The sequence below is a fragment of the Thermoanaerobacterium thermosulfurigenes genome (assembly GCF_051201035.1).
Taxonomy (GTDB): Bacteria; Bacillota; Thermoanaerobacteria; order Thermoanaerobacterales; family Thermoanaerobacteraceae; genus Thermoanaerobacterium; species Thermoanaerobacterium thermosulfurigenes.
In genome coordinates this window covers 1,322-43,406 of the sequence record NZ_JBPODR010000019.1, presented here as the reverse complement: position 1 = coordinate 43,406, position 42,085 = coordinate 1,322, and the positions used below count along the sequence as shown (strand labels likewise).

General features: G+C 35.9%; 36 protein-coding genes and 1 CRISPR repeat array. Of the genes, 33 read left to right on the top strand and 3 right to left on the bottom strand.

Going from position 1 to position 42,085, the window contains the following annotated elements; translation table 11 throughout:
- Positions 1–334 precede the first annotated feature (334 nt).
- From HNR52_RS08495 to HNR52_RS08475, 5 genes are all read left to right on the top strand, one after another.
- Entirely contained in the window at positions 335–1,012 is a 678-nt protein-coding gene (locus HNR52_RS08495) for a hypothetical protein (RefSeq protein ID WP_435620306.1), read from the top strand.
- 94 nt (positions 1,013–1,106) lie between these two features.
- Positions 1,107–1,769, top strand: coding sequence for a hypothetical protein (locus tag HNR52_RS08490; RefSeq protein ID WP_435620309.1), 663 nt, complete (start codon positions 1,107–1,109; stop codon positions 1,767–1,769).
- A gap of 122 nt (positions 1,770–1,891) precedes the next feature.
- The gene (locus HNR52_RS08485) at positions 1,892–6,154 is read left to right on the top strand and encodes an acyl-CoA dehydratase activase-related protein (protein WP_435620305.1); all 4,263 of its coding nucleotides are present in this window, start codon (positions 1,892–1,894) and stop codon (positions 6,152–6,154) included.
- A gap of 46 nt (positions 6,155–6,200) precedes the next feature.
- The gene (locus HNR52_RS08480) at positions 6,201–6,407 is read left to right on the top strand and encodes a hypothetical protein (protein ID WP_013789047.1); all 207 of its coding nucleotides are present in this window, start codon (positions 6,201–6,203) and stop codon (positions 6,405–6,407) included.
- Positions 6,408–6,565: 158 nt separating this feature from the next.
- Positions 6,566–6,736, top strand: a complete 171-nt coding sequence (locus HNR52_RS08475; RefSeq protein ID WP_014757372.1) for a zinc-ribbon domain-containing protein — start codon at positions 6,566–6,568, stop codon at positions 6,734–6,736.
- A gap of 42 nt (positions 6,737–6,778) precedes the next feature.
- Here the strand turns inward: HNR52_RS08475 and HNR52_RS08470 are convergent, their stop codons facing one another.
- The gene (locus HNR52_RS08470) at positions 6,779–7,216 is read right to left on the bottom strand and encodes a DMT family transporter (protein WP_435620304.1); all 438 of its coding nucleotides are present in this window, start codon (positions 7,214–7,216) and stop codon (positions 6,779–6,781) included.
- Positions 7,217–7,358: 142 nt separating this feature from the next.
- Between HNR52_RS08470 and mgrA the strand changes: the two genes are divergently transcribed.
- Complete coding sequence (gene mgrA / locus HNR52_RS08465; RefSeq protein WP_435620303.1) at positions 7,359–8,348, top strand: L-glyceraldehyde 3-phosphate reductase; 990 nt, start codon at positions 7,359–7,361, stop codon at positions 8,346–8,348.
- A 141-nt stretch (positions 8,349–8,489) separates the two neighbouring features.
- Entirely contained in the window at positions 8,490–10,130 is a 1,641-nt protein-coding gene (gene hcp / locus HNR52_RS08460; protein WP_435620302.1) for a hydroxylamine reductase, read from the top strand.
- A gap of 62 nt (positions 10,131–10,192) precedes the next feature.
- Here the strand turns inward: hcp and adhE are convergent, their stop codons facing one another.
- Positions 10,193–12,772: a bifunctional acetaldehyde-CoA/alcohol dehydrogenase gene (adhE, locus tag HNR52_RS08455; RefSeq protein ID WP_435620301.1), complete on the bottom strand. Its 2,580-nt coding sequence runs from the start codon at positions 12,770–12,772 to the stop codon at positions 10,193–10,195.
- Positions 12,773–13,081: 309 nt separating this feature from the next.
- Between adhE and HNR52_RS08450 the strand changes: the two genes are divergently transcribed.
- The 4 genes from HNR52_RS08450 to HNR52_RS08435 all read left to right on the top strand — a co-directional run bounded on the left by HNR52_RS08450 (position 13,082) and on the right by HNR52_RS08435 (position 15,432).
- Positions 13,082–13,708: a tropomyosin gene (locus HNR52_RS08450; protein ID WP_435620300.1), complete on the top strand. Its 627-nt coding sequence runs from the start codon at positions 13,082–13,084 to the stop codon at positions 13,706–13,708.
- A gap of 58 nt (positions 13,709–13,766) precedes the next feature.
- Positions 13,767–14,744: an SPL family radical SAM protein gene (locus HNR52_RS08445; protein WP_435620299.1), complete on the top strand. Its 978-nt coding sequence runs from the start codon at positions 13,767–13,769 to the stop codon at positions 14,742–14,744.
- A 70-nt stretch (positions 14,745–14,814) separates the two neighbouring features.
- Positions 14,815–15,072: a DUF438 domain-containing protein gene (locus tag HNR52_RS08440; RefSeq protein WP_435620308.1), complete on the top strand. Its 258-nt coding sequence runs from the start codon at positions 14,815–14,817 to the stop codon at positions 15,070–15,072.
- An 18-nt stretch (positions 15,073–15,090) separates the two neighbouring features.
- Positions 15,091–15,432 carry a hemerythrin domain-containing protein gene (locus tag HNR52_RS08435; RefSeq protein ID WP_435620298.1) on the top strand — a complete coding sequence of 114 codons (342 nt, stop codon included), beginning with the start codon at positions 15,091–15,093 and terminating at the stop codon, positions 15,430–15,432.
- A 46-nt stretch (positions 15,433–15,478) separates the two neighbouring features.
- Here the strand turns inward: HNR52_RS08435 and HNR52_RS08430 are convergent, their stop codons facing one another.
- The gene (locus HNR52_RS08430; protein ID WP_435620297.1) at positions 15,479–15,667 is read right to left on the bottom strand and encodes an H-type small acid-soluble spore protein; all 189 of its coding nucleotides are present in this window, start codon (positions 15,665–15,667) and stop codon (positions 15,479–15,481) included.
- Between the two features lie 180 nt (positions 15,668–15,847).
- Between HNR52_RS08430 and HNR52_RS08425 the strand changes: the two genes are divergently transcribed.
- From HNR52_RS08425 to cas3, 22 genes are all read left to right on the top strand, one after another.
- Positions 15,848–16,423: a glutaredoxin domain-containing protein gene (locus HNR52_RS08425; protein WP_435620296.1), complete on the top strand. Its 576-nt coding sequence runs from the start codon at positions 15,848–15,850 to the stop codon at positions 16,421–16,423.
- 38 nt (positions 16,424–16,461) lie between these two features.
- Positions 16,462–16,746 carry a co-chaperone GroES gene (locus tag HNR52_RS08420; RefSeq protein WP_435620295.1) on the top strand — a complete coding sequence of 95 codons (285 nt, stop codon included), beginning with the start codon at positions 16,462–16,464 and terminating at the stop codon, positions 16,744–16,746.
- Between the two features lie 179 nt (positions 16,747–16,925).
- A complete protein-coding gene (gene sufC / locus HNR52_RS08415) occupies positions 16,926–17,678 on the top strand; it encodes a Fe-S cluster assembly ATPase SufC (protein ID WP_435620294.1) in 753 nt (250 codons plus the stop codon).
- Between the two features lie 13 nt (positions 17,679–17,691).
- On the top strand, positions 17,692–19,095 hold the full coding sequence (gene sufB, locus HNR52_RS08410; RefSeq protein ID WP_085113405.1) for a Fe-S cluster assembly protein SufB: 1,404 nt from the start codon (positions 17,692–17,694) through the stop codon (positions 19,093–19,095).
- 13 nt (positions 19,096–19,108) lie between these two features.
- Complete coding sequence (gene sufD, locus HNR52_RS08405) at positions 19,109–20,275, top strand: Fe-S cluster assembly protein SufD (RefSeq protein WP_013789022.1); 1,167 nt, start codon at positions 19,109–19,111, stop codon at positions 20,273–20,275.
- Positions 20,275–21,501: a cysteine desulfurase gene (locus tag HNR52_RS08400; protein ID WP_435620307.1), complete on the top strand. Its 1,227-nt coding sequence runs from the start codon at positions 20,275–20,277 to the stop codon at positions 21,499–21,501. The genes sufD and HNR52_RS08400 overlap by 1 nt, the downstream gene beginning before the upstream one ends.
- Positions 21,498–21,911 (top strand): Fe-S cluster assembly sulfur transfer protein SufU, encoded by a 414-nt coding sequence (sufU, locus tag HNR52_RS08395; protein WP_435620293.1) that lies wholly within the window; start codon positions 21,498–21,500, stop codon positions 21,909–21,911. The genes HNR52_RS08400 and sufU overlap by 4 nt, the downstream gene beginning before the upstream one ends.
- Before the next feature lie 167 nt (positions 21,912–22,078).
- Positions 22,079–22,474 carry a CRISPR-associated protein Csx20 gene (gene csx20, locus HNR52_RS08390; RefSeq protein ID WP_435620292.1) on the top strand — a complete coding sequence of 132 codons (396 nt, stop codon included), beginning with the start codon at positions 22,079–22,081 and terminating at the stop codon, positions 22,472–22,474.
- Complete coding sequence (gene csx2, locus HNR52_RS08385; protein WP_435620291.1) at positions 22,474–23,769, top strand: TIGR02221 family CRISPR-associated protein; 1,296 nt, start codon at positions 22,474–22,476, stop codon at positions 23,767–23,769. Before csx20 ends, csx2 begins: the two co-directional genes overlap by 1 nt.
- Positions 23,770–23,778: 9 nt before the next feature.
- A complete protein-coding gene (locus HNR52_RS08380; protein ID WP_435620290.1) occupies positions 23,779–25,755 on the top strand; it encodes a Cas10/Cmr2 second palm domain-containing protein in 1,977 nt (658 codons plus the stop codon).
- 15 nt (positions 25,756–25,770) lie between these two features.
- On the top strand, positions 25,771–26,322 hold the full coding sequence (locus HNR52_RS08375) for an RAMP superfamily CRISPR-associated protein (protein ID WP_435620289.1): 552 nt from the start codon (positions 25,771–25,773) through the stop codon (positions 26,320–26,322).
- Positions 26,319–27,440, top strand: a complete 1,122-nt coding sequence (locus HNR52_RS08370; protein WP_435620288.1) for an RAMP superfamily CRISPR-associated protein — start codon at positions 26,319–26,321, stop codon at positions 27,438–27,440. The genes HNR52_RS08375 and HNR52_RS08370 overlap by 4 nt, the downstream gene beginning before the upstream one ends.
- A gap of 3 nt (positions 27,441–27,443) precedes the next feature.
- Positions 27,444–27,914 (top strand): hypothetical protein, encoded by a 471-nt coding sequence (locus HNR52_RS08365; protein ID WP_013789014.1) that lies wholly within the window; start codon positions 27,444–27,446, stop codon positions 27,912–27,914.
- 5 nt (positions 27,915–27,919) lie between these two features.
- Complete coding sequence (csx7, locus tag HNR52_RS08360) at positions 27,920–28,669, top strand: type III CRISPR-associated RAMP protein Csx7 (protein WP_013299035.1); 750 nt, start codon at positions 27,920–27,922, stop codon at positions 28,667–28,669.
- Positions 28,662–29,441 carry an RAMP superfamily CRISPR-associated protein gene (locus HNR52_RS08355; protein WP_435620287.1) on the top strand — a complete coding sequence of 260 codons (780 nt, stop codon included), beginning with the start codon at positions 28,662–28,664 and terminating at the stop codon, positions 29,439–29,441. The genes csx7 and HNR52_RS08355 overlap by 8 nt, the downstream gene beginning before the upstream one ends.
- Positions 29,428–30,282, top strand: a complete 855-nt coding sequence (locus HNR52_RS08350) for an RAMP superfamily CRISPR-associated protein (RefSeq protein ID WP_435620286.1) — start codon at positions 29,428–29,430, stop codon at positions 30,280–30,282. The genes HNR52_RS08355 and HNR52_RS08350 overlap by 14 nt, the downstream gene beginning before the upstream one ends.
- Before the next feature lie 13 nt (positions 30,283–30,295).
- Entirely contained in the window at positions 30,296–30,667 is a 372-nt protein-coding gene (locus HNR52_RS08345) for a hypothetical protein (protein ID WP_435620285.1), read from the top strand.
- Positions 30,668–30,819: 152 nt separating this feature from the next.
- Positions 30,820–31,560 carry a CRISPR-associated endoribonuclease Cas6 gene (gene cas6, locus HNR52_RS08340; protein WP_013789009.1) on the top strand — a complete coding sequence of 247 codons (741 nt, stop codon included), beginning with the start codon at positions 30,820–30,822 and terminating at the stop codon, positions 31,558–31,560.
- Between the two features lie 14 nt (positions 31,561–31,574).
- Positions 31,575–33,332, top strand: a complete 1,758-nt coding sequence (locus tag HNR52_RS08335; protein ID WP_435620284.1) for a TIGR02556 family CRISPR-associated protein — start codon at positions 31,575–31,577, stop codon at positions 33,330–33,332.
- Positions 33,332–34,243, top strand: coding sequence for a type I-B CRISPR-associated protein Cas7/Csh2 (gene cas7b / locus HNR52_RS08330; protein WP_435620283.1), 912 nt, complete (start codon positions 33,332–33,334; stop codon positions 34,241–34,243). Before HNR52_RS08335 ends, cas7b begins: the two co-directional genes overlap by 1 nt.
- Before the next feature lie 64 nt (positions 34,244–34,307).
- Positions 34,308–35,021 carry a type I-B CRISPR-associated protein Cas5b gene (gene cas5b, locus HNR52_RS08325; protein WP_435620282.1) on the top strand — a complete coding sequence of 238 codons (714 nt, stop codon included), beginning with the start codon at positions 34,308–34,310 and terminating at the stop codon, positions 35,019–35,021.
- Positions 34,999–37,362, top strand: a complete 2,364-nt coding sequence (gene cas3 / locus HNR52_RS08320; protein ID WP_435620281.1) for a CRISPR-associated helicase Cas3' — start codon at positions 34,999–35,001, stop codon at positions 37,360–37,362. The genes cas5b and cas3 overlap by 23 nt, the downstream gene beginning before the upstream one ends.
- A 163-nt stretch (positions 37,363–37,525) precedes the next feature.
- Positions 37,526–42,019: direct repeats of the CRISPR family, unit length 30 nt; unit sequence GTTTTTAGCCTACCTATAAGGAATTGAAAC.
- Positions 42,020–42,085: the final 66 nt, after the last annotated feature.

Genomic DNA, 42,085 nt, shown 5'->3' with positions numbered 1-42,085 from the left:
AATTATACCAAAAATGGAGGTCTCATGCTATTTTATAGCCAAATAATATTGAATTATCAAGGTACAGAGCTACTTTTATAAGTGCGAAGTTTGAGATAATAAGCTATTAGGTGCAATACATTTAAAAAGCGATGATACATGGGATGTAATTAGTCCTGATAAGAAAGTTGTATCTTCGATGGATGTGAAAGATAAAAATCTGTATAAAGAGTTTGGTGCAGATTTGATGTACTTTCCAGGCCGGGAAGATATAAATTATTAGCATATAATAAAACCAAAGATTTACTGATAATGTTCGCGAAATATTTTACTAACGGAAGGAGGTGAAATTAAAATGAACAAAAAATCAATACGAGTATCAATATGTTTAATCTTGATACTCATCTTAAGTTTAAGCTTAAGTGGAACTTCATTTGCTTTACGAGGAGGAAATGTGGATACAGGCAGTAAACAAATTTCCGCCCCAATTGTAGAAAATCTTAAACCATCGTCTGAGACTACAAAAATGACATATTTGAGGCAAGCTCCTTCAAATGTGGATATAATCAATAACCAAATAACTGTTTCAAATGAAGAAACTGCTAAACCAGCTTCTGAAACCACCAAGATGACATTACAAAAGGCAGCTTCTTTAAATGAAGCTAATCCTATGTCCCTTAGTCGGCCGACTAAAGGAACAAATCTTCCTTATAATGGTTCTTTCAGTGGAGTTAACACGGAGATTTTTTTAAACTACTATTTTTTCACAAATGGTTCCACACAGTTATATGTAGACTGGAATGTAAGAGCTGATTATCCTGCTAATGTGTTATGGCACATTAATGTTTATCAAGCCGGTACGAATAAATTTGTAATGAGCTCAGATCAATTTTCAACAAATTCTAATACTGGCTGGTGGACAACAAGATTTTATAATTTGGATCCTGCATATAATTACTATATTTCTTTTGTAAATGATGGACCACAGATTGGCTCTCCCATATTTGGCGATTTTACGGTTAGACTAAAGTAAAAACAATTCAAAGATAAACATATAAAGGCCTTTCATTTTAGCGAGGGGCCTGTATTATGGTGATATATATTTGGTGGTGGTATGATTGAGAAAAATGATATATATATTGGCATTTATCGCTGTGGCTTTGTTTATCGTCATAGCTTTTGACTTATCAAATGTCCATTCTCAGAAAGAAACTAAAGATACAAACGTTGACAATGTTTTAGTAAAGACAATACAATTAAAATATGGACATATAGATGTGTCGCATGACCATGTCAATATTTCTAAGCCAAAGTTGGATTCCGATGGATTTTCAAGGATTGAGGTTTATGACAAAAATAGTGGAAAATTCATTGAAGCTTATGGCGTAAAAGAAGAGCCTTTAGATGTATCGAGTTATACTAATAAAGTATCAAAAGTGACAATTTACAAAGAGCGCAAAGATTATTCTGCAGTAACAAGGCTTTACGTGGTTTTGACAGTTTATTCTGACAGCTTAAGACAGATAAAAAGCATCGATAAGACGTATTGGCAGAAAGTCGATGATGGCGATTGGCAGTTGAAAAATCCACATGCAGTTGCGATTTCTACAACTGGCATCTTTCCTTCAAAGGAAATTGAGGCAAGCGGTACTGCAACGATAGAAATGAAAGCTAATATATTTACGGTAGGTATCTTAAATAAGTCTGGGTTTAATGTTTTTCAATCAGATGAAAATATATATTATTTAAGAAAGATAGTAGATCTGGGGTTTAGATACAGCTTGGTTTAATATCTTAATAGAAATTTTGTTTTTAAACTAAATAGTGCTAACATAATTTTTAAGAAGTATTCAAAAGTAAATCTATCTGTTATATAATAATTACAATACATATATTTGAAGGAGAAATTGAAGTGAATAGAAATTTGCACTATTTAGGAGTAGATGTAGGTTCTACTACGGCCAAAATAGTTATCTTAAATGAAAATGATGAGATAATCTATAGTAGATATGAGCGGCACTTATCCAATATAAAAGATACTATTGTAAACTTGATAGATGATGCGTATTCTAAAATCGGAGACCTTGTTGTATCTGCTGCTGTAACAGGTTCTGGCGGTATGGCAGTAGCTGAATGGCTTAATATGCCGTTTGTGCAGGAAGTGATTGCAGGTACTAAGACAGTTGAGAGGTTTTTTCCGGAAGTAGATGTTGTCATAGAATTAGGCGGCGAGGATGCTAAGATTACATACTTTGACGGCACTATTGAGCAGAGGATGAATAGCAGTTGCGCTGGTGGCACAGGTGCTTTTATAGACCAGATGGCATCACTATTAAAGACTGATGCTTTGGGTCTAAATGAGCTTGCCAAGAATTACAAAGTCATATATCCAATAGCTGCAAGGTGTGGCGTTTTTGCAAAGACAGATATTCAGCCTCTTTTAAATGAGGGAACCGCAAGAGAAGATATAGCAGCATCAATTTTTCAAGCAGTTGTAAACCAGACAATAAGTGGTCTGGCCTGTGGCAGGCCTATAAAAGGCAACGTGGCATTTTTGGGTGGGCCTTTATATTTCCTTCCAGAGTTGAGAAAGAGATTTATTGAAACATTGAACTTGAAAGATGAAGAAGTTATTGTTCCTGAAAATTCTCAATTGGCAGTTGCAATAGGTGCGGCACTTTCTGCAAATAATGGTGAAATAACTACATTAAAAGATCTAAGAGATAAAGTACATACGATTCCATACAAAGTGAAAAATGACGTGGAGAGATTAAGACCGCTATTTGTAGACGAAAATGAGTACAACGAATTTAAAGATAGGCACAAAGGCATTGATGTTTTAAAGAAAGACATAAAAGATGCTAAAGGGGGTCTTTTCTTAGGAATAGATGCCGGTTCTACTACTACAAAGTTAGTTGTGATAGATGAGGATGGTGCAATTGTCTATTCTTATTACGGCAGTAATGAAGGAAACCCTCTAAATTCTGTTATAAAAGTTCTTTTAGATATATACGAAAAGATGCCTGAAGGTGCATTTATAGCTAATTCTACTGTAACAGGATATGGCGAAAACCTTATTAAAGCAGCTTTGATGGTAGACATAGGGGAGATAGAGACAATCGCTCATTACAAGGCGTCAGAGCATTTTTTGCCTGGTGTCGACTTCATACTTGACATAGGTGGGCAAGATATGAAGTGCATAAGGATAAGGGACGGAATAATCGACAGCATAATGCTAAATGAAGCATGTTCATCAGGGTGTGGCTCATTTTTAGAGACATTTGCATCATCTCTAAATATGTCAATTGATGAGTTTACGAAAGCCGCACTGGCAGCTCAAAACCCAGTTGATTTAGGTTCTCGCTGCACTGTCTTTATGAATTCAAGGGTGAAACAGGCACAGAAGGAAGGAGCATCATTAGGAGATATATCTGCAGGGCTTTCATACTCTGTTATAAAAAACGCTTTGTATAAAGTCATAAAGATAAGAGATCCGAAAGAGTTGGGAGAAAAGATAATCGTTCAAGGCGGGACATTTCTCAATGATGCCATACTAAGAAGCTTCGAGCTTATAACGGGCAGAAACGCCGTTAGGCCTCAGATTGCAGGGCTAATGGGTGCATACGGTGCAGCTCTTATCGCAAAGGAAAGGTACAGTGGTGGAGTCAGCACAATATTTACGAAAGACAAGCTTGAAAGTTTTAGTGTGGAAGTGTCAAGCGGCAGGTGCAATAAATGCACAAACAGGTGCCTTTTAACTATAAATAAATTCAATGACGGCAGAGTATTTGTATCTGGAAACCGTTGTGAAAGAGGAGCAGGAAAAGAGATAACTAACAACGATATACCAAACCTCTACGACTATAAATACAAGAAAATATTCGGATACAAGCCATTAAGCGAAGACGAGGCGTATAGAGGTACCATTGGCATACCGAGAGTTTTAAACATGTATGAAAACTATCCTTTGTGGTTTACATTTTTCACAAGGCTGGGATTCAGGGTCGTACTGTCTGACAGGTCGTCAAAGAAGCTTTATGAGTCAGGTATGGACACAATACCGTCTGACTCTGCATGCTATCCGGCAAAAATCGTCCATGGACACATAGTCAATTTGATAAATAAAGGCATAAAGACGATATTTTATCCATGTATACCTGTCGAGCAAAATGTTTATGAAGATGCAGACAATCATTACAACTGCCCCATTGTGTCGTCATACGCTGAAGTAATTAGAAACAACATGGATGTGCTGAAAGAAAAAGAGATCTTATTCTTAAGTCCATTTTTGGCTTTGGATGACAAAGAGAAGCTTGCTAAAAGGCTCTACGAAGAATTGAGAGTTTTCGGCGTATCAAAAAGTGAAGTGGAAGATGCCTTAAAAGAAGCTTTTGATGAAGATAAAAGAGTAAAAGACGATATAAGGAGAAAAGGCGAAGAAGTCTTAAAATATCTGCGAGATACGGGAAAAAGAGGAATAGTTCTTGCAGGCAGGCCCTACCATATAGACCCAGAGATAAACCATGGCATACCCGAGATAATAACGTCATTAGGTGTGGCAGTATTGACAGAGGATTCTGTAGCGCATTTAGGCAAACTTGAGAGAAAACTTAGAGTAGTTGACCAATGGATGTACCACACGAGGCTTTATGCGGCGGCAAGCTTTGTGGCTGACAGCGACAACTTAGAGCTTGTACAGCTTACTTCCTTTGGATGTGGCATCGATGCTGTCACATCCGATCAGGTTCAGGAGATCTTAAGCTCACGTGAAAAGATATTTACGCTTATAAAGATAGATGAAGGTACAAATGTAGGCTCTATAAAGATACGCATAAGGTCATTGATAGCTGCTATCAATGAGAGAAAAGATGAGAAAAGAAGCAAGACTTCATATACGATGAAGAGAGTATTGTTTACGGACGAAATGAGGAAGAAACATACTATACTGGCACCGCAGATGTCGCCGATACATTTCCAATTTTTGCAGGAAGCCTTCAATGTATCGGGATACAATTTAGAAGTTCTTCCATCTATAGATAAGCCGGCTGTCGAAGAAGGGCTTAAATATGTCAATAACGATGCGTGTTTTCCTTCTATAATAGTCGTTGGGCAGCTTATTGAAGCATTGAAATCTGGCAAGTATGATTTAAACAATACGTCTGTCATAATCACACAGACAGGCGGTGGTTGCAGAGCTACAAACTACATAGGTTTTTTAAGAAAGGCTTTGAAAGATGCAGGGTTTGAAAATATACCTGTCATATCATTGAACTTTGTTGGGATGGAGAAGAATCCGGGATTTAAGATAACACCGGGCCTTCTCAATAAGGCATTTATTGGCCTCGTATATGGTGACCTTCTGCAAAATGTGCTGCTTAGGGTGAGGCCATATGAGAAGATACCTGGTTCTGCCAATAAACTTTACGAAAAATGGGTGGCTAAGTGTATAGAGTCTGTAAAAAGTGGGGATTTGAAGTTATTTAAGAGAAATGTCCATCAGATCGTCCAGGATTTTGAGAATCTTGAGATCAATAATGTTGTTAAGCCTAAAGTCGGTATTGTAGGGGAGATACTTGTGAAGTACCATCCTACCGCAAACAATAGTATTGTTGATGTGCTTGAAAAAGAAGGGGCAGAAGTGATACTGCCGAATCTTATCGATTTCTTGATGTTTATACTGGATCATGCAAATGAAAAGTATAAGTATTTGTCAGGCAGCAAGATAAGGCAAGTTTTACAAAATATTGGCATTGCAGGACTTGAGTTTTATCGAAAAGAGATGAGAAAGGCTTTAGAGAAAAGCAAAAGATTTATCTCTCCAAAGACTCTCAATGAGCTAAAGGAGTTGGCGTCACCTATAGTATCTCTCGGTAACATAACTGGCGAAGGTTGGTATCTTACTGCAGAGATGGTGGAGCTATTAAAAGAAGGCATATCAAATATTGTCTGCATACAGCCTTTCGCATGCCTTCCAAACCACATAACAGGGAAAGGTGTTATCAAAGCCTTAAGGGAGCTTTATAAAGAAGCAAACATTGTGGCGGTTGATTATGATCCCGGTGCAAGTGAAGTAAATCAGCTAAATAGGATAAAGCTTATGCTGTCTGTGGCTTTCAAAAAATTAGAGAAAAGCAACGAAACATTGGAGCAAATTGCTGCCACCGAAAAAATATAGTTTTTTAGAATGTGGGCATCATAAATAGTACGGGAGGTTTTTATGAATGGATAAGATTTCTTATGGAGTGAAACTTATTAAAGATGGCTATAAACCGTACTATTTTAAGCCCAGCAAAAACATACCGGCGACATTTGATTCTAAGCTTACTCTCATATCAGAAGATGGTGACAAAAAGACTATTGTTTTTAACGGAATGGAAGTAAGCGCTGCTGACAAGGTGTTTATGGACTATTTTACCAGCGAGGAATAAGAAATATTTGGTTTTCATAAACAAAAGTATTGCATATTGTGATGAAACGTGGTATACTTTAATTCGTAGTTAAAAAAGAGATTTAACAACATTTCCCCTTTTTAGGATGGAATTTGGTTTGTTTAAATCTTGTAAATCTTAAAAAGGAGGAAAGTGTTGTGGCTGATAAGACATTAGTATGCAAAGACTGCGGTAAGGAATTCCTCTTTACAGAAGGCGAGCAAGCTTTCTATAAAGAAAAAGGCTTTGAAAATGAGCCTCAGAGATGCCCTGAATGCAGAAAAGCAAGAAAACAGCAGTACAATAACAACAGAGGTTACAGAAGATAACCAGTGTAAAAAACCTTATAGAAAAATATCTATAAGGTTTTTTTATGCTTTTATTAACCTTACACCTATTATAAGAAGCACAACACCTATTACTTTGAACCAATTGATAGGAGTTTTTTCTAAACCAAATAGCCCAAAATTGTCGATAAGTATAGCAGCAATCATTTGTGCTGAGACTATAATAGATGCAAAAGTAGCTGCGCCAAGCTTTGGAATCAGTATGATTGACCCTAAAACGATAATAGATCCTAATACGCCACCAAATAAAAGATATGTTGGCGCTTTAAATAAACTTGCAAATTGTTTTATACTGCCGTCTGATATGCTGATGAGGACTAATATTATAAGTCCAACTAAATTATTTAAGACTGCAGAGTTTTTTGGTAAAGCTATTTTGCCAAGAGCTGAATTCATCGGCGACTGCAGTCCTAAAGCAAGTCCAACAATAATGGCTCCTATATAAAGCATTATCGAATTCATTTGATGCTCCCCTTTCAAATAGTTTACTTATCTAATATACCATATTTTTAAATTGACAAAAATTAAATTAACTTTTAAAGATTTTGTTTTTAATAATAATTATTATATAATTAAAATAGAAACCGATTTAGGAGGGAGAAAAATGACCTACATACCAAACGAAAATAGATACGAAAAAATGATATATAGAAGGTGCGGAAGAAGTGGCATAATGCTTCATGCAATTTCACTTGGGTTATGGCACAACTTTGGCGGTTATGATGTGTTTGAAAATATGAGAGAAATGGTTAAAAAGGCATTTGACCTTGGAATAACACATTTTGATCTTGCAAACAATTACGGGCCGCCTCCAGGATCTGCTGAGGAAAACTTCGGCAAGATTTTAAGGACGGACTTAAAAGGCTACAGAGATGAATTGTTGATTTCCACAAAAGCTGGTTACACCATGTGGCCTGGCCCTTATGGTGATTGGGGCTCAAGGAAATATTTGCTATCAAGCTTGGACCAAAGTTTAAAGAGGATGGGTATAGATTACGTTGATATATTTTATTCACACAGAAGAGACCTAAATACGCCATTAGAAGAAACCATGTCAGCGCTGGCACAGGCTGTGAGGCAAGGAAAGGCTTTATACGCTGGCATTTCAAATTACAATGCTGAAGATACCAAAAAAGCCGCTGAAATCCTAAGACAGCTTGGGACGCCGCTTCTAATACACCAGCCCAGCTACTCCATGTTTAACAGATGGATAGAAGATGGGCTTACAGATGTCCTTGAGGAAGAAGGCGTTGGAAGTATAGCATTTAGTCCATTGGCACAGGGATTACTTACTGATAAATACTTAAATGGAGTTCCGGACGATTCGAGAGCTGCTAAAAAGAATACTTCATTGCGAGGGAATCTCACAGAGGAGAATATAAATAAGGTAAGAGAACTGAAAAAAATTGCTGATAGAAGAGGGCAGAGCATTGCACAGATGGCTTTGGCGTGGGACTTAAGAAAAGTCACATCTGTTATAATTGGCGCAAGCCGAGTAAGCCAGATAGAGGAGAATGTAAAGGCGCTTGACAACCTGGAATTCAACCATGAAGAATTGAAAGAAATAGATGAGATATTGTCTAATAAAATATGAGGGGAAAAACCCCTCATATTTTTGCTATTGTGATATTTATCACAGAAAAAGTCGATTTGCAATTGTATAATAATAAGCGTACGAAATACTGTATACAATTCGCACATCGGCGAATTGAAATAAATGAAGGAGGAAAATGATATGGGAATGTTTTGTTACCAATGTCAAGAAGCTTCAAAAGGCGTTGGCTGCACATTAAGAGGTGTGTGCGGCAAAACTGATGACACAGCAAGACTTCAGGATTTGCTCATATACACATTAAAGGGGATAGCAATAGTAAATCAAGAAGCCAGAAAACTTGGCTTAAACAGTGAAAGCACAGATTCATTCATTATCGACGGATTATTTTCAACAATAACAAATGTCAATTTTGATAAAAATTATTTTGCAGGAAAGATTAAAGAAGGCTTAAATTTAAGAGAGTCCATAAAAAGCCAATTAAGCGCAAATGGAGTACAGTTAAGCGGATTGCATGATGCGGTTACATGGACAAAAGATGAAAGCGAATTTGATGAGAAGGCTTTATCAGTTGGTGTTCTTGCTACTGAAAATGAAGACATAAGATCATTAAGGGAGCTTATAACTTACGGCATAAAGGGTATGGCTGCTTACGCATTCCATGCTGCAAACCTCGGATTTAAAGATCCTAATATATCTGAGTTCATCGAAAAAGCATTAGTTGCTACATTAGATGACAGCTTAGGTGCGAATGACTATGTGTCACTGGCATTAGAGGCTGGTAAATACGGCGTTGATGTGATGGCACTTTTGGACAAAGCAAATACATCCACATATGGCAATCCTGAGATCACAAAGGTAAATATAGGCGTAAGAAACAATCCTGGTATCTTAATTAGCGGACATGACTTAAAAGATTTGGAAGAGCTACTGGAGCAGACAGAAGGAACAGGCGTTGATGTATATACACACGGTGAAATGCTTCCTGCCCACTACTATCCAGCATTTAAGAAGTATTCACACTTTGCAGGCAACTACGGCAATGCATGGTGGCAGCAGGATAAAGAATTTGAAAGCTTTAACGGTCCAATACTCATGACAACAAACTGCTTGACGCCTCCAAAGGATTCTTATAAAGATAGACTTTACACGACAGGCGTCGTTGGATTTGAAGGTGTAAAGCATATTGATGCTGGCCCAGATGGAAAAAAAGACTTTACAGAGATAATAGAGCATGCAAAGAGATGCAAACCGCCAGTTGAAATTGAGAGTGGAGAGATAGTAGGAGGATTTGCTCACAACCAAGTATTGGCTTTGGCTAATCAAGTAGTTGATGCAGTAAAGACTGGAGCTATAAAGAGGTTCTTTGTAATGGCAGGCTGCGACGGCAGGATGAAGTCAAGAGAATACTACACAGAATTTGCAAAAGAACTTCCAAAAGATACGGTCATATTGACGGCAGGATGTGCAAAGTACAGATACAATAAATTAAATCTTGGCGATATAAACGGCATACCGAGAGTGCTTGATGCAGGACAGTGCAATGACTCGTATTCATTGGCAGTGATTGCGCTTAAGCTTAAAGAAGTATTTGGGCTTGAAGATATAAATGAGCTTCCAATATCATTTAATATAGCATGGTATGAGCAAAAAGCTGTAATAGTATTACTTGCGCTTCTGTACCTGGGGGTAAAGAATATTCACTTAGGACCGACACTTCCAGCATTCTTATCGCCAAACGTTGCAAAAGTTTTAGTTGAAAACTTCGGCATTGGCGGCATAACAAACGTGGAAGACGACATAAAGATGTTTATGGGGAATTAAATATAGAAAAAAAGACGGCTTATAAGTTTTAATTAACTTGTAAGCCGTTCTTTTTTTATTACTTATGCACCGTATGCCTTCATGTAGATCTCTGCAATTTCTTTTGTAAGAGGCATTCTTGGATTTGTCCCTGTGCACTGATCGTTGAAGGCGATGTCCGACATTTCTTCGATTTCTTTTTCGAATTGTTCTTTGTTTATGCCAGCGTCTTTTAGAGTCAGCGGAATGTTAAGCTCTTTCATAAGGTTCTTTATAGCTTCGATCAAGCTTTCTACGCCTTCTTCAACGGTTGATGCAGGCAGTCCTAAGAATTTGGCGATTTCTGCATATCTTTCTGCTGCCTTTGGATATTCGTACTGTGGGAATGCCACAAATTTTGTAGGCTTTTCTGCATTGTACCTTATTACATACGGCAGAAGTATTGCATTTGCTCTTCCGTGTGGTATGTGGAACTTGCCGCCCAGTATGTGTGCCATGCTGTGGTTTATTCCAAGGAATGCATTTGTAAATGCCATGCCAGCCATGCATGAAGCATTGTGCATCTTTTCGCGGGCTTCTTCATCATTGCCGTTTTTATAAGCTCTTGGCAGGTATTCAAATACGATCTTTATGGCCTTTTCTGCCAGTGCATCTGTGTAGTCGGATGCCATCACTGACACGTATGCCTCTATGGCGTGTGTCAACACATCCATACCTGTATCTGCTGTTACAGATGGTGGCACTGTCTTTGTAAGGTCAGGATCTATTATGGCTATATCAGGTGTAAGTTCATAGTCTGCAAGTGGGTACTTGATATTTCTCTTTTTGTCGGTTATTACGGCAAATGCTGTCACTTCTGAGCCTGTACCGCTTGTTGTCGGTATTGCGATGAACAGCGCTTTTTTGCCAAGCTCTGGGAACTTAAATGCTCTCTTTCTTATATCAGCGAATTTAAGCCTCAATGTTTCAAACTCTGTGTCAGGATATTCGTAGAAAAGCCACATTCCCTTTGCTGCATCTATTGCAGAACCACCGCCTACAGCGATTATTAAGTCTGGATTGTATGAATTCATTATTTTTACGCCGTTCATGACTGTGTCAACAGATGGATCTGGCTCAACTTCTGAGAATATTTCGTAGTCGATGTTTGCCTTGTCTAATTGATAAGTCACTTTGTCTACGAAGCCAAGTTTAACCATGAATGGATCTGTGACGATAAAGGCCTTTTTCCTTTTGACCTTGCATAAATACTGCAGTGACCCGCTTTCAAAGTAAATCTTTGGTGGAATCTTGAACCATTTCATTCTATCCTTCCTTATCACGACACGCTTAATATTCAAAAGATTGTTGACACTTACATTGTCTGTTGTTGAGTTTCTTCCCATAGAACCGCAGCCTAATGTAAGTGATGGCGTGTTTGTATTGTATATATCTCCTATTGCTCCTTGTGATGATGGTGAATTTACGATAAGTCTTCCTGTGCGGACTCGTCTTGCAAATTCATTTATGACGTCTTGGTTTTCAGAGTGTATTACAGCGGAGTGGCCTAAACCTCCAAATTCAGTCATTTCCTCGCACTTTTTGATTCCTTCGTTGTAATCTTTGACAGTGTAGCAAGCAAGAATTGGACTTAGTTTCTCTCTTGATAGAGGATATTTTGGACCTACTCCTTCGTATTCTGCCACTAATATCTTTGTGCCTTCAGGAACTTTGAAGCCTGCCATCTCGGCAATCTTCGTGGCTGGCTGACCTACCACTGCAGGGCTCATAGCACAGCTTTGCTCGTCGATTGCGAATTTTTCAAGCTTCTTGATTTCATCTTTATTTAGGAAGTAGCAGCCGTACTCTTTCATAAGTTTTTTGACTTCATCTGCTATTTCTTCATCTATTATTACAGCCTGCTCTGATGCGCATATTACTCCATTGTCAAATGTCTTGCTTAATATGAGGTCTGATACAGCTCTTTTTATGTTTGCTGATTTCTCAATGTAGCATGGCACGTTGCCAGGACCTACGCCTAATGCTGGCTTTCCTGAGCTGTATGCTGCTTTTACCATTCCTGCACCGCCTGTTGCAAGGATTAAAGATACGCCTGGATGTGTCATGAGAAGCTGTGTGGCTTCTATCGATGGCGTTTCTATCCAGCCTATGCATCCTTCAGGTGCACCTGCCTTTAATGCAGCTTCGTACATGACTTTTGCTGCTGCGATGCTGCACTTTATTGCCTTTGGATGGAAGCTGAATATTATGGGGTTTCGCGTCTTTATGGATATTAAGCATTTAAACATCGTAGTAGATGTCGGGTTTGTGACAGGTGTGACACCGGCAATTACGCCTATCGGCTCTGCTACTTCCATGTAGTTTTCTTCTATGTTTTCGTTTATGATTCCTACAGTCTTTTCATTTTTTATGTCGTGGTATACGTACTCTGTGGCAAAGAGATTTTTTGTAATCTTATCTTCGTACACACCCATTTTTGTCTCTTCGTATGCCATCTTTGCCAGCTCTACGTGTTTGTCTACACCTGCTAAAGCCATTGCCTTTACGATTGCGTCGATTTGCTCTTGTGTGTAAGACATGAATTTTTTTTGAGCCTCTTGTGCTCTTGATACAAGTAAATCTATCTGCTTCTGAACGTCTAATTCCGTTTTTGTCGTTGCCATGATAAACACCTCCGTGTTAATTTATTAACAATAAATCTTTGTGTTTGGGGTGATTGCACTTGTTATTCAAGCATTTTAATAGGAAATTTGCCTGAATGGATTGAATCTTGGACCGTATGATGTAAATAATTTTTGTTATTCATTTAACAATCACCTTACACTTATATGATATATTATCACTATTAGTTTGTCAATATAGAAAATTTTTTATAAACGATTAACTAAAAAATTTTACTCAAATTATTTCATTGCTTGTGATTTTTGGGTGTGTTATAATGGACACAAAGGTAAAAGGGGAGGGAAAAAACCTTGACAAATGAAGAGTTCATGACTTTGGTGCTTCAAAGATTTGACTCGATTGACGTAAAACTGGAAAACATGGACGGAAGACTTGTCAGCGTTGAAAAGAGATTGGACGACGTAGACAAAAGACTGGACAATATGGATAAAAGATTAGACAACGTAGAAAAAAGGCTTGATGGTGTTGAAAGTAGGCTTGACAGCGTTGAAAATAGACTTGATGGGATGGATAAGAGGCTTGACAGCGTTGAAAATAGACTTGATGGGATGGATAAGAGGCTTGACAGCGTTGAAAATAGACTTGACGGCATGGATAAGAGGCTTGACAGCGTTGAAAGTAGACTTGATGGCATGGATAAGAGGCTTGACAGTGTTGAAAGTAGACTTGACGGGATGGATAAGAGGCTTGATGGCGTTCAAAATAGACTATACAACCTTGAGAGGCAGCAAAGTGATGTTGAGTACATCTTAAAGCATACATTTGAAGAAGTCACAAAGCACACAAGCCAACTTGGCAAGTTTGAATTGAATTTTAAGAGAATAGATAAAAAGTTTGATGTTTTGAATGATCACATACTTGAAAGAGAAGCAGATGTGAAGCTGCTTTTAGATATACACAAGCTTAATGATGTTTAAATGGCGCTATGGGCGCTTTTTTGTTTATCTTTATAAACTTTGAGAGGATGAGCGGCATATGAAGTTTTCTCATGTTTACGTTGAAAAAGATGTTTTAAATTACCCTACTACAGAGAAAATATTAAATGCATTGAAAAAAAGTACTGTTGTTGAAATCCAAAGGTATAGCGACTTGTTTTTAAGGCAAAGGCAGAATTATGTCATGCAAAAGAAATATCCAAATATAATACTGGCAAAGAAAAGGTACGATTTTATATACAGAGGTTCTGAGATGTGCGAAAACTTTGGGATTGATGAGTTTTACCATACTTCGAATGTCTTAAACTGCATTTACTCTTGTGATTACTGTTATCTTCAAGGCATGTATCCATCGGCTAATATCGTGTTTTTTGTCAATTTAGAAGACTTTTTTGATGAGGTTGACAAACTTTCTTGTGACAAAAGGATATATTTAAGCATATCATATGAGACAGACTTATTGGCGTTTGAGCCGTTGACAAGCTTTGCGTCTATGTGGATTTCATACGCGATGACTAATGAAAACTTGTTGATGGAGATAAGGACAAAATGTGCTAATGCGGCGTTTTTTGAATCTACAGCGATTCCTAATAATGTAATATTTTCGTGGTCCCTTTTACCTCAGGAAGTGATTTCGATTTATGAGACTTCTACTCCGTCCCTTGACAAAAGGATAATGGCCATAAGAAAGGCTATTGAAAAAGGAGTAAAAGTGAGAATATCGTTAGAACCTATCATGTATGTTGATGATTTTGAAAAGATATATTCGGATTTTATAGATAAATTGTACGAAGAATTGCCACTTCAAGATATATACGACTTTAATATAGGTGCATTTAGGATGGTAAAGGAGCAGGCTAAAAAAGTGGAAAAGCTTAAAGAAACATCATTTGTATTTTGCTACGATACGGAGGTAAAGGATGGAGTATTTATATATAAAAATGAAAAGTACATGAAAGAATTTGTGTACGATAGATTGGCAAAGCATGTAAGCAAGGATAAATTATTTTTAAAGTAGTTATCTATATCACAGCAATAACTGTATTTTGAGGTAAAATTAAGCTGAGACATCTGTTTTAAATAAGAAGATAGACGGCATTACGCATACAGAATTGTCTCAGATAGAACAGGAGCTTATGAACGAAGGACTTTCGGTGAAGGAAATTCAAAGGCTTTGCGATGTTCATGCGGCTGTTTTCAGAGAGTCATTGGAACAAGTAAAGAAACCTGAGACTATACCCGGACATCCGGTTCATACATTTAAGGAAGAAAATAGAGCAATCGAAAAGAACATAAATGAAAATTTAAGACCGGCATTAGAGGATTTTAAACGCAATGGCACATAAGAGAGCATATCAAAGCTTTTGGGAAGTATAAATCTTCTCATGGATATTGATAAACATTATTCAAGAAAAGAAAATCTTTTGTTCCCATATTTGGAGAAGTACGGAATAACAGGCCCGCCAAGTGTCATGTGGGGTGTGGACGATGAGATTAGAGAACTTTTAAAATCCACCATCAGAGATTTAAAAGAATACAATGAGTCTAAAAAAGGTGCAGTTGAAGATAAGCTAAATAAGCTTATCAATAAGATAATAGAGATGATATTCAAAGAGGAGAACATACTTCTTCCAATGGCATTAGATACACTTACAGAAGATGAGTGGGTAAATATTTTAGAAGGGGAAAAGCGACTTATGTCGTAAGACAAGGGCAGCTATTTTCTGCGATCGAAAAAAGCTGCTCTTATTTTTAGCTTAATTTTTTGCCTTCCACCAAAAAGCCGACAGGTACGTCCATGATGGCATTATCGTGCAAAAATTTGATATTAGCGTATTTTTTATTGGGATTTAGAGAATTTATCCATACTGCCTGACCATCGTAGATAACTTCATAATTTGATGGAGAATTGTATATTTCTTCAGCTCTTTTATATTTCATAAAAACAACTCCTTTCCTTATAGATAGTATACATTAGCTTATATAAACATATACTTTTCTCATGATATTTGATATGTTGACATTTTACTGCAGTGTGAATATAATATATTGTAGATTAAACCAGTTACCATTGGGGGGTATAAACCCGCAACTTATATATAATTGTAAGAGGTGTTGCGTATGTTAAGCTTTATAAAGGATAGGAGTGAATTTGAAGACATAAAAAAATCAGCAGATTTCTTCATGCTGTTGTTTTACTCCAATAAATCTCAAAAAAGTTTAGAGGCGTTAGATAATTTAAAGAAATTCAGCGATAAAAACAAAGATGTAAAAGTCTATGCAGTAAACGCGTCAGAGGTGGGATTGCATACAGAATTTGGCATTACTGTTGTACCTGCTTTAATTGCTTATGGCGATGGGAAAGTACAGCAGATAGTCTACGGTGTACAATCAGAAGATTATTACGAAAAGTTGCTTACTACATCGCCTGTAAAGTCAAGCGATGGATCAAAAAAATATCATAGGGTTATTGTCTACACATCGCCTTCGTGCCCGTGGTGCAGTGCCACAAAGTCATACTTGAGGCAAAACAATATACCATTTAGAGAAGTAGATGTGACCAAAAATCCTGGTGCTGCTGAGGAGCTTGTAAGGAGAAGCGGGCAAAGAGGCGTGCCACAGACGGACATAGATGGTACAATAGTAGTGGGATTTGATAAGGCCAGATTAAACACACTATTAGGTATCCAAGGATAAAAAAATATTTATAATATAATGGAGAAAGGATGATGTACATGGAAAAGATACAACCAGTAAATGGGAACGCACTTATAAGGCTTGAAGAAGCTGAAGGTGACAAAAAAGTTGGCGGCATAATAATACCAAGAAACGCACAAGAAAAGCTTCATGAAGGAATTGTGGAAGGCCTTGCAGCCGGTGCCACAGACGAGATATCAATAGGCGATAGAATCATATACAAAGAATTTTCTGGCACGAAGATAAAGCACGGTGATACCGAGTATTTGATAATTCCTGTTGACGATATAATAGCTAAATACGTGGATGTAGATGAAATATAACCGAGAGTAAATCTCGGTTTTTTTGTTATCTAATGAGGTTTTGATAATTTGCATAATATGGAAGTATATTAAAGCCAAAATTTGAAAATATATTTATTGATTTTTTTTAATATTAGGGTATAATTAAAGCATGGAAGTAATCCCATTAAAATAGTAGGAATTAAAAAGGGAGTGTAAATATGAAGGATAATTTGTTAGAAATAAAAAATGTCAAGGCAGAAGTGGACGGCAAAGAGATATTAAAAGGACTTAATTTTACTATAAAAAGAGGAGAAATACACGCTATTATGGGCCCTAATGGCAGTGGAAAGAGTACCCTCTGTAATGTAATAATGGGAAATCCACATTACACAGTTACAGACGGTGAAATACTTTTTGAAGGGGAAAATATCGTAAACCTCAAAGTAAACGAAAGGGCGAAGAAAGGCATATTTTTATCGTTCCAATCTCCTGAGGAAATCCCGGGGATTACGGTAGATAATTTCATAAGGACTTCTTTAAATGCAGTTACAAACAAAAACATGCCTATGCTACAATTTGCAAAAAGCATGAAGGAAAAGATGGATATGCTGGACATGAAGCAGGAGTATAGGACGAGATACTTAAACGTAGGTTTTTCTGGCGGAGAAAAGAAGAAAAGCGAGATCTTGCAGATGGCTATGTTAAATCCGAAGCTTGTCATGTTGGATGAAATAGATTCAGGTCTTGACATAGATGCTTTAAGGATTGTTGCTGAGACAGTCAGGAAATTGAAGACAGAAGATATGTCAATACTAATTATAACCCATTACAATAGGATATTGGATTACTTGGAGCCAGACGTAATATCTGTGCTGGCACATGGAAGGATTGTCAAAGAAGGAGACAAAAATCTGGCAAAGGAGCTGGAGAAGACAGGATACGAGTCTATACTTGACGAAGTTCTGTCATAAAGGGGTGAATCAGATGAAAAAGACCATTGTAAATGATATAGATTTTTCCAGATACAACATAAAAAATGAAGTCAGGTATTCGTACAAGACGGAAAAGGGGCTTTCTAAAAAGATCGTTGAGGAGATATCCGAAAGAAAAAATGAGCCTAAATGGATGAGAGATTTTCGCTTAAAATCTCTTGAAATATACGAAAGCAAGCCAATGCCTACATGGGGTGTAGATTTAAGCCAGCTTGACATAAACTCCATTGTAGCATACTTAAGCCCTGACGCTAAATTGAAAAATTCATGGGATGAAGTGCCTGAAGACATACGAAACACATTTGAGAAGCTTGGCATTCCTGAGGCAGAGAAAAAGGCTTTATCTGGCGTAGGTGCTCAGTACGATTCGGAAGTAGTTTACCACAGCATAAAAGACAATCTTGCAAAACAAGGCGTAATATTTGAAGACATGGACACGGCTTTGAAAAAATACCCTGACGTAATTAAAGAGTACTTTATGACGAAAAATGTTACGCCAAATGACCACAAATTTGCAGCGCTACACGGAGCCATATGGAGTGGTGGCACATTTGTATATGTGCCTGAAAATGTGAAAGTAGAAGTTCCGCTTCAGGCATATTTCAGGATGAATGCACCGGGAACAGGGCAGTTTGAGCACACGCTTATAATAGCCGATAGAGGCAGCGAAGTTAGATTCATAGAAGGTTGTTCGGCACCACAGTATGCAGTATCCAATTTACACGCAGGTTGTGTGGAACTTTTTGTAAAAGAAGGAGCAAGGCTTATCTACTCTACTATAGAAAATTGGAGCAAAAATACCTACAACTTGAATACAAAGAGAGCTTTAGTCGATAAAGATGGTGTCATAGAGTGGATATCTGGCTCATTTGGAAGCCACAAGACGATGCTTTATCCGGCATCTGTATTAAGAGGCAAAGGAGCTAAATCTGAATACACTGGTGTCACATTTGCTGCAAAAGGGCAGCATCTTGATACGGGCTCAAAAATGATACATTTAGCACCATATACATCATCGAAAGTATTGGCAAAAAGCATATCCAAAGACGGGGGAATCACAAATTACAGAGGACTCTTGAGGATAGGTCCTAATGCAGAAGGTGCAAAAGCATCTGTACAATGCGAAGGTCTTATGATAGACGAAATATCAAGATCAGATACAATGCCTATAATAGAGGTTTTAAACGATAATGTTGACATAGGGCATGAAGCAAAGGTAGGAAGAATCAGCGACGAGCAGATATTTTACTTAATGACAAGAGGATTAAGTGAAGATGAAGCAAGGTCCATGATCGTAAGAGGATTCGTAGAGCCTGTAGCAAAATCACTTCCGCTTGAGTACGCCGTTGAGCTTAATCGCCTTATAAAACTTGAGCTTGAAGGAACTATAGGGTAAAGGAGATGTTTCTATGATTAAGTTATTAGATTACAATACAATACAAGATATCATTAGGGAAGGCGGAAGTGGAGAGAAAGAGCTTAGAGTAAAAGGTTACGAGGTATTTTCAAAAGTGCCAATGCCTATGTGGAAAAGAGTGAAGATAGATGATGTCCATCTTCCATACTATAAAGAGTATAAAAGTGCAGTCATTGATAATGATGCCCAAGAAGGACTTGTGGTAAATCCTTTGACAAAAGCTTTTGCAGATGATGATTTAAACGCAATAAAATCTGTATTGGCGCGTAATTTTGGCGTGGATGAAAAGTTTAAGAATATGGTTTTGGCATTTTACAATACAGGCTTTAGCGTAAGAGCTCTGCCAAATTCAAATGTTAAGCTACCCGTTACAATAAACTATAGAGCAGTTGGCGATGATGACACTATAATAGATTTAAACCTCATTATTGCAGAGAGACTATCAAACTTGACAGTTGTTTTTGATTTAGCTTCTGACAAGAGAAGCTTTCACAATGGATTTACAGCCGTCATAGCGAAAGATGGAGCAAGCGTAAATATAGTGAAGATTCAAAGGTTCAGTGATGATTCATCGAATTTTGACAATAATATAATAATAACAGGGAATGATGCAACAGTAAAATGGACGCAAATCGATTTAGGCTCAAAAGTAAATGCCTATGATGTGACTGCAGAATTAGAAGGAACTGGTAGCAGCGCTTACTTTAGCTCTATATTCTTAGGAGCTTACGATCAGAGTCATGATATGTCTTACAGGGTTAATCATATAGGGATGAGGACAGAAAGCAGTGTTGATGTAAAAGGCGCATTGAAAGATAAATCAAAGGCGGTTTTTAGAGGCAACTTAGACATGAAGAGGGGTGCAAGAAAGGCAAAGGGCAATGAAAGCGAAGTTGTCCTTTTGCTGGATAAGACAGTAAGATCTGACGCTATACCTGCTTTATGGTGTTCTGAAGATGATGTGCAGGCAAACCATTCTGCCAGTGCGGGGCAAATTGATGAAAACAAGCTTTTCTACATGATGTCAAGAGGTTTAAGCATGGAAGAAGCAAAGCTTTTGATGGTGGAAGCAAGCTTTAACCCAGTAATTGATACATTGCCAAGTGATGCTCTTAAAGAGACAGTTAAAAGTCACATTGGAAGGAGGATTTCTGGTTGATGCTGGATGTTTTAAAGATAAAAGAAGATTTTCCTGTATTAAAGACAGCTCCACACGGGAAAAAGCTCATATATTTTGACAATGCAGCTACGACTCAAAAGCCAACGTATGTGATTGATGCGCTATCTAAGTATTACAAAGAGTACAATGCAAATGTGTATAGAAGTCCTCATTATCTAAGCGCATTGTCAACAGAGGCCTACGAGGAGGCAAGGGATGCTGTAAGAAGGTTTATAAATGCCAAATCATCTGAGTCAATAGTGTTTACGCGAAATGCCACAGAGTCTATAAACCTTGTGGCATATACATGGGGCCTTAAGCATATTGGTGAAGGTGATGTGATAGTATTGACGATAGCCGAGCATCACAGCAACATCCTTCCATGGCAGATGGTGGCGGAGAAAAAAGGTGCAAAGCTTAAATACGTCCACCTTGATGAAAATTCCAGGCTTGACTTAGACGAGTTTAAAAGCATTTTGAAAGATGAAAAAGTTAAACTTGTCGCTTTACAACATTCGTCAAATGTCTTAGGCATCATAAACCCTGTCTATGAAATTGTTAATTTATCGCATGAAAATGGTGCTAAAGTATTGATAGATGGTGCACAAAGCATACCAAATATGAAGATAGATGTAGAAAAGCTTGGATGTGACTTCTATGCATTTTCAGGCCATAAGATGATGGGCCCTATGGGTATAGGTGTCCTGTATATAAAGGAAGATCTTCTGGATGACATTCCTCCGTTTTTAAGCGGTGGAGAGATGATAGACGAGGTTTTTGAGGATCATTATACATTTGCACCATCACCACTTAAATTTGAAGCAGGTACGCCAAATGTTGAAGGTGCTTACGGCCTTATGAAGGCTATAGAGTACGTAGAGAAAATAGGCCTTGACAATATTTTAAAGCATGAGCAAGAGATTACGGAATATGCTTTAGAGAAATTGTCTAAGATAGACTACGTAAAACTGTACGGACCTAAAGATGCAAAAGATAGGACAGGTATAATATCATTCAATGTGGAAAACGTCCATCCACATGATGTAGCCACGATACTTGATCAGGATGGCATAGCAGTAAGAAGTGGTCATCACTGCTGTCAGCCTCTCATGAGGTACTTAGGTGTTCCTGCAACTGTGAGGGCAAGTTTCTACGTTTACAACGACAAAAGCGAAGTAGATGCTTTTGTAGATGGATTAAAAGATGTCAGGAAGTGGTTTAGATGAGCGATTTAAATCAGCTTTACTCAGAGATAATAATGGAGCACTACGAAAACTCCCCTAATAAAAGGGAGATAGAAAACCCTACCATAAAAGAAAGAGGCCACAATCCTCTCTGCGGTGATGACATAACATTGGAGCTTAAGATGAACGGCGATGTGATCGAAGATGCCTCATTTGTAGGTCATGGCTGTGCCATAAGCCAAGCTTCTACATCCATGATGTGTGATCTTATAAAAGGGAAAGACAAAAAAGAAGCTTTAAAGCTGGTGGAGAAATTTATAGACATGATACACAAAAAAGATGTGGATATAGACGACCTTGGCGATGCACAAGTCTTGCAAGGAGTGTCAGACTTCCCAGCGAGGGTAAAATGTGCTTTGCTGGCATGGAAGACACTTGAAAAGATAATATAACTATAAGCGCTTTAACTTACGTTAAGGCGTTTTTTTTTATTTTTTAAGCAGGAAAATTTTGATTTGTGTAGAAATATCTATATAAATGTCATATTTAGCCTACCTATCAGGATTGTCATTTCTTTTAGTCTATATCCTTTGATAATTATAAAAGAGGTCATGATAAAATGAGAAAAATGCTTTTAGTGTTTTCACACCAATTGACAAAAGACCAAATGGAAGATGCTTTTCACACTTATGGTGTCGGTGAATTTACATATCTTCCAGATGACCTTAAAAAAGTATGGGCATCTATACCGCCTGAAGCAGAGTCTATACGCTTTTGTGTAGAAAAGATTGCTGAGTGGATAAAGCAAAATTCCAGAAAAGGTGATTATGTCCTTTTACAAGGGGATTTTGGAGCTACATTTTTATTGGTAGATTTTTGCTTTGAAAGCGGATTGATACCTGTATATTCTACGACTGCAAGAGATGCGGACGAAAGGACATTTACTGACGGTACTGTAAAAGTGCATAGGACATTTAAACATGTAAGATTTAGAAAATATGAGAGGTGGAAGTGATGGCGACAAAGTTTTTTTCATTTTTAGGTACAGGCAAATATGCTGAATGCAATTATTCGCTGGATGACGTAAAAATCGACGCGATTTGCTATGTTCAAGAAGCGCTTATAGATATCTTTTTAAAAAAAGGCATCAAAATAGATGGCATTTACATCTTCAAGACAAAAGAAGCGACTACAGCTAATTGGATTTCAAATGCAAAGCATCCTGAGAAAAGTGGGCTTTCTGGTGTGCTTAAAAAGTATGAAGGCATAGTAGATACTATAGAAGCCGTAGATATTCCATCTGGGGAAATAGAAGAAGAACTTTGGGATATATTTGACAAAGTATTAGGAAAGATAAACTACAAAGATGAGATAATCTTTGACATAACGCATTCATTTAGATCACTGCCTGTCTTAGCACTTATAATATTGAATTATGCAAAATTTGTAAAGAAATGCGAAATAAAAGGAATGTACTACGGAGCTGTAGAAGCTCTCGGAGTCCCATCAAACGAAATTGAAGACAGACTAAAATTAGAAGATAGGAATGCGCCTATATTCAATCTCACTCCTTTTATCAACCTTCTTGATTGGACAGTTGGAATTGACCGCTTCATAGAGGACGGCGACTCAAGGTACATAAGTAAGCTTATAGAGCGTGGGAAAGGCGAGCTTTTAAAAAAGGGTATGAAAGATGACAAGAATATATTAGAGAAGGTTGGTAAATCGATACAGAATTACACAAACAATGTGGCAGTTTGTAGAGGTAAATTGGTATCAAGCGATGGAATAGAGCTTAAGGAAAAGATAGACTTCGCTTATAACATATCAGAAAAAAGCTACATAAAACCTATGACACCGCTTATAGAGAACATAAAAAATCACTTTGATAATTTTACTGATGATGAAGACAAAAACATGATACAGGGGGTGAAATGGTGCAGAGACCACAATATGATACAGCAAGGGCTTACGATACTGGAGGAAGGCATAATAACATATTTCTGCAACAAGTTTAGAGTCGACAAATGTAATAAAGAAATCAGAACTGCTATAGGACAAGCATTTTACATAAAGATGAAAAATGCTCCCAAGGATGAATGGAAAGATGAAGCAAGACTTCATGAAGATATTGTAAATAAAATATTAGAGCGAGAAGATAGTGAGAAATTGGCTAAATTGATTTACGATATAAAAAATGTCAGAAATGACATAAATCATGCTGGATGGAGAGTCGGCAGCATACCTTATGAAACTTTTGTAAAAAAACTTAATACCTTTATAGATGATGTAGAAAAAATTATAGAGTGAGGTGATAACGTGTACATAGATTTTGCAGATGAGAAAGTTAGACATGAGAAACTTCCCAGTGGATATATAAGCTGGGTAGACATTGTTACTGGCACAAATTACTGTATGAAGATGGATGAGTACGAAAAGAAAGTTAAAAAGATAGCTCACGATATATCCATGATGGATAGTGACGAAATATACGAGTACTTAAAAAACGATGTAGACGAAATACCGTACATTAGGCCATACATTGAAAAAAAAGATGTTAAGGCGCCTTCTTTAAAAGATGCTGCAACATTGGCTGTTTGCTTTGCATATGCCATGGACAATTCAAATGATGTAAGGCTCGAGATGTATCATCACTTTTTTGAGATAGAAAAATCTCAAAGAGAAAGCATAAATACCGCATTAAAAATGGTAGACATGCTTGCCCTTGGGGAAAAATTTGAAGATTCCATCAGAAATGCAGATATAAAGATAGTAAAAGGCGGTGTATACAAGACAAAAAAGTATATCGTTGAGAACAATGATATAAAGTGCTTGAGAGGTTCTAGCTATCTTTTAGATAACATAAACAGAGTAAGGATACCTGGCTACTTTAAAGAGAAGTTTATACCAGAGGCCGTTATATACTGCGGTGGGGGAAATGTCTTTGCAGTAGTTCCTGACAATGATGCTGATATAGAGCATGATTTAGAAAGACTTTATGAAGATGTGACGATAACAGCTCAAAGCGCCTTTATATCGCACAAAACAACATTAAAAGATTTGATTAACGATTATAAGGAAGTCATAAGAGATTGCGAAGAAATGCTGGAAGATAGGAAAAAGTTAAAGCTGTACTTAAATGTTGATCCTAATTATGGCGATGTAAACAAAGGAATAGAAGACAAAGACATGGTGATAGATGAGATAACCCACAAACCGATAGAAAGCAAATCTAAATCAATATGTAAATTCTGTAATTTGAGAGATGCACACTATACAATTCAGACAAGTGAAGGGGAGAAAGGAGTATGCTTAAGCTGCCTTCACAAAATTGAAGCTGGGACTTACGCCAAAGGTGGATTTCATGAGGAGTTTCAGAGAATACATTTAAAAAATTTTGGCGAGAAACAATACGGTGGAAAAAAGGTACAAGGATTAGACGAGATTGGGGCCTTTAAAAACAATGGATACATGGCATTAATATACGGTGATGGCAATAATTTTGGAAACATAATAAAGAACATAAAAAATGTGTATGAGATGATGTATTTCAGCAGAAAAGCGGAAAGTTCTGCCTTTAAAGCGACATTGGAGGCTATACGTAAAGGGTATGAGGTAGAAGGAGAGGAGATTCCATTTGAAGTTATTGAGCTTGGAGGCGATGATATATTCATAATAACCCCTGCAAAATCCAGTTTGATAATGGCGTCAAAGCTTATTGAAACATTTGACAAAGAATTTCAAAACAAGTCTGACATTGATAAAAGTGCAAATGTGACAATGTCGATTGGCGTCGCAATAAGCAAATATTCCACACCTATACGGAATATGTTTGAATTGGCCAATAAGCTTTTGAAAAAAGCTAAATCATATTCGAAAAAGATGGACAACAAAATTGGGACTGTTTCATTTGCAGTTTTAGAAAGCAATATGTATTTGGAATTGAATAGGGATAAAGGCAGCAATTATGACTTTATACATCAAGGCATTTTAAATTACACGTGGAGTGACATGACTAAGCTTATAAACTTGATACTGAAAATGAAAGAAAGCAAAAAGATTATGAAAAACCACATATACAAACTTAGGGATGCTGCAAGCATGATGTTGCCATTGGAGTTTAAGCTTTTCTACATGTACGACAGGTCAAGGTCAAATATGGAAGATATTGAAAAAGGACTTGTGGAGATTGCCAATGGCTGTTTTGAAGAGGGTCTTTTTAGGCTTTCAGGTGAAAATGGCATGGAATATCACTCACCGTGGTATGACATTACCGAGATTTGGGATTATATATAGGATTGAGGTGATATTTTGAAAAAGAGATTTGATATAGTCGTAAAATTAAAATCTCCAATGTGCATTGCTACAGGCAATAGCATTGGTAGTCTTGTAGATAAATACTTTGTAAAAGATAGAAGTGGAAAACCTTATATACCTGCATCCACAATAAAGGGAATCATGAGGCAAAACTTCATGTCTTTAATCGATGAAGAGCATCATGACGATATGAAGTGCATATGTCCTGTATGCAAGGTTTTTGGTTCACCTGGTTATAACCCATCTAAATTATATATAGATGACTTATTATTAGATGATGATGTGACTAACATTGGCATTAGAACTGTAAGGCATTCAACGTCTGTTGATAGGTATAGAAAAGTGGCAAAAGACAATTCTCTAAATTCAATGGAAGTATACGAAGGCGGTACATTCAAAGGGACAATGGACTTATACTTGGATGAAAGTACAGAGAAATATGAAGAACTCATTTTGATATCTTTAAAAATGATAGAAAGCATTGGGGCAGGTAAAAGCAGAGGATATGGATGGGTCCATGTTGATGTTAAGGAGGGGGATGAATGATAAAGGTAAAGCTAAACCTGATTTCACCTCTTATAGTAGGTGGTAGAAATTTGGTAGGAAATTTTTTAACTACTAAAGATTACATACCAGGCGACGTTATAAGGGCAGCTATTGCAAGAGAGATTTTGAGAAATTGTCTACTGTACGATGTAGATAAACCAGATAAAGATGGCAGGTACAACTGGATATACATAAGAGATGACGAAAAATGCAGCAGATGTAAGTATAAAGATTGGTGTAGGAATTTTAGCAATATAAGATTTTACAACTTCTATTATGATGGTGCAAGGCCGTTTCCGCTTTCTGCAATGAAATGCAAGTATCACAATGACCATGGTCTTGTAGATGTGCTCTTTAATAAAGAGAGTGAATGTCCAATATGCAAAGGGAGAATAGAGTTTGCTACAGGGTATTATAAAGATGGGAAAATGGTAGATGTTCCTAAAAGACTTTTTACAAGAACAGCCATAGATCCGTATACAAAGACAGCAAGAGATGGAGGACTGTACAGTATATTAGCAATAGAGGAAGGTCTAACATTTGAAGGGTATGTAGATGGAATAGATGAACTTGAAGAATTTAAAATGCTTAGGATTGGCGCAGATACTTCAAGTGGATTCGGCAAATGCGAGATCGAAATATGCAGTGAAGGTGCAAGGAATGAAGTTGATTTGATAGAAAGAATCGAAAAGTTAAATAAAATTGTTGGCAAAAGGCAGTACGGTGGTAAGACATATAAGTCGCTTATAACACTTGATTTTTATTCAGACATGATACCTGATATAGACTATAATATTCCTTTAAAGACGACAGATGATTACAAAGAATTGTGGAAGAAAATATTAAATCTTGGATTTCAATATGACGTGATAAAAGTTTACTCAGAAAGCAATATATACAGAGGTTATGATACATCAAAACAAATGGACGATATGAGGGAAAAACCATCAGTTTATATAGAGAAAGGTTCTGTTGTTTTGATTGGCACAGATGAAGATATTGATGATATCAAAGACAAGCTGTATTTTATGGAGAAGTCAGGTATCGGCCAAAATACCATAAATGGATATGGGTATGTGAAGATTTGCGATGAAATACATTTGAATGGGGGTAATTAGACAATGAATATAAGTAAAGAGTTAAAACAAAAGCTAATTGAGTATTCAGACGAAATAGCGTCAAAAAAAGACTTTCTATCAATTCACACAAATGATGAAAAAGGTAGAGAAAAAGACAAGATTGGCATATCCCAATACAGGACATTAGCTGAGATTGCCTCAAATATTGATTCTTATGATGAATTTGAACTTTACATAAAGTACAAGGAATCAAAGCGCAATGGCTGGGATAACATCTTTGATGGCATGAAGTATGGAGACAAGATAATAGAATACATGAGGAAAATAAAAAATGATGCAACTGAAGATATTTTGCCAAAGGCTTTAAGCCTATTTTTTGGGTATTTGTACTGGCAATCATCCTACAGAGTAAAGCCAATAAGAACTGATGCAAGTCAAAATAACACTGGATTTGGAAAACAAAACAACAATTCGAAAAATGGAAATAAATACTATAACAGCAATAAGAGGTGATGTAGATGTTTGATAAATTTGAAAATAGGTATATTGTGAAAGGTACAATTGTAGCTTTAAAGCCTATTCACATAGGTAAAGGGCAAGAAAGCATGGATCCGACTGAAGTTGATTCACCAGTAATAAAAGATGAAAATGGGCGACCTTTAATACCTGGCTCAAGTTTAAAAGGTGTCCTTAGAAGCTTTGTTGAAAGAGTCCTTTCAAGTGGCGCTTTTGAAGGTTATAGGTCATGTCTAATAGTTAATGATGAACCTTGTGTAAATGGTGATTATGTTAAAAAGTTAAAAGATAAGTACGACAAAGATTATAAAAAAATTGCTGAAGAAATATATGAAAGGTCGTGCAATGTTTGCAGACTGTTTGGCTCAAACAATTTAGCAGCAAAACTTACTATAAAAGATTTAAACTCGATAGATGAAAAGACTTTTTTTGACATGAGGGATGGCGTTGGGATAGACAGAGATACAGGCACTGCAAAAGATGGAAAGAAGTACAATTACGAGATCACTCCATCAGGTACGAAGTTCGAGCTTTATATGACAGGGGATAATTTGGATGACGACGATTTAGAGCTTTTAAAACTTTGCCTAAATGTGCTTAAAAATGGGCAGATATCAGTAGGAGGAATGACAAGCAGAGGTTTAGGAACTATTAAGCTTATTGACGAGAAAATATACAAAGTCGATAAATCCAATCTAAAAGAGTACGTATCTAATGGTTTAAGTGAAGAAATGAGGTGGAATGATGTTTAAAGAACTGCACAATGAAGGATATCTTAAATTTTATTTAAAGACCATGAGCCCTCTTTCAATAAAAGCGGCTGACAACAATGATTTTGATCCGACGGTGCCTGACAACAAATTTTTAAGGTCTTATAAAGATGGTAAGTTAACGGTAGTAATGCCTGGCAGCAGTATAAAAGGTGTATTTAGAAGTAGGGCAGAGAAAAAGTTAAAAGGCTGTGATATATTTGGATCTGAATATTGCGGAAAGAAGCTTAGTAGCAGTATGGATGGAAAAGAGCGGTACAAAGAAAGCTGTCCTGCATGTAAAATGTTTGGCAATACTGCTTTAAAGAGCCGAATTCTATTTAAAGATGCTTATCCAATAGGGGAAATTAAGATGGGCAAGAGAAAGAATGTAGCCATTGATAGGATAACAGGGGCATCGAAAAGAAATGCGTTATTTGAGCCTGAAGTTGTAGAAGATGGCACATTTGAATGCGAAATAAAAATGGAGAATGTGTTTAATTGGCAGATTAAAGTGCTTACGGAAATATTAGATGAAATCGACGATGGGTATGTGGTCTTTGGAGGTATAACATCAAGGGGGTTTGGTCGTATGGCTGTACAAAATGTTCAGTTTACAATGAGATACTACGATAGAAAAAATATATCGGGTTATGATGATTATGGATTTTACATAGAAAGAAAGTTTGACAGGGAAATGTTAAGAGAAAAGTTGTCCAAGTTGGCATTGGATGATGAGTGTTTTGGGAAGGTGGAGTTTGATGAAACCTTATAACTTCGTGCCTATATTAGGTGCTAAAAAATACGTAAAATCGCATGAATTAAAAAGTGGAAAGGTTAGAGTAAGTATCGAAGTTGTGACGCCAGTCCACATATTTTCAGGATATTACAATGAAAACGGCAGTACTGTGTATAGAGAATTTGCGAAATACAATGGCAAATACATAATACCTGGTTCATCTTTGAAAGGATGTGCAAGGGCCATAGCTGAGAGCGTATCAAGAAGCTGTATAAGCACAAAACAAGACATACGCAAGATTGGAAAAGATATAAAGGACCAAAATGACTGCATAATATGCGATATGTTTGGCTCATTAGGCAAGAAAAGTAGATTGCGGTTTACTGATTTGGTACTTGTGAAAAATAGTGGCGTAGATATAATAAATATCCCAGCATTTTACGAACCAAAGCCAGAGAACAAGAACTATTATGATGCCGATGGAAAATTTAAGGGTGTAAAATTTTACAACCATGGAGATGTGAATATAATGGAAAAAGGCACAATACCTTGTGAATTTGTGATGCCGGGCAGTATATTTGAGGGGGACGTGTTTTTTGATGATTTAGACGATAATGAATTAGATCTCTTGTGCTTTTCATTAGGATTGAGTGGTGATATATACCTTAAATTAGGTTATGGCAAACCTGCTTATTACGGCTCTGTAAAGGTGAAATCAATAGATGATGATATTGATGCATTGAAAAGAGCTAATAGGTATGGGGAAAATGATGGCGATGTGGCTAAGAATGTGAAAAGATTGAAAGAGCTGCTTTCATGGGACAAAAGACACACAAAGAGTGTATGGCATACTGTAAACAATCAAAGAGGATATTGAAGGCGGTGATAATGTGAAAGATGGTCTCTATGATATGGCAGTAAATATGGGGCAATATTTCGTAAAAAATAAATTGACAAATATATTAGACGTTGTCATAAACCTCTTTGAAAGTGCAAGAAAAACAAGTGCTAATGAAAATGAAGCAAAAACAAAATTTTTTAGCATGCTTAATCTTATAAATAAAGAGCCTTTTATGTTAGGCGGCGGGAAGCCATATAAAGAAGCTTTTAAAAAGTTTGTAGAAGGGTATTTATCCATTTTCAAAAACGCAGAGTGTCGCAATAGAGATTTTGCAAGGCTTACTACAGATGAAATGCTTTATGTTTTGTGCTGGGCTAATAGATATGTAAAGTCATTTGAGCATAGCAAAAGATCTTCTTAAAAAGCGGTATTATCCGCTTATTATTTTTTTTTAAAAATTTTCCATAACTTTAGCAGGAAAATAGAGGATTTTGGAGAATATATTACATTGGAAAAATTTTTAATGCGTATGTGGCGTGGAAATTCTTTCTGAAAATGAGGGGGTAACAAGTGATGAGGGTGGTACTGGAGTTCAGCGGTGACAAAGAGTTACGCCTGCCTATACAGTACAATCACATAGTGCAGGGATTTATATACAACAGTATGACAGATGGAGATTTCAGCGCATTTATGCACGATGAAGGTTTCAAATACGGGAAAAGGCAGTTTAAATTATTTACGTATTCAAGGCTTGAAGGAGAATTTAGACTTCTAAAAAGAGAGGACAAGATATTGCTAAAGCCGCCATTTAAGCTTACTGTATCTTCTCCCATTGACGAGTTTATATACGACATTTCACAAAACATATTTAAAAAAGACTATTGCGTATTCAACAACCAAACATTTAAGCTTAATTCAATAAACATCGAAAATCCACCTGTATTTAGAGAAAAGGCAAGAATAAAGTTTTTGTCGCCTGTTGTCACATACTCTACAATCGAAGACAAGGGAGTAAGGTATACTTATTACTACTCACCTTGGCATGAAAACTTTTCTGATATTTTGCTAAAGAACTTATTGAAAAAATATGAAGTGATTTACGGCGAGGAGGTAGAAGATCCATATTTTAAACTATACCCTATTGGCGACGAAAATATGAAATATCAAAAAGTCATGAAGTACAAAAATACAGTCATAAAAGGCTGGATGGGAATATATGATGTGGAGTGTAGTCCGGATCTTTTGAAGGTTGCTTACTACTCAGGACTTGGGGCCAAAAACTCTCAAGGCTTTGGTTGCTTTGAGATATTGTAAAAGGGGTGCGCAAAATGCTGGATGCTGTGAAGGACATAGGTGAGATGTCTATAAGTGCTGGAAGGAAGAGCCTTTTAGATGTTCTTATAGAGGATCCAAATCAAAATGGTTCGTATAAAAACGTCATAGCCATTAATTTTACAGTAGATGGCGATGACGTAAAGTACAAAGATGTGACGATAGAGGAGACAGACAGCCAAAAAATATCAAGGTACTTGTACTCAAGCGCTGGTGGCAATGGTCCTGGTTATATGCCTGTCGCAAAGATTACAGAGCCTGACAAGACATTTAACGGTAAGATTCTAAGTTGGTTTAAAATCCTTAGCAAAAAAGGATTAAACATCGATGAAGATGAAAGGCGATTTCTTGAAAATTTGAACAGCGCTATTCAAGAAAATAGAGATGAGATATTAGAAGAAATCGTGAAGTTTATCAAACAATCTTCTAAAAAGGATAAGTTTGTGCTCATGCTGAAATTCGTAGAAGGCAGTACATACAAGTACATTGGCGATATGCCGCTATTTAGAAAACTCCTCGTAGATACAGACAATGAAAAATACAATAAACTTTCAGCAAATGATAAAGTGTGTTCAATATGTGGTGAAAAGAAAAATTTGGTGTTTGGCAAGGTTGACACGTACGCATTCTACACGATTGATAAAACAGGATACATAGTCGGAGGGTTTGACGAGAAAAAATCGTGGAGAAACTTCCCTGTGTGTCCAGACTGCAGATTAAAGCTTGAAGAAGGCAAGAAGTACATAGAAAACAATTTGACATTTAAGTTTTATGGGCTCAAATATCAACTAATACCCAAATTTTTAATAGGTGAAAGATTTGTAAAAGAGGAAATATTGGACATATTCAAAGAGACAACAAGGCTTGTGTCATTAAAAGAATCAACGAAGAAAAGAGTCATAACAGATGAAGACGATATAATGTATTTTTTGAAAGACGCTGATGACTCAATTTCATTAAATTATCTATTTATAGAAAAGCAAAATTCTGCTGAAAGAATACTGCTTCTTATAGAAGACGTATTTCCATCACATATTAGGGAGATTTTCAAGGCGAAAGACACAGTAGATGGCATTTTTAATGAGAATTTTACTTTCAGAAATATACGCAATTTTTTGTCTAAGTCTGACATGAAGAAGCGAGACAGCGATCTTGACGGTTACTTTTTAGATTTAACAGACAGGATTTTTAGAGGCAGGAAAATTGACATAAACTTGATACTAAAATTTATAATGAAACGGGTAAGAGATGAATTCATTCAGGACAAATACTATCAAAGTGCTATAAAAGACGGAATGATGACAATTAAGTTTTTACAAAATTTAGGATTAGTAGAAATGGAGGTTAAAGCCATGGAGGAAAGACCGTTATCAGATTTCTTTAAAAAGTACGAAGAAAACTTCGAAACGCCTATCAAAAGAGGACTTGTGCTATTAGGTGCTCTTACAGAGTTGCTTCTCAGAAAGCAGTACAAAGATAGAGGTGCAAAGCCTTTCATGAAAAACCTAAAAAGTCTCAAGATGGATGAAAAAGACATAAGAGGGCTTTTGCCAAAAGTTCAGAATAAGCTTGAGGAGTACGATTCATTTGATAAAGGCAAGAGGCTGCTGGCAAAGGAGGTATCAAATTATCTTCTTTTAGCAGGAGATGATTGGCATATGCCAGTAGATGAAATAAACTTCTACTTCGCCTGTGGATTAAATCTTGCAGACGAAATAGCATCAATAATTTATAGCAAAGAGGAGGAACAATGATGAGTAACATTATAAACAACCGCTCAGAGATACTTTTTCTTTATGATGTAAGCTTTGCAAATCCAAACGGAGACCCTGTGGATGAAAATAAGCCAAGGATCGATGAAGAGACAGGTATAAATATAGTGACAGACGTAAGACTTAAAAGAACCATAAGAGATTATTTGGCAGAGTATAAAGGGATGGATGTATTTATCTTGGAGACGAGAGACGAAAGCGGAAAACTGCGGACAAAAGATGATAGAATAAGCGACTTCGGTTCGAATGATGATATCATCAATAAATGCATAGATGTGCGGCTTTTTGGAGCTACAACAGCAGTGAAGGACAAAACTATGACTTTAACAGGTCCCGTTCAGTTTGGATTTGGAAGGTCCCTTCACAAGGTCAATATGACTTACATAAAAGGCACAACCGTAATGCCGTCACAAAGTGGCAACAGTCAAGGAACATTTACAGAGAAGTATATACTTCCATATTCACTTATCTCATTTTATGGCATTGTAAATGAAAATGCAGCTAAAAATCAGAACATACCTCTTACAGATGACGATGTAAATCTGATGTTGGAAGCAATGTGGAATGGCACCAAAAATCTTATGTCCAATTCAAAGATGGGACACATGCCGAGATTTTTGCTTCAGGTAGTCATGAAAGAAAAAAATTATCAGATAGGTGAGTTAAATAAAAGGATAAAATTTGTCCACAATGTAGAAGACGAAGAATTGAGGGACATTAAAGACGGAAAGATCGAGATAAAAGAATTAATCGAAAGCCTTAATGCAAACAAAGGCAAAATAGAAAAGCTAAGATATGCAGTAGATGAAAGGGCAGTTTTTGCAGTAGATGGTGTCGCATGTGATTTTGGTGATGTGGTAAAGGACTTTCCTGTAGAAAAATTAGGCTTTTAAGATAAATTTAGAAAATGTCTCAGGAAAAGATAGTAGCGAAGTTCTTGAGAAAGGAATGTATAGAATGAAATTATTGATATTTGACGTATACGGTGATTTTGGGCATTTTAAGAAGTACTATACCACATCATCGCCTCTTACCTTTTCATTTCCCCCGCCGCCGACTATAAAAGGATTAATAGGTGCGATAGAGGGAATAGGGAAAAAAGATTATTTAAAAGTTCTAAGCTCTGAAAAATGCAAATTGGCGGTGAGAATTCTAAATCCGGTGAAAAAAATCAGGATGGGCCTCAACTTAATAAATACAAAGGATAATTTTTGGATCCCATTTAAAAAGAAAAATCACGAAGCCCGAACGCAGGTAAAGATGGAGCTTTTAAAAGACCCTATGTACAGGATATATTTTCATCACACAGATGAAGATCTTTTTAATGACATAATTGAAAAACTAAAAAATCATCAAAATGTGTACACAGTTTCTTTAGGATTAAGTGAAATGATTGCAGATTATAGATTTGTGGGCGTAAAAGATGCTTTTGAGGAGAAAAATTCAGAGGTTTTTGTATCTTCCGTTTTACCATATAAGTATATTTTGGAAGATAAGATAGTTTTTGAAGATGGTAAAAAATACTTTAAAGAAAAGATTCCTGCCGATATGGATGAAGAAAGAATTGTATTGGATTATGCTGATGTAGTATATGAAGCGAATGGCAAAAGCATAAGATCTTATGTATCAAGTAGTTGGGTGATAGATGATGAACACATCGTGTTTTTCTGAGCTTTATTCACATCCTGATAAATATTTAGAGGAGCATTTGGTAGGATGTGCAGAGCTGGCAGAAAAGTTTTTAGGTGAAGCCAAGGTTAATTTGATGGATGAGGAGTTGTTATCAAGCCTTATCAAGATTGTGGCTTTATGCCATGATCTTGGTAAGTCTACAAGTTTTTTTCAAGAATATTTAACTTCACAAGATGACAATAAGAAAAAAGAGCTAAAATCAAAGAAAGAAACACATCATTCGTTGATTTCGGCGATTATAGCTTATTTTGCTGTAAAGCAGGAGATAAGCGGATTAGACATCGACAATGATACTAAAATATTGCTTCCATTTATATCTTATATAGCTGTGAAAAAGCATCATGGAAATCTAAATGATGTAGTGACAGAAGCTTCTTTAGAAGACAGCGACATAGAAATAATGAAATCTCAACTTCAAAGCATAGACGACATAAAATTTAAGATATTAAGCGATAATTTAAGGAAAGTTGGATTAAACATTGATCTTAATAAGACAACTGTAGCTAATAATATAGAGGATATAAAAAATGAGATGAGAAGCATAAGGTTATATTTAAGGAAGATAAGACAAAAAGAGGATTTGACTTATTATATTCTCATAAACTATGTATTTTCGTTGCTTATAGATGCAGATAAAAGCGAAGTCGTCATTGGAAAGATTTCGTCATCTTATACGGAATTGATGGATGATGCAGTTGATAAATACAAATCAAAGATTAGATACAAAGATAGTAAAATAAATGTATTAAGGGAAAATGCGTATAGAGAAGTAAATGAAAATGAAATAAATGTAGATGAAAGAATTTTATCCATAAACCTTCCTACAGGGCTTGGGAAAACCTTGGCATCTATATCTTTTGCGTTAAAACTGAAAAAGAAGCTTCACGATGTGTATAACAAAAAATTCAGAATTATTTACTCTTTGCCGTATTTAAGTATAATAGAGCAAAATTATCAGGAATTTGAAAAGATATTAAAAACAAACAACATAAATGTTAACACAAGTGTATTACTTAAGCATCATCATCTTTCAGAAGTTAAATACAGTGATGATGAAACAGAATTTGATACAGAAAAGTCAAAAATAATGATTGAAGGTTGGAATTCGGAAATCATAGTTACGACATTTATACAGCTTTTTCATACGTTTTTGTCTAACAGAAACAGTGCATTAAGAAAATTTCACAGAATAGCAAATTCCATAATAATACTTGATGAGGTTCAGTCAATACCATTTTATTACTGGAAGCTTGTGAAAGAAGTCTTAAAAGCAGTTGCATATAAATTGAATTCATACATAATATTTGTTACGGCAACACAGCCTATGATATTTGACGATAATGAAGTTAGGCAGCTTACAGACAAAACAAGGTATTTCAATCAAATGAACAGAGTAGTGATAAAGCCGGTCTTTCAAAAAGACATGCACCTTGATGAGCTAATAGACGTGTTTGACTTAAAAGATGGAAGAAGCTATCTTTTTATACTAAACACCATATCATCAGCGAGACAATTTTATCAATTATTAAAAGAAAAGTTGCCAGATGAAGAAATAATATACATGTCTACCCATGTAATACCGCATGAAAGGCTTGAAAGGATAAATCTTTTAAAGACAAAAAGCATAAAATATGCTGTTACGACGCAACTTGTGGAAGCTGGTGTAGACATAGACTTTGACGTTGTTGTAAGAGATTTGGCACCGATGGATTCTATAAATCAATCAGCAGGTAGATGCAACAGAAATTGGGAGAAAAAAGGAGAAGTATATGTAGTGTCGCTGATTGATGAAAAAAATAGAAAATACGCTTTAAGGATTTACAATAAAGTTATGCTCAATATTACTGAAAGGATATTGTCAGAGTACGAGATAATATCAGAAAAAGATTTTTTAGATATAATAGATCGTTATTATAGAGAGATATCACAAAACCTTTCATCAAAAGAAACAATTGACATTTTAGATGCTGTATTCAAATTAAGGTACGACAGTGATGATGGTATGCCAAGTATAAGCAAATTTAAACTTATTGATGATGAATATTATAAAGTAGATGTGTTTATAGAGTATAACGAAGAAGCAATAGACTTATGGCAAAGGTATATTGACCTTAAAAAAATAAAAAATTTGTTTAAAAGGCGGAGTATATTTGACGAATTTAAAGCTGATTTTTATAAATACGTGATATCAATACCAGAGAAAACAGAAAACATGCCTGCAGAAGTAGAAGGCTTCAAATATGTCAATGCTGCTTCTTTAAAAGATTATTACGATAGTGAAACAGGGTTTAAAACGAGCGATGTATTAAGCATTTGGTGAATGTCGTCGATGTACAATAGTGCAAAAAATGCTGGATATCGACGACACATTGTCATAACGATAAGTTGAGTTTTCGGAAGTTTGTGGTATAATAAAGTCATAAGCTTTACACGAGATAAATTTTATGCAAGATAAGTGTATTGAATTTTCTATGTTCTAACGTGTTTTTAGCCTACCTATAAGGAATTGAAACCAATTATATTGTAATACATTTTATATACATTGTCAAGTTTTTAGCCTACCTATAAGGAATTGAAACTCGGTTAGAAGTTTATTGTCACCTTTAACTTGGCAAGTTTTTAGCCTACCTATAAGGAATTGAAACCTAACAAGAGTAGGATAAATTTTTTTAAATTCTTCCGTTTTTAGCCTACCTATAAGGAATTGAAACTCTTCCCTAAAGCAACAAGATTAGCACCTTGCACTTGTTTTTAGCCTACCTATAAGGAATTGAAACAGCAAAGCAACAAAGAAAAAATAGTAAAAGGTGGTGAGTTTTTAGCCTACCTATAAGGAATTGAAACTTAGGTTGTGTGGTTAAAGTAGGAACTGCTATAGAAGGTTTTTAGCCTACCTATAAGGAATTGAAACAGGCCTTGGACTTAATGTTATAGCAGTTGACAGTGGTTTTTAGCCTACCTATAAGGAATTGAAACAAGATATAATGTTTTTCTTGTACCAATTTGGAGAAGTTTTTAGCCTACCTATAAGGAATTGAAACCTTAAATTGGATAAAAATTTTGGGAGAGTGATCTATGGTTTTTAGCCTACCTATAAGGAATTGAAACCTATGATGTAATAAACCAAACTTACTTTCACCCACTTTGGTTTTTAGCCTACCTATAAGGAATTGAAACTTACATCGAAACAGGAAATGCAGCTGAAGCAGCAAGTTTTTAGCCTACCTATAAGGAATTGAAACAATCCAGTGATCTGAAATTTTCCCCAGGGCTTTGTTTGTTTTTAGCCTACCTATAAGGAATTGAAACAAGTTAAAGGTGACAGTATGATGAACGCAAGAATAATGGTTTTTAGCCTACCTATAAGGAATTGAAACTAATTGACTTCTAAAAAAGGCATAAGCGAATATGTTTGTTTTTAGCCTACCTATAAGGAATTGAAACGAGAAACCATTGAAGAACAAATCCTTTTTTTAAAAAGTTTTTAGCCTACCTATAAGGAATTGAAACCATATTCTGTGCTCCACACTGCTTTCTGCATATCTGGGTTTTTAGCCTACCTATAAGGAATTGAAACAGGTCTGTGTCTGGTCCCGAACAAAGCCCATACACTGTGTTTTTAGCCTACCTATAAGGAATTGAAACATATTAAAAAATCCAGATGATAAAACCAAGCTCCCACGTTTTTAGCCTACCTATAAGGAATTGAAACTACTGTGCGACAAGAATACAATTATAACCCAACTTAGTTTTTAGCCTACCTATAAGGAATTGAAACGCTATATTAGCAGCCGTAGCCGATACGGCAATATTTGTTTTTAGCCTACCTATAAGGAATTGAAACTTTTCAAGTCGTTTCTTTATATCTTTAAGCTCTTTAGTTTTTAGCCTACCTATAAGGAATTGAAACTCAAACAGCACCGTTTATTGCATTACAATTTATGCGTTTTTAGCCTACCTATAAGGAATTGAAACTTGCAAAACTTCAAGGAAGATATTGCAGAAATAAACGTTTTTAGCCTACCTATAAGGAATTGAAACGATATTGAAGTTGGCGATATAGATAAACAGCAACTAACGTTTTTAGCCTACCTATAAGGAATTGAAACGGTAAACTTTCTATATAATCAATTTTTTCATCATCAGTTTTTAGCCTACCTATAAGGAATTGAAACTAGGATATTGCATCCTTTTGTCTATGTGAATGTGTACGTTTTTAGCCTACCTATAAGGAATTGAAACGAGGAATTTAGGAGAAATAAAGAAAGGTTAAAAGAGGAGTTTTTAGCCTACCTATAAGGAATTGAAACTTGGCCAATCGAGCAAGTTGTAGAACATGCAAAAAGGTTTTTAGCCTACCTATAAGGAATTGAAACGGACATAGTAAATGCAGAGATACAAAGGCTTAACGAAGTTTTTAGCCTACCTATAAGGAATTGAAACATTTAAAGAAACTGAAGGATATATAATTTTTAAACATGTTTTTAGCCTACCTATAAGGAATTGAAACATGTTTTGATGTTTGTTCCAATTTGTTATATGCAATGTTTTTAGCCTACCTATAAGGAATTGAAACATATTTGCAGCAAAACAAATACCGTTTTAAAGATTTAGTTTTTAGCCTACCTATAAGGAATTGAAACAATTATCAAAGCCTGATAATGGCTCGCCATTTATGGTTTTTAGCCTACCTATAAGGAATTGAAACCAATTATAGAAGGAGAGCCAATGGAGGAATTTTTTGGTTTTTAGCCTACCTATAAGGAATTGAAACTTTTTATTCTCTCCTTTTTATTATTATTTTTTATTATCGTTTTTAGCCTACCTATAAGGAATTGAAACTTCTCTAAATTAACAATTATCCCGTCAGCATGCATAGTTTTTAGCCTACCTATAAGGAATTGAAACTTATTTATGCAATGATTAAAGATTGTATATCCTTCGTTTTTAGCCTACCTATAAGGAATTGAAACTACAATAAGAATCACCTTCCCAAAACATCATCAATGTTTTTAGCCTACCTATAAGGAATTGAAACCAGTGAAACTATCTACAAGAGTACCATCAATGTATAATGTTTTTAGCCTACCTATAAGGAATTGAAACTAAAATTTGATTTTAAAGTTTATAAGTTCGGATATGTTTTTAGCCTACCTATAAGGAATTGAAACTTCTCTAAATTAACAATTATCCCGTCAGCATGCATAGTTTTTAGCCTACCTATAAGGAATTGAAACGAAGCAAGAGAATTAGACAAAGAACCAGTATCAGTGTTTTTAGCCTACCTATAAGGAATTGAAACTCTAATAGTTCTTCTCTTAGTCCTTCTTCTGATACGTTTTTAGCCTACCTATAAGGAATTGAAACATGTTATATTAGGATCGTTTATGTTTGCTGGTGTAAGTTTTTAGCCTACCTATAAGGAATTGAAACTACCCTCAGTAACCGCTGCAAACACTGCATCAGCAGGTTTTTAGCCTACCTATAAGGAATTGAAACCTACTGCTTTTAGTGGTATGACAGATCAAATTGTTTCGTTTTTAGCCTACCTATAAGGAATTGAAACCCAACAAAGACAGTTTTAACGTCACTTTTGCAAGGCAGTTTTTAGCCTACCTATAAGGAATTGAAACTAGGTTTCCCTGATTTTCTCCAGTTCTCTATCATGGTTTTTAGCCTACCTATAAGGAATTGAAACTATATCTTAAAATAGAAATAAAAAAATAAAGCCCTGTTGTTTTTAGCCTACCTATAAGGAATTGAAACAGAGATGCCATAATTGGAAATGGGTTTGATTCTATAGTTTTTAGCCTACCTATAAGGAATTGAAACCCATAGGCTGCTGGCGTACTTGCACTTGTTGGCATAGTTTTTAGCCTACCTATAAGGAATTGAAACTTTAAAAATAGGCAAAAAAATAAAAGAGGAATTTTATTCGTTTTTAGCCTACCTATAAGGAATTGAAACAAATATACGGATAGCAATGGCGTGTTAACATTCACCCGTTTTTAGCCTACCTATAAGGAATTGAAACTATGTCATAGCATCTTGTATTTCTGAAATAGATGTAAGTTTTTAGCCTACCTATAAGGAATTGAAACATGCAAGGTAATTTTCTTTTTCCGTTCCTCCTAATAACAGTTTTTAGCCTACCTATAAGGAATTGAAACATTGAATCTGATGTACAAAAGAGGAATTCTGCTTTAACGTTTTTAGCCTACCTATAAGGAATTGAAACCAGTATGGGTATATACAAAAATGCCTTAAAAACCTGTTTTTAGCCTACCTATAAGGAATTGAAACCTATGATACCATAGTAAGCTTTCTGAATCGGAGAAGCAGTTTTTAGCCTACCTATAAGGAATTGAAACACACAACACAAGGTAACAGAAAAACAATTGGAAGCTTGTTTTTAGCCTACCTATAAGGAATTGAAACAATATATGCGTATTATCTTTAAATGGTTCAGCGGTATTTGGTTTTTAGCCTACCTATAAGGAATTGAAACTAAAAAGGCATCGAATGGCACATGTAATAGAAGTAGAAGTTTTTAGCCTACCTATAAGGAATTGAAACATTAAAATGCAATATTCGATATATCGACTTGCAAATGTTTTTAGCCTACCTATAAGGAATTGAAACTAAAATTTTTAAAGGCAAGGATAGGTGAAGTCCTTGCCGTTTTTAGCCTACCTATAAGGAATTGAAACTATTGTTTCCGCATTCCACAGAAGAAAGTCATTCATCAGTTTTTAGCCTACCTATAAGGAATTGAAACTAAAGTTTTGGATCAAAAACTTTATATGCTTTTGGGTTTTTAGCCTACCTATAAGGAATTGAAACCACTCCTAAACGTTCTTTAATAACTTTTTCAAAAACAGTTTTTAGCCTACCTATAAGGAATTGAAACCAGTTACTTTTTTCATTTTTTATCAATCCTTTCTTTTGTTTTTAGCCTACCTATAAGGAATTGAAACCAGTTACTTTTTTCATTTTTTATCAATCCTTTCTTTTGTTTTTAGCCTACCTATAAGGAATTGAAA

What these genes read in the sequence shown, in the direction of transcription:
- HNR52_RS08495 (WP_435620306.1), top strand. Translation starts at nt 335, where the DNA reads ATGAACAAAAAATCAATACGAGTATCAATATGTTTAATCTTGATACTC.
- HNR52_RS08490 (WP_435620309.1), top strand. Translation starts at nt 1,107, where the DNA reads ATGATATATATATTGGCATTTATCGCTGTGGCTTTGTTTATCGTCATA.
- HNR52_RS08480 (WP_013789047.1), top strand. Translation starts at nt 6,201, where the DNA reads ATGGATAAGATTTCTTATGGAGTGAAACTTATTAAAGATGGCTATAAA.
- HNR52_RS08470 (WP_435620304.1), bottom strand. Translation starts at nt 7,216, where the DNA reads ATGAATTCGATAATGCTTTATATAGGAGCCATTATTGTTGGACTTGCT.
- mgrA (WP_435620303.1), top strand. Translation starts at nt 7,359, where the DNA reads ATGACCTACATACCAAACGAAAATAGATACGAAAAAATGATATATAGA.
- hcp (WP_435620302.1), top strand. Translation starts at nt 8,490, where the DNA reads ATGGGAATGTTTTGTTACCAATGTCAAGAAGCTTCAAAAGGCGTTGGC.
- adhE (WP_435620301.1), bottom strand. Translation starts at nt 12,772, where the DNA reads ATGGCAACGACAAAAACGGAATTAGACGTTCAGAAGCAGATAGATTTA.
- HNR52_RS08445 (WP_435620299.1), top strand. Translation starts at nt 13,767, where the DNA reads ATGAAGTTTTCTCATGTTTACGTTGAAAAAGATGTTTTAAATTACCCT.
- HNR52_RS08430 (WP_435620297.1), bottom strand. Translation starts at nt 15,667, where the DNA reads ATGAAATATAAAAGAGCTGAAGAAATATACAATTCTCCATCAAATTAT.
- HNR52_RS08425 (WP_435620296.1), top strand. Translation starts at nt 15,848, where the DNA reads ATGTTAAGCTTTATAAAGGATAGGAGTGAATTTGAAGACATAAAAAAA.
- HNR52_RS08420 (WP_435620295.1), top strand. Translation starts at nt 16,462, where the DNA reads ATGGAAAAGATACAACCAGTAAATGGGAACGCACTTATAAGGCTTGAA.
- sufC (WP_435620294.1), top strand. Translation starts at nt 16,926, where the DNA reads ATGAAGGATAATTTGTTAGAAATAAAAAATGTCAAGGCAGAAGTGGAC.
- sufB (WP_085113405.1), top strand. Translation starts at nt 17,692, where the DNA reads ATGAAAAAGACCATTGTAAATGATATAGATTTTTCCAGATACAACATA.
- sufD (WP_013789022.1), top strand. Translation starts at nt 19,109, where the DNA reads ATGATTAAGTTATTAGATTACAATACAATACAAGATATCATTAGGGAA.
- HNR52_RS08400 (WP_435620307.1), top strand. Translation starts at nt 20,275, where the DNA reads ATGCTGGATGTTTTAAAGATAAAAGAAGATTTTCCTGTATTAAAGACA.
- sufU (WP_435620293.1), top strand. Translation starts at nt 21,498, where the DNA reads ATGAGCGATTTAAATCAGCTTTACTCAGAGATAATAATGGAGCACTAC.
- csx20 (WP_435620292.1), top strand. Translation starts at nt 22,079, where the DNA reads ATGAGAAAAATGCTTTTAGTGTTTTCACACCAATTGACAAAAGACCAA.
- csx2 (WP_435620291.1), top strand. Translation starts at nt 22,474, where the DNA reads ATGGCGACAAAGTTTTTTTCATTTTTAGGTACAGGCAAATATGCTGAA.
- HNR52_RS08370 (WP_435620288.1), top strand. Translation starts at nt 26,319, where the DNA reads ATGATAAAGGTAAAGCTAAACCTGATTTCACCTCTTATAGTAGGTGGT.
- HNR52_RS08365 (WP_013789014.1), top strand. Translation starts at nt 27,444, where the DNA reads ATGAATATAAGTAAAGAGTTAAAACAAAAGCTAATTGAGTATTCAGAC.
- csx7 (WP_013299035.1), top strand. Translation starts at nt 27,920, where the DNA reads ATGTTTGATAAATTTGAAAATAGGTATATTGTGAAAGGTACAATTGTA.
- HNR52_RS08355 (WP_435620287.1), top strand. Translation starts at nt 28,662, where the DNA reads ATGTTTAAAGAACTGCACAATGAAGGATATCTTAAATTTTATTTAAAG.
- HNR52_RS08350 (WP_435620286.1), top strand. Translation starts at nt 29,428, where the DNA reads ATGAAACCTTATAACTTCGTGCCTATATTAGGTGCTAAAAAATACGTA.
- cas6 (WP_013789009.1), top strand. Translation starts at nt 30,820, where the DNA reads ATGAGGGTGGTACTGGAGTTCAGCGGTGACAAAGAGTTACGCCTGCCT.
- HNR52_RS08335 (WP_435620284.1), top strand. Translation starts at nt 31,575, where the DNA reads ATGCTGGATGCTGTGAAGGACATAGGTGAGATGTCTATAAGTGCTGGA.
- cas7b (WP_435620283.1), top strand. Translation starts at nt 33,332, where the DNA reads ATGAGTAACATTATAAACAACCGCTCAGAGATACTTTTTCTTTATGAT.
- cas5b (WP_435620282.1), top strand. Translation starts at nt 34,308, where the DNA reads ATGAAATTATTGATATTTGACGTATACGGTGATTTTGGGCATTTTAAG.
- cas3 (WP_435620281.1), top strand. Translation starts at nt 34,999, where the DNA reads ATGAACACATCGTGTTTTTCTGAGCTTTATTCACATCCTGATAAATAT.